55 protein-coding genes and 1 tRNA gene (2 of these 56 cut by a window edge) are annotated in these 56,616 nt (G+C 63.8%); 22 read left to right on the top strand and 34 right to left on the bottom strand.

The features are described 5' to 3' along the window. From QUH67_RS28900 to QUH67_RS28925, 6 genes are all read left to right on the top strand, one after another. Positions 1-86: the 3' portion of an ABC transporter permease gene (locus QUH67_RS28900; protein WP_300942899.1), read on the top strand. 670 nt of this gene lie to the left of the window's left edge; 86 of the gene's 756 nt are visible here — the last part of the coding sequence; the start codon falls outside the window, past its left edge; its stop codon occupies positions 84-86. After that, the gene (locus QUH67_RS28905) at positions 65-862 is read left to right on the top strand and encodes an ABC transporter ATP-binding protein (protein ID WP_300942900.1); all 798 of its coding nucleotides are present in this window, start codon (positions 65-67) and stop codon (positions 860-862) included. Before QUH67_RS28900 ends, QUH67_RS28905 begins: the two co-directional genes overlap by 22 nt. Before the next feature lie 7 nt (positions 863-869). Then, the gene (locus tag QUH67_RS28910; RefSeq protein ID WP_300942901.1) at positions 870-1,670 is read left to right on the top strand and encodes an ABC transporter permease; all 801 of its coding nucleotides are present in this window, start codon (positions 870-872) and stop codon (positions 1,668-1,670) included. A gap of 10 nt (positions 1,671-1,680) precedes the next feature. Continuing rightward, the gene (locus QUH67_RS28915) at positions 1,681-2,346 is read left to right on the top strand and encodes a polysaccharide deacetylase family protein (RefSeq protein WP_300942902.1); all 666 of its coding nucleotides are present in this window, start codon (positions 1,681-1,683) and stop codon (positions 2,344-2,346) included. After that, on the top strand, positions 2,343-3,212 hold the full coding sequence (locus QUH67_RS28920; protein ID WP_300942903.1) for a fumarylacetoacetate hydrolase family protein: 870 nt from the start codon (positions 2,343-2,345) through the stop codon (positions 3,210-3,212). The genes QUH67_RS28915 and QUH67_RS28920 overlap by 4 nt, the downstream gene beginning before the upstream one ends. Positions 3,213-3,309: 97 nt before the next feature. Then, positions 3,310-4,350, top strand: coding sequence for a 5-methyltetrahydropteroyltriglutamate--homocysteine methyltransferase (locus QUH67_RS28925; protein ID WP_300942904.1), 1,041 nt, complete (start codon positions 3,310-3,312; stop codon positions 4,348-4,350). Between the two features lie 297 nt (positions 4,351-4,647). Here QUH67_RS28925 and QUH67_RS28930 read toward each other — a convergent pair whose 3' ends face one another. From QUH67_RS28930 to QUH67_RS28960, 7 genes are all read right to left on the bottom strand, one after another. Continuing rightward, positions 4,648-5,256 carry a nuclear transport factor 2 family protein gene (locus tag QUH67_RS28930; RefSeq protein WP_300942905.1) on the bottom strand — a complete coding sequence of 203 codons (609 nt, stop codon included), beginning with the start codon at positions 5,254-5,256 and terminating at the stop codon, positions 4,648-4,650. A 6-nt stretch (positions 5,257-5,262) separates the two neighbouring features. Continuing rightward, positions 5,263-5,535, bottom strand: a complete 273-nt coding sequence (locus QUH67_RS28935; protein ID WP_300942906.1) for a hypothetical protein — start codon at positions 5,533-5,535, stop codon at positions 5,263-5,265. Further along, complete coding sequence (locus QUH67_RS28940) at positions 5,532-6,416, bottom strand: DUF2778 domain-containing protein (RefSeq protein WP_300942907.1); 885 nt, start codon at positions 6,414-6,416, stop codon at positions 5,532-5,534. The genes QUH67_RS28935 and QUH67_RS28940 overlap by 4 nt, the downstream gene beginning before the upstream one ends. 291 nt (positions 6,417-6,707) lie before the next feature. After that, complete coding sequence (locus tag QUH67_RS28945; RefSeq protein WP_300942908.1) at positions 6,708-7,133, bottom strand: DOPA 4,5-dioxygenase family protein; 426 nt, start codon at positions 7,131-7,133, stop codon at positions 6,708-6,710. Positions 7,134-7,221: 88 nt separating this feature from the next. Continuing rightward, entirely contained in the window at positions 7,222-7,782 is a 561-nt protein-coding gene (locus tag QUH67_RS28950) for a carboxymuconolactone decarboxylase family protein (protein WP_300942909.1), read from the bottom strand. An 81-nt stretch (positions 7,783-7,863) separates the two neighbouring features. Next, positions 7,864-8,394: a VOC family protein gene (locus QUH67_RS28955; RefSeq protein ID WP_300942910.1), complete on the bottom strand. Its 531-nt coding sequence runs from the start codon at positions 8,392-8,394 to the stop codon at positions 7,864-7,866. A 59-nt stretch (positions 8,395-8,453) separates the two neighbouring features. Continuing rightward, positions 8,454-9,251 carry an SDR family NAD(P)-dependent oxidoreductase gene (locus tag QUH67_RS28960; RefSeq protein ID WP_300942911.1) on the bottom strand — a complete coding sequence of 266 codons (798 nt, stop codon included), beginning with the start codon at positions 9,249-9,251 and terminating at the stop codon, positions 8,454-8,456. A 202-nt stretch (positions 9,252-9,453) separates the two neighbouring features. Between QUH67_RS28960 and QUH67_RS28965 the strand changes: the two genes are divergently transcribed. Together QUH67_RS28965 and QUH67_RS28970 are read left to right on the top strand one after the other, a co-directional pair. After that, positions 9,454-10,491, top strand: a complete 1,038-nt coding sequence (locus QUH67_RS28965) for a LacI family DNA-binding transcriptional regulator (RefSeq protein ID WP_300942912.1) — start codon at positions 9,454-9,456, stop codon at positions 10,489-10,491. Between the two features lie 100 nt (positions 10,492-10,591). Continuing rightward, positions 10,592-11,560, top strand: coding sequence for a Bug family tripartite tricarboxylate transporter substrate binding protein (locus QUH67_RS28970; RefSeq protein WP_300942913.1), 969 nt, complete (start codon positions 10,592-10,594; stop codon positions 11,558-11,560). 97 nt (positions 11,561-11,657) lie between these two features. Here the strand turns inward: QUH67_RS28970 and QUH67_RS28975 are convergent, their stop codons facing one another. Next, positions 11,658-12,878 carry a cytochrome P450 gene (locus QUH67_RS28975; protein ID WP_300942914.1) on the bottom strand — a complete coding sequence of 407 codons (1,221 nt, stop codon included), beginning with the start codon at positions 12,876-12,878 and terminating at the stop codon, positions 11,658-11,660. Positions 12,879-12,945: 67 nt separating this feature from the next. After that, positions 12,946-13,155, bottom strand: a complete 210-nt coding sequence (locus QUH67_RS28980; protein WP_300942915.1) for a ferredoxin — start codon at positions 13,153-13,155, stop codon at positions 12,946-12,948. Between the two features lie 149 nt (positions 13,156-13,304). Here QUH67_RS28980 and QUH67_RS28985 point away from each other — a divergent pair, with 149 nt between their 5' ends. Continuing rightward, complete coding sequence (locus QUH67_RS28985) at positions 13,305-13,940, top strand: TetR/AcrR family transcriptional regulator (protein ID WP_300942916.1); 636 nt, start codon at positions 13,305-13,307, stop codon at positions 13,938-13,940. A gap of 45 nt (positions 13,941-13,985) precedes the next feature. Here the strand turns inward: QUH67_RS28985 and QUH67_RS28990 are convergent, their stop codons facing one another. Continuing rightward, complete coding sequence (locus QUH67_RS28990; protein WP_300942918.1) at positions 13,986-14,405, bottom strand: hypothetical protein; 420 nt, start codon at positions 14,403-14,405, stop codon at positions 13,986-13,988. Between the two features lie 324 nt (positions 14,406-14,729). On the opposite strand from QUH67_RS28990, the gene QUH67_RS28995 reads away from it, so the two are divergent. Continuing rightward, positions 14,730-15,596, top strand: coding sequence for a hypothetical protein (locus QUH67_RS28995; RefSeq protein ID WP_300942920.1), 867 nt, complete (start codon positions 14,730-14,732; stop codon positions 15,594-15,596). A gap of 197 nt (positions 15,597-15,793) precedes the next feature. On the opposite strand, the gene QUH67_RS29000 is transcribed toward QUH67_RS28995, so the two are convergent. Then, positions 15,794-17,230, bottom strand: a complete 1,437-nt coding sequence (locus tag QUH67_RS29000) for an NAD-dependent succinate-semialdehyde dehydrogenase (RefSeq protein WP_300942922.1) — start codon at positions 17,228-17,230, stop codon at positions 15,794-15,796. Between the two features lie 114 nt (positions 17,231-17,344). Between QUH67_RS29000 and QUH67_RS29005 the strand changes: the two genes are divergently transcribed. Continuing rightward, positions 17,345-18,169, top strand: coding sequence for an SDR family NAD(P)-dependent oxidoreductase (locus QUH67_RS29005; RefSeq protein WP_300942924.1), 825 nt, complete (start codon positions 17,345-17,347; stop codon positions 18,167-18,169). A gap of 8 nt (positions 18,170-18,177) precedes the next feature. On the opposite strand, the gene QUH67_RS29010 is transcribed toward QUH67_RS29005, so the two are convergent. The 5 genes from QUH67_RS29010 to QUH67_RS29030 are packed head-to-tail and all read right to left on the bottom strand — an operon-like array spanning position 18,178 to position 24,934. Next, complete coding sequence (locus QUH67_RS29010; RefSeq protein WP_300942925.1) at positions 18,178-19,482, bottom strand: TRAP transporter large permease; 1,305 nt, start codon at positions 19,480-19,482, stop codon at positions 18,178-18,180. Positions 19,483-19,536: 54 nt separating this feature from the next. Beyond that, positions 19,537-20,130: a TRAP transporter small permease subunit gene (locus tag QUH67_RS29015; protein WP_300942926.1), complete on the bottom strand. Its 594-nt coding sequence runs from the start codon at positions 20,128-20,130 to the stop codon at positions 19,537-19,539. A 10-nt stretch (positions 20,131-20,140) separates the two neighbouring features. Beyond that, positions 20,141-21,139 carry a TRAP transporter substrate-binding protein gene (locus QUH67_RS29020; RefSeq protein ID WP_300942927.1) on the bottom strand — a complete coding sequence of 333 codons (999 nt, stop codon included), beginning with the start codon at positions 21,137-21,139 and terminating at the stop codon, positions 20,141-20,143. Positions 21,140-21,188: 49 nt separating this feature from the next. Further along, positions 21,189-22,847 carry a hydantoinase B/oxoprolinase family protein gene (locus tag QUH67_RS29025; RefSeq protein WP_300948208.1) on the bottom strand — a complete coding sequence of 553 codons (1,659 nt, stop codon included), beginning with the start codon at positions 22,845-22,847 and terminating at the stop codon, positions 21,189-21,191. 2 nt (positions 22,848-22,849) lie between these two features. Beyond that, entirely contained in the window at positions 22,850-24,934 is a 2,085-nt protein-coding gene (locus tag QUH67_RS29030; RefSeq protein ID WP_300942928.1) for a hydantoinase/oxoprolinase family protein, read from the bottom strand. Positions 24,935-25,157: 223 nt separating this feature from the next. On the opposite strand from QUH67_RS29030, the gene QUH67_RS29035 reads away from it, so the two are divergent. From QUH67_RS29035 to greA, 3 genes are all read left to right on the top strand, one after another. Further along, positions 25,158-26,621: an NAD(P)-binding domain-containing protein gene (locus tag QUH67_RS29035; protein WP_300942929.1), complete on the top strand. Its 1,464-nt coding sequence runs from the start codon at positions 25,158-25,160 to the stop codon at positions 26,619-26,621. 122 nt (positions 26,622-26,743) lie between these two features. After that, positions 26,744-28,252, top strand: a complete 1,509-nt coding sequence (locus QUH67_RS29040) for an ATP-binding protein (protein ID WP_300942930.1) — start codon at positions 26,744-26,746, stop codon at positions 28,250-28,252. A 63-nt stretch (positions 28,253-28,315) separates the two neighbouring features. Next, positions 28,316-28,798, top strand: coding sequence for a transcription elongation factor GreA (gene greA / locus QUH67_RS29045; protein WP_300942931.1), 483 nt, complete (start codon positions 28,316-28,318; stop codon positions 28,796-28,798). A gap of 120 nt (positions 28,799-28,918) precedes the next feature. On the opposite strand, the gene QUH67_RS29050 is transcribed toward greA, so the two are convergent. The 10 genes from QUH67_RS29050 to QUH67_RS29095 form a co-directional block, all read right to left on the bottom strand. Beyond that, positions 28,919-30,136: a M24 family metallopeptidase gene (locus tag QUH67_RS29050; protein WP_300942932.1), complete on the bottom strand. Its 1,218-nt coding sequence runs from the start codon at positions 30,134-30,136 to the stop codon at positions 28,919-28,921. A 19-nt stretch (positions 30,137-30,155) separates the two neighbouring features. Continuing rightward, complete coding sequence (locus tag QUH67_RS29055) at positions 30,156-31,040, bottom strand: ABC transporter permease (protein WP_300942933.1); 885 nt, start codon at positions 31,038-31,040, stop codon at positions 30,156-30,158. 22 nt (positions 31,041-31,062) lie between these two features. After that, complete coding sequence (locus QUH67_RS29060; RefSeq protein ID WP_300942934.1) at positions 31,063-32,106, bottom strand: ABC transporter substrate-binding protein; 1,044 nt, start codon at positions 32,104-32,106, stop codon at positions 31,063-31,065. A 32-nt stretch (positions 32,107-32,138) separates the two neighbouring features. Continuing rightward, a complete protein-coding gene (locus QUH67_RS29065; protein WP_300942935.1) occupies positions 32,139-33,191 on the bottom strand; it encodes an ABC transporter ATP-binding protein in 1,053 nt (350 codons plus the stop codon). Positions 33,192-33,193: 2 nt separating this feature from the next. Next, the gene (locus QUH67_RS29070) at positions 33,194-34,033 is read right to left on the bottom strand and encodes an ABC transporter permease (RefSeq protein ID WP_407080363.1); all 840 of its coding nucleotides are present in this window, start codon (positions 34,031-34,033) and stop codon (positions 33,194-33,196) included. 63 nt (positions 34,034-34,096) lie between these two features. Beyond that, positions 34,097-35,344 (bottom strand): metal-dependent hydrolase family protein, encoded by a 1,248-nt coding sequence (locus tag QUH67_RS29075; RefSeq protein WP_300942937.1) that lies wholly within the window; start codon positions 35,342-35,344, stop codon positions 34,097-34,099. A 6-nt stretch (positions 35,345-35,350) separates the two neighbouring features. Continuing rightward, complete coding sequence (locus QUH67_RS29080; protein ID WP_300942938.1) at positions 35,351-36,586, bottom strand: metal-dependent hydrolase family protein; 1,236 nt, start codon at positions 36,584-36,586, stop codon at positions 35,351-35,353. A gap of 373 nt (positions 36,587-36,959) precedes the next feature. Next, complete coding sequence (locus tag QUH67_RS29085) at positions 36,960-37,349, bottom strand: hypothetical protein (protein WP_300948209.1); 390 nt, start codon at positions 37,347-37,349, stop codon at positions 36,960-36,962. Between the two features lie 67 nt (positions 37,350-37,416). Continuing rightward, positions 37,417-37,638 carry a hypothetical protein gene (locus tag QUH67_RS29090; protein ID WP_300942939.1) on the bottom strand — a complete coding sequence of 74 codons (222 nt, stop codon included), beginning with the start codon at positions 37,636-37,638 and terminating at the stop codon, positions 37,417-37,419. Between the two features lie 244 nt (positions 37,639-37,882). Further along, positions 37,883-39,007: a metallophosphoesterase gene (locus QUH67_RS29095; RefSeq protein ID WP_300948210.1), complete on the bottom strand. Its 1,125-nt coding sequence runs from the start codon at positions 39,005-39,007 to the stop codon at positions 37,883-37,885. Between the two features lie 292 nt (positions 39,008-39,299). Between QUH67_RS29095 and QUH67_RS29100 the strand changes: the two genes are divergently transcribed. Continuing rightward, positions 39,300-41,237, top strand: a complete 1,938-nt coding sequence (locus QUH67_RS29100) for a primary-amine oxidase (protein ID WP_300942940.1) — start codon at positions 39,300-39,302, stop codon at positions 41,235-41,237. Positions 41,238-41,406: 169 nt separating this feature from the next. Here the strand turns inward: QUH67_RS29100 and QUH67_RS29105 are convergent, their stop codons facing one another. Then, entirely contained in the window at positions 41,407-41,799 is a 393-nt protein-coding gene (locus tag QUH67_RS29105) for a hypothetical protein (protein ID WP_300942941.1), read from the bottom strand. 369 nt (positions 41,800-42,168) lie between these two features. Here QUH67_RS29105 and QUH67_RS29110 point away from each other — a divergent pair, with 369 nt between their 5' ends. Further along, a complete protein-coding gene (locus QUH67_RS29110; RefSeq protein WP_300942942.1) occupies positions 42,169-42,702 on the top strand; it encodes a TIGR02281 family clan AA aspartic protease in 534 nt (177 codons plus the stop codon). 35 nt (positions 42,703-42,737) lie between these two features. On the opposite strand, the gene QUH67_RS29115 is transcribed toward QUH67_RS29110, so the two are convergent. The 3 genes from QUH67_RS29115 to glgA all read right to left on the bottom strand — a co-directional run bounded on the left by QUH67_RS29115 (position 42,738) and on the right by glgA (position 46,824). Further along, positions 42,738-43,679 (bottom strand): L,D-transpeptidase, encoded by a 942-nt coding sequence (locus QUH67_RS29115; RefSeq protein ID WP_300942943.1) that lies wholly within the window; start codon positions 43,677-43,679, stop codon positions 42,738-42,740. Positions 43,680-44,488: 809 nt separating this feature from the next. After that, a complete protein-coding gene (locus tag QUH67_RS29120) occupies positions 44,489-44,995 on the bottom strand; it encodes a hypothetical protein (protein WP_300942944.1) in 507 nt (168 codons plus the stop codon). 335 nt (positions 44,996-45,330) lie between these two features. After that, complete coding sequence (gene glgA / locus QUH67_RS29125; protein ID WP_300948211.1) at positions 45,331-46,824, bottom strand: glycogen synthase GlgA; 1,494 nt, start codon at positions 46,822-46,824, stop codon at positions 45,331-45,333. 386 nt (positions 46,825-47,210) lie between these two features. On the opposite strand from glgA, the gene QUH67_RS29130 reads away from it, so the two are divergent. After that, a complete protein-coding gene (locus QUH67_RS29130) occupies positions 47,211-48,167 on the top strand; it encodes a hypothetical protein (protein ID WP_300942945.1) in 957 nt (318 codons plus the stop codon). 116 nt (positions 48,168-48,283) lie between these two features. Here QUH67_RS29130 and QUH67_RS29135 read toward each other — a convergent pair. The 4 genes from QUH67_RS29135 to mnmA form a co-directional block, all read right to left on the bottom strand. After that, a tRNA-Met gene (locus QUH67_RS29135) sits at positions 48,284-48,360 on the bottom strand. A gap of 117 nt (positions 48,361-48,477) precedes the next feature. After that, on the bottom strand, positions 48,478-48,843 hold the full coding sequence (locus QUH67_RS29140) for a hypothetical protein (RefSeq protein WP_300942946.1): 366 nt from the start codon (positions 48,841-48,843) through the stop codon (positions 48,478-48,480). A 93-nt stretch (positions 48,844-48,936) separates the two neighbouring features. Next, positions 48,937-49,575, bottom strand: a complete 639-nt coding sequence (locus tag QUH67_RS29145; protein WP_300942947.1) for a class I SAM-dependent methyltransferase — start codon at positions 49,573-49,575, stop codon at positions 48,937-48,939. 19 nt (positions 49,576-49,594) lie between these two features. Next, positions 49,595-50,794, bottom strand: a complete 1,200-nt coding sequence (gene mnmA, locus QUH67_RS29150; RefSeq protein ID WP_300942948.1) for a tRNA 2-thiouridine(34) synthase MnmA — start codon at positions 50,792-50,794, stop codon at positions 49,595-49,597. 341 nt (positions 50,795-51,135) lie between these two features. On the opposite strand from mnmA, the gene QUH67_RS29155 reads away from it, so the two are divergent. From QUH67_RS29155 to fliG, 5 genes are all read left to right on the top strand, one after another. After that, the gene (locus QUH67_RS29155; RefSeq protein WP_300942949.1) at positions 51,136-52,866 is read left to right on the top strand and encodes a flagellar hook-length control protein FliK; all 1,731 of its coding nucleotides are present in this window, start codon (positions 51,136-51,138) and stop codon (positions 52,864-52,866) included. Between the two features lie 11 nt (positions 52,867-52,877). Further along, on the top strand, positions 52,878-53,564 hold the full coding sequence (locus tag QUH67_RS29160; protein ID WP_300942950.1) for a flagellar hook assembly protein FlgD: 687 nt from the start codon (positions 52,878-52,880) through the stop codon (positions 53,562-53,564). A 215-nt stretch (positions 53,565-53,779) separates the two neighbouring features. Continuing rightward, positions 53,780-54,055 (top strand): CtrA inhibitor SciP, encoded by a 276-nt coding sequence (gene sciP, locus QUH67_RS29165; RefSeq protein WP_002714638.1) that lies wholly within the window; start codon positions 53,780-53,782, stop codon positions 54,053-54,055. A gap of 182 nt (positions 54,056-54,237) precedes the next feature. Next, positions 54,238-55,854 (top strand): flagellar basal-body MS-ring/collar protein FliF, encoded by a 1,617-nt coding sequence (gene fliF / locus QUH67_RS29170; protein ID WP_300942951.1) that lies wholly within the window; start codon positions 54,238-54,240, stop codon positions 55,852-55,854. Position 55,855: 1 nt separating this feature from the next. Then, positions 55,856-56,616: the 5' portion of a flagellar motor switch protein FliG gene (gene fliG, locus QUH67_RS29175; RefSeq protein WP_300942952.1), read on the top strand. Its footprint extends 325 nt past the window's final position; only the first 761 of its 1,086 coding nucleotides appear in the window; its start codon is at positions 55,856-55,858; its stop codon lies beyond the right edge, outside the window.

Genomic DNA, 56,616 nt, shown 5'->3' on the forward strand with positions numbered 1-56,616 from the left:
GCGTGCTGATGATCGCCGCGATCGCAATCGCTTTCAACGAACTGGTCAGATGGGTGGAAACTCGATGCAGCCATTGGCGAACATAACCCCGCTGAAGCCGGCCGGCGCGATCGAGGTCCGCAATGTCGGCCAGATCTTCAGGACCACGACGCAGGAAGTCGTTGCCCTCCAGGACGTCTCGCTCGACATCAAGCCCGGCCGTTTCATCGTGCTGGTCGGCCCGAGCGGCTGCGGCAAGTCGACGCTTCTGATGATGATGGCGGGCCTGCGCGAGCAGACCTCGGGCACCATCACGATCAGTGGCGCGCCGATCCCAAAACCCGATCCGAACCGGGTCGGCGTGGTGTTTCAGGAGGCCAGCCTGTTTCCCTGGCTGACGGCGGAGGAGAACGTCGAATTTCCGCTGGCGCTGCGCCATGTCGGCAAGAACGAACGCCGCACCAAGGCGCAGGATGCGCTGAAACTCGTCGGCCTCGACGGTTTCGGCAAGCGACATCCGCATGAATTGTCCGGCGGCATGAAGCAGCGCGTCTCGATCGCGCGCGGCCTGGTGCAGGACCCGCCTGTGCTGCTGATGGACGAGCCGTTCGCCGCGCTCGACGAGCAGACCCGCATGACCATGGGCGACGAATTGCTGCGGATCTGGGCCGCCACCGGCAAGACGGTGGTGTTCGTCACCCACAGCCTGACGGAGGCCGTCTATCTCGCCGACGAGGTGATCGTGATGTCGCCGCGGCCCGGCCGCATCGTCGACCATCTGCAGGTCACGCTGCCCCGCCCGCGAACCTACGAAATGCTGAGCGGCGACGCGTTCGGTACCCTGCGCGAACGCATCTGGCGGCATATCCGCAAATCGGCATGAGGCCAACATGAGCGCGGCAACGCTTCGCAGATTGATCGTCATCGCCCTGATCGCGTTGTGGGAGATCCTGCCGCGCGCCGGCGTGATCCCGACGCTGTTCCTGCCCTCGCTGTCCTCGACGCTCATTGCCGGCTGGAACGAGGCCGGCGAATACGGCCATGCCCTGGCTGTGACGCTCTACGAGGTCGCGATTTCGATGATGTTCGCCTGCGGCGGCGGCATTTTGTTGGGCGCCATTGTCGGCAGCCTGCCGCGGCCACGCATCCTGATCATGCCGATGGTGTCGAGCCTCTATGCGGTGCCGCTCGTCATCCTCTACCCCGTCTTCACGGTGTGGCTCGGCATCGGCACGGAATCCAAGATTGCGTTCGCCTCGATCTACGGTTTCCTGCCGACGATGCTGGCGACCGCCGCCGGCATCCAGACCATCGATCCACAACTGCTGCTCGCCGCGCGCAGCATGGGAGCGACGCTGAGCCAGCGGATCGTCCGCGTCATCATCCCCGCGGCGATCCCGACCGTTCTATCAGGACTGCGCGTCGGCGGCGCGCTCGTGATCGTCGGCGTGGTGGTGTCGGAAATGCTGATCTCTTCCGCCGGAATCGGCTACCTGATCTCGCGCTACCGCACCATCCTCGACAGCCCGCATGTCTTCGCCGGCGTTCTGCTGGTGCTCGCGATGGCGATCGCCTTCAACGCCGCGATCAAATGGATCGAGCGCAAGGCCGCGATCTGGCAGACCGGTTCCCGCGCCGGCCAGCGCGCCGCCGACGAGATCACCGCCGGCGCCATCCAGCCTGCGACCTGACGGAGTACCCGTGTTCGACCTGACGCTGACATTCGACAACGGCCCCGAACCCGGGGTAACGCCGCACGTCCTCGACATCCTGCGCGAACGCGGCATCAAGTCGACGTTCTTCGTGATCGGCGAGAAGCTGGGCGATCCCGAACGCCGCCGGCTTGCGGCGCGCGCCCATGACGAAGGCCACTGGATCGGCAACCACACCTTTACGCACACGGTGCCGTTGGGGCAGCAGCGCGGCGCCGAGACGGCACAGAACGAAATCGGCCGGACGCAAGCCGCGATCGGTGAGCTCGCCCATCCCTACCGCTGGTTCCGGCCGTTCGGCGGCGGCGGCAATCTCGACGAGCGGCTGCTAAAACCTTCCGTGGTCGAATATCTAACGCGCCACAAGCACAGCTGCGTGCTCTGGAATGCGATCCCGCGCGACTGGGACGATGCCGACGGCTGGGTCGAGCGCGCGCTTTCGCAGTGCCTTTCGCAACCATGGAGCTTGATGGTGCTGCACGACCTGCCGAGCGGCGCGATGGCCCATCTCGAACGCTTTATCGACCGCGCCGAAAAGGCCGGCGCCCGTTTCCGCCAGGACTTTCCACCCGAATGCGTTCCGATCCGTTCGGGCAAAATCGTAAAGTCCATCGAACCCTACGTTTCCTCCATCGAAGAAAGTGCCAACCAATGAAGATCGCGAGTTTCAAGGCAGGCCAGACGGCGACATACGGACTGGTGACCAATGCCGGAATCATCGACGCAGGCAGGCGGCTGAAGGATTGGCCGACCCTGAAAGCGCTGCTCGCGAACGGCTCGCTCGACGCGCTGAAGGCGCTGCAGGGCGAACGCCCGGACTACGCGTTGGCCGAAATCGAACTGCTGCCGACCGTCCCCGATCCCGACAAGATCTTCTGCATCGGCGTCAACTACGCCACGCATCTGGCCGAGAGCGGCCACCCCACGCCGCCGCACCCGATGATCTTCACCCGCTTTGCCAACAGCCAGGTCGGCGGCGGCCAGCCGATGATCCGGCCGCTGGAGTCGGAGCGCTTCGACTATGAAGGCGAGATGGCCGTCATCATCGGCAAGGCCGGCCGCCGGATTTCGCGCGAGACGGCGCTGGCGCATGTCGCGGGCTACGCCTGCTACAATGACGGCAGCATCCGCGACTGGCAGCGCCACACCTCGCAGTTCGCACCGGGCAAGAATTTCGCGGGCACCGGCGCGTTCGGGCCGTGGATGGTCACGACGGACGAAATCCCTGATATCAGCAGGCAGACCATCGCGACCCGCCTCAACGGCGTCGAGGTACAGTCCGCACCGATCTCGGACCTCGTGTTCGACGTCCCTGCCCTGATCGCGTATTGCTCGACCTTCACCGAGCTTGTGCCCGGCGACGTCATCGTCACCGGCACCACCGGCGGCGTGGGCGCCTACCGCACACCGCCGCTCTGGATGAAAGAAGGCGACGTCGTCGAGGTCGAGGTGTCCGGCATCGGCGTACTGCGCAACCCGGTGAAGGATGAGGCCGCGGCCCAAGCGACGCGCGCCGCCTGAGAAGCCAAGAAGCTTACTTTTTGACGCGCTTTCTTCACGCGAACCGGAAGCCACTTCGCTTGAAAACGCGATGAACAACAAGAGCAAGGAGCTCCCCATGAACCTGCCAAAGCACCTGCTGCCGACCACCGTGGTCGGCAGCTACCCGCAGCCGGAATGGCTGGTCGACCGCGCGATGCTGTCAAAAGTGGTGCCGCGCACGCGCCTGCATGCGATGTGGCGGCTGCCGGCCGAACATCTGGAAGAAGCGCAGGACGACGCCACCATCGTCGCGATCCGGGACATGGAGCGCGCCGGGATCGACATCGTGACCGACGGCGAAATCCGCCGCGAGAGCTATTCCAACCGGTTTGCCACCGCGCTGGAAGGCATCGACGACGAGAATCCGGCGATGATCACCTCGCGCAGCGGCCATGCGACGCCGGTGCCACGCGTGGTCGGGGCGGTGAAGCGCAGCAAGCCGGTCGAGCTGCACGACATGGAATTCCTGCGCCGGAACACCGACCGCGCGGCCAAGATCACCCTGCCCGGCCCGTTCACGATGAGCCAGCAGGCCAAGAACGAATTCTACAGGGATGACGAGGAGCTGGCGATGGCGTTCGCCGCCGCCGTCAACGCCGAAGCGCTGGACCTGCAAAAGGCCGGCGCCAACGTGATCCAGCTCGACGAACCCTGGGTGCGCAATAATCCCGACGTCGCCCGCCGCTATGCGGTGAAGGCGATCAACCGCGCGCTGGAAGGCATCACCGTGCCGACGGTGGTGCATCTGTGCTTTGGCTATGCCGCGGTCGTGCCCGGCTCGACCAAACCGGCCGGCTATTCCTTCCTCGCCGAACTCGCCGACACCAGCGCCGAGCAGATATCGATCGAGGCGGCGCAGCCGAAACTCGATCTCGGCGTGCTCGGCGATCTGTCTTCGAAGAAGATCATGCTCGGCGTACTCGACCTCGGTAATCCCGAGATCGAATCAGCCGATGTGGTGGCGGACCGGATCCGCAACGGGCTGAAGCATGTCGCCGCGGATCGCCTCATCGTCGCCCCCGACTGCGGCATGAAATACATGCCGCGCCATATCGCCTTCGGAAAACTGAAGGCGATGTGCGACGCGGCGGCGACCGTGCGCAGGGAGATCGGCTAAATCCGTGGCTACCTGGCGATCAGCGCCAGAAATTGTTCGCACGGGTCATCCTGATGGCCCGTTCGTTCGAGAGGCATCGTTTCGCGAGAAGGACGAGACCAGCTTTCGGCCTCCGCCAGCCAATATACCCTGCTCTTGGTTCGTGCTGCGCGAGTTGCCTGCAAAGAGCCGCACGCGAACTCAATTCGAGCTGGCTTGCCATGCTGTTTCCCCTGCCTGGGTCATCTTTTATCTTCGACCCCCGGGCAGGTGGAATCCTTGATCCGATCAAATGGCGCAAGCGACAACCCGCATTCCCTAGATCGACTTGCCCTGCAGCCACGCCGCGCCGCGCGCATACAAGGCTTCGACTTCGGGCCCCTTGAGGCCGGGCATGTCGCGCTTCACGGTGTAGCCGATGCGGGTCTGCAGATAGGCGAGATGCCGGTAGCCCGGCGGAAACTGTTCGAGCAGCGCCTTGTCGAGGACGGGCGCCGCGCCGGGCGTGACCGGGTCCATGCGGTCCTTCTCGTAGATCGGCTGGCGCAGCACGATGCCCCAGCGTCCGTCGCGCTTTTCGAGGAAATCGTAGAATCGCCCGGTGCAGAGCACGTCGCACAACACGCCCTCGACCTCGGCGCGCTGCGAGATCGCCATCTTGGTCTGTGAAATCGCGCGTCGTCCTGCGAGGTCGACCGAGATGCCGCCGAGGAAATGCAGGATGCTGATACCCCTGGCCCAGGCCTGCTTGCTGATCTCGATGAACTCGTCGCCGGTGCCCTGCGTCCAGGTCGCCATCATGCGACCGTCGGGATGCCAGACCGTACGAAACCGCTCCCAGTCGCCGGCATCGCGCCAGATCGCCCAGTTCTGCAACAATTCCCGGATCAGGCGGTCGTCTTCAATCTCGCTGGCGCTTTTCGGCATGGGGCCTCACAACAGCTTGGCACGGGCCAACAGCGCCCGCAGTGCGTCGGTCGCCTGCACCGTCAGCATCGCATTGCGAGCGGCGCGTTGGAGGGCATTGACGGCATCGGCGTGCAGCGCACGAAACTCGATCCATTCTATCGAGCCGAGACTGGTGATGAAGCGATAGGCCTGGCCCACGGTGCCGATCGACACCGTCTGGCCGTTCAGGTTGATCTTGAACGTCGCGCGCAGCGGTGTGTCGGACGCAGCCGCGGCGTCGCCGGCAACGACGGTCATGACGGCGATGGAGAACGCCGCGACGCCGTGAGGCCTTCCTTGAGGCTTGGCACGACGACGAGACGCTTGACCTCGCCGTTGTTATACGCCGCGAGGAACCTGTCATATTCCTTGATCGAGACGCAGCCGTTGGAATCGCCGTTGGGACCGAGCAGATAGCTGTGCACCAGCAGGCCGTTACGGCCATGCATCTCGTTTTCGCCCACCGGGGTCATGCGCAGCGCGGCGACGCCGTGAAACAGCTTTTCACGCGGCCTGAGGTCGTAGACGTTCGGCGGCGTCGCGCCGACCATACGCTGGTCGACATGAGCCGGATTGTCCATCAGGCCGCCGAGACCGGAATGCGCCTCAAGCTTGGTGCCGTTCGGCAAGTAAACGACGCGGCCTGAAATATCGTAGACCGCGGTCTGGCCGTCATAGCCCAGTGCCCCCAGGTCCTTTCGCTCGCCCAACAGCCCATCCCCGGGCGTCAGCGATGCCAGCGAAAACTTCATTGGCACCAGATCGGCAAGCTTTTCGAACATGGTGCGATTGTCGGACGAGGTTGCCCCCGGATCGGTCCGCGGAGACTGGATATTGGCCAGGACCGGCCGCGCCCTCGGCAGCGGGATCGCCGCCTCGGCGGTCGGGGCGGTCGGCACGGGCTGGAGGTTCTGCTCCTCGGGCGAGGGTCCGCCCAGAGAGGCCCGGATGTGCCCGAACTCGGCATCGAAATTCGAGCGCTCCGGACCGGCGACCGGACGCCAAGGATAGCTGACGGCCAGCGATCGGCGCACTGAGCCCGGCCCGAATCGCTCCTCGAACGTGGGTCCGCTGCTGACATTTGCGGATGCGGGATTGCTCCAGCCGGCGAGATCGAAATCGGTTACCCAAACGGCCATTCCCAGCGCTATGGCGAGCGCTGCCGTGCCGAAAGCCGCTTCGCGGAGCCATCGGGTACCGCGGCTCGAAGCAAGCCCGGCTTTACTGGTCTTCCTCTTATCCATTCGTCCCCGGCTCGGCGCTTCGGAATCACGGCTGATTCCTAATGGATTCACCGAATAAGTCCCAGCATAATGAAATCCAAAGTAAGGCATAATCGAGACAAGCGCCCAATGTCATATTGACTGTCCCAATCGACGGTTTCAAGCCGGGCGATGGCCGTCAGGACCGATATTCCTTTTTGCAGCCGCTCAGGGCCGGAGGGTCGGACGGGTATTCGGCGCGGGCGCCTGTTCGATTTCGGCGTGCTCCGGCAGCTTTTCGGCATGCACGGCGAGCGCCGGCCCGATCCACATCGGGTCGGCTGCACGATCCCGACGCGGGTTGGTCGTGTTCGGATGGACCAAAATGCTCAATTGGCCGCGGTTGAGCATCAGCCAGGGCACCAGTTCGGGGAAAATTTCCCGGGCAAAGGCCACCTGGTACATGGCCTGGTCGTGCGGGCCGACCTTGACGTCGTGCCAGCGTCCGAGCGTGACCGAGAACCGCTCTCCGATCCAGGTACGCAGTCGCTCGGCCTCGGCCCGCGTCGCCGCCGGATCGTAGTAGATATGGGCGTGGTAGCTCGCAATCTCGCTCAGGGGCCGCGGACAGCCCGCCTCCGGCTCACCCGTCATTGCCCGCGCTCCCCGCCATCGTTGCCCTGAACCAGCCGATGATCGCTGCAATCGGCAACGTCGTCAATCAGCCGGGCCGGGTTCGACGTCAGCCCGGCCGCTTCTTGCCACCTTCGAAGACCGTCATGCCGGCGGCCGGGTCGAGATCGACATCGGTCGCCTCCGTCAGGCGCGCCATCGTCATGTAGAAGCCGATAGCCAGGATCGATTCCACGATCTCCTGCTCGCCGAAGTATTTTCGCATGGCAGAAAACACCGGCTCGGGAACGCGCACATTGTCGATCACCTCGCGACCGAACGCCAGCAGCGCCTGTTCGGCGGCGTTGAAGGCCGCGCCCTCGTAGTTGCCCTGCTCGACGCCGTCGATCTGCTGTTGCGTGACGCCGACGCCGAGCGCGATCGGCACATGCTGCCGCCACTCATAGACGCCGCGCTGCCGCTGCGCGACTTGCAGGATCAGCAATTCGCGATTGACGTGGCTGAGCTTCTGCTTGTGCAGGATCGAATTGGCGAACCGCATCGCCGGAATGAAATTGGCCTCGGCATGCGCCATCATTCGAAAAATGTTCAACACGACCGGCATCCTGTCAAAGGACGCGCGCACGTCGCCGCTGGTTGCCGCCGGATCGATCAGGGGAAGTCTCGCCATCCGCCTCTCCTTGTTCTGCTTCTCGTGATGCGGAGACTTCCGCGTTTTTCTGCAGGTTACGTTACAAAGGCCGCGCCCGCATCAGCGCTTGACATCCCGGATCGGATCGGAGCCGTCCCAGCCGGCAGCGACCTTGCGGATATGCTCGAAGAAACTCCCTTTGCTGCCGCTGATGTCGGATATTTCCACCACGGTGCCGGGATGCGCTTGCGTGTCGAAATAGGCGAAGCGACCCTTTTCGCCGCCGATCTGGCCCTCATGTCCAACCTTGTAGCCGAGGCCGAGCGCGCGGTCGTATAGGCCCTGATAATCCTTGGTCCAGTACGACATGTGCTGCAGGCCTTCGCGGCCGGAGTCCAGAAACTCCTTGTACATCGAGGGCGCGTCGTTGCGCTGCTGGATCAGTTCGATCTGGAGATCGCCGGAATTGGCGAGCGCAATGCTCATCTCCACGGCCGAGTCCTTGCCGCGGTGACGGAAGTAATCGGTCTTGACCCGGTCGATGTAGTACCAGGGTCCGACGCCCATCACGTTGACCCAATGGTCCATGGCGGCGCGAATATCCCGCACGACATATCCGTTCTGGCAGACTGCCCCGAAAACACGGCTCATGACGACCTCCCGTTCCGGGCGGGACGTCCGTCCCGCTCTCGTTCTTGCTGTTTTGGCGTTCAGCCGATCGAGCGGCCGCCGTCGATGACAAGTTCGGTGCCGGTGACGTAGCGGCTCTCGTCGCTTGCCAGCCACAGGATGCCGTTGGCGATATCTTCCGGTGCTGCCTTGTAGCCGAGTGGCACGGCGCGTTCGGTGAGCTTGTCCAACGTCGGCCCGCGCTCCCGTCCACCATTCGAGCCGTCCTCGACGGTGCCGATCAGCGTGTCCCAGATCGCGGTTTCAGTGATGCCGGGATGCAGCGAGTTGACGCGCACGCCGTCCTTGGCCGCCGCGCATTCCAGCGCGACCGACTTGGTGAACAGCCGCACGCCGCCCTTGGTCGCGCAATAGCCCGAGACGTTCGGCGACGCCTTGATGCCGGCAATCGAGGACACGTTGATGATGCTTCCGCCGCCCCCGGTACGCATCAAGGGCAGTGAATATTTTACACCGAGAAAGACACCGTCGAGATTGACCGCGACCTGCCGCTTCCAGTCGGCGAACGCCATGTCGACCACGGGGCCCGAGAGCCCAATCCCGGCATTGTTGACGAGGACATCGAGCCTGCCGAAGCGGCTGCGGGTCTGGGCCACGATCGACTGCCAGTCCTCTTCGCGCGTCACGTCGTGGTGATAGTATTCGCACTCGCATCCGATGGCGTGCAATTCGCGCAACAGGCCCGCGCCCTTCTCGTCCTGCAAGTCGGTCGCGACAATCTTCGCGCCTTCGCGCGCCAGCACCAGGGCCGCGCTTCGTCCGATGCCATTCGCGGCGCCGGTCACCAGGGCGACTTTTCCTTCGACACGCCGCATCATGCCACGGTCCCGTTTCCTGCCTGCGGCCATTCAGCCGGTTGTTGTGGCGGGAGCAAGGTGGTGGCATCCCGCGCTTTCTGGAAACGTTTCCATACTTTGTCCAATGCTATGGTTCAAGGCGGATATTTACAGGCCATCGCCTTGTATATCGTTTCCAGTTTGCGCTAGATTTCGCGCAAATTCGTCCCGAGGAAGCCCCGCAATGCCGCCGCGCCAGGCGCAGCCCCCACGTGCCACCATCCGCGACGTCGCGGCGCAGGCCGGCGTTTCGGTGAGCAGCGTCAGCCGCGTCATGAACGGCGAGCCGCATATCAGCCCGGAATTGCACGCCCGCATCATGCGGGCCGTGACCCGCCTGCGCTTCGAGCCGCATTCGGCGGCGCAGGCGTTGCGCTCGCGCGCGAGCAAGACGATCGGCTGCATGGTTTCCGACCTTTCCAACCCGCTCTACAGCGAGATGATCAATGGCGCCGAGGAGGAGTTTCAGCGCGCCGGCTACGTGCTGATGCTGGCGGCCACCCGGCATGAGCAGGATCGCGAAACGGCGTTCATATCGGCGGTGCGGCGGCGGCGGATGGACGGCCTGCTGCTGTTCGCCGGCGATAACGCCCATACCGATTTTACCAGCGCACTCGCGAACCTCGACATGCCCTGCGTGGCGATCGATCGCGAGGTGCCCGATGTCCCCTCGGTACGCGCCGACCATCGCGGCGGCGGCCTCGAGATCACCCGCTATTTGATCGGACTCGGCCATCGCCGCATCGCGCTGCTCACCGGGCGCGCCGCTTTGCTGCCGAGTTCGGAGCGCCTGGCCGGCTACCGGCAGGCCCATGTCGAGGCCAAACTAAAGGTCGATCCCGACCTGATCCGGCCGCAGACGCAAGGCTCCGACATCGCATTCAGCGAAGTCTGCCAGTTGCTGCAAGGCCCCGATCGCCCAACGGCCATCATCACGCTGGGCACGCATATGCTGGCCGGCGTGATGGACGCGTTGGCCAGCAACGGCCTGCGCTATCCCGACGACATGTCGCTGGTGTGCATCGGCGACACCGATCTTGCCCGGCACGCCACGCCCGGAATCTCGGCATTGACCTGGGATCTCGACCAGATGGGGCGGGTCGCCGCCAACATCCTGCTCGACCGCATCAGCGGTGGCGATCAGACGCGAAAAATACGGCCGGTGTATTTGCCGACGCGTTTCATCCTCCGACACTCCGGCGCCAGGCCTCGCGGACCCTGATCGCGCGACAGCGTCGCCAACCATCGTGACCGGCGAAACAACGCCAGCGGCGAACCATCAAGAACAAAAAAGCAAACGGGAAACCCAGGGAGTAGAGTAAATGAAGTTACGCGCGATCATGCTTTCGTTGCTGGCGCTGGCGTCTGTGACAGGTCCGGCCCGCGCCGAAGACGCATCGAGCTATCCCTCCAAGAAGATCAAGATGCTGCTGCCGTTCGCGGCCGGTGGCGGCGGCGACGTGCTTGGCCGGCTGCTGGCCGACAAGATGGGCAACCGCCTGGGGCAGACCATCTACGTCGAAAACCGCACCGGCGCTGCCGGCACCATCGGCGCGCAGCAGGCGGCGACTTCGCCTCCCGACGGCTACACCATCACGATCGGCGGCATGACCACCCATGTGCTCGCGCCGGCCGTCTATCCCAACCTGCCCTATGATCCGATCAAGGATTTCACCACCATCGGGCGGATCGGCACGTCGTCCATCCTCCTGATCGCGACAAAGGATTTTGCCGCCAACAATCTGCGGGAGCTGGCCGAACTTTCGAAGAAAGGCGAGCCGATCCAGTACGGCAGCTGGGGCGTCGGCTCCACCGGGCACTTCTGCGGCGAAATCCTCTCGCAAAAAGCCGGCGTCCGCCTGCAGCACGTGCCGTTCAGCGGCGCGGCCAAACTCGCCAACGATTTGATGGGCGGTCACATCGCGGTGGGGCTGGTCGACATGGCGACCGGAACGCCGCTGGTGAAGGACGGCAAGCTGAAGGCGCTTGCGGTCTGTGGCGGCCGTTCGCCGAGCCTGCCCCATGTCGCGAGCTACAAGGAGCAAGGCGTCGACTTCGAACGCAGCCTGTCCTGGGTGATGTACGCGCCATCAGGCGTTCCCGCTCCCATCGCGGAGAAGGTTTCCGCCGCGCTCAAGGCCGCGTTGGCCGAACCCGACATCATCGAGAAACTGCTGGCGCTCGGCATCTCGGCGGATTTCATCGCCGGAGATCAGCAGCGCGACATCAACGCGCGCGACATCGAAGCCTGGAAGAAGGTCGCCAGCGACGCGAAGATCGAGGTCAAGTAGGGAGAACGTGTCCCGGACGCGGTGCGGCGTTCTCGCGGCGATGCGAAGCATCGTCCAGTGCGCCGCTCCGCAGAACCGGGACGCGATAGCTTGGCTTTCAGCTCGCCTTGCCAAACAGCACGGGCAACTGGCGCGGGCCGCGCACGGTGCCTTCCGACCAGGTGACCTTGCCGGCCGGGTCGAGCCTGAAATCCGGAATCCGCTTCAGCCATTCCTCGATCGCAACCGTCATTTCCATGCGCGCCAGGTTGGAGCCGACGCAGCGGTGGATGCCGAGGCCGAACGCGGCGTGGCGATTCTCCTTGCGGTCGATTACCACCTTGTCGGCATCCGGGAACATCGCCGGATCGCGGTTGGCGGCCGGGAACGATAGCAGCACCATGTTGCCGGGCTTGACCGGGCAGCCGCTGATGGTGGTCTCCTTCATCACCTCGCGCGCCATTGTCACCGGCGAATAGGCACGCAGCAGCTCTTCCACGGCGAGCGGCATCAGTTCCGGCTCCTTGACCAGGCGCTCGCGGTCCGACGGTGTCTTCGCCAGATGCCAGAGCGAGGCGCCGATCGCGCTCCAGGTGGTGTCGATGCCGGCGATCAGCAGCAGCCGCAGCGAGCCCAGCACATGCTCGTCCGCCAGCGGATTGCCGTCCTTGTCCCGCGCGTTCATCAGCGTGGAGATGAGATCGTCTGTGGGATTGTTCCTGCGCTGCTCGATATGGCCGATGAAATAGCCGGTCATCTCGCGCACCGCGCCCATCAGCGCGTTGTCGTCCTTGATGCCGAGCTCGAGAATTCCGTGAATCCACTTGATGAAGAGATCGCCGTCTTTCTCGGGAATGCCCAGCATGTGCGCGATGGCGCGGACCGGGATATGCTTGGTGTAGCGCGCGGCGGCGTCGCATCCGCCGTCGGCGATGAACTCGTCGATCAGTTCGTTGCAGATCGCCCGCACCCGCGGCTCGAGCTTCTTCATCGCGTCCGGCGTGAACGGCGGCAACAGCAGTTGCTTGGCCGGCTTGTGCTCGGGCGGATCGGAGGTGATCGGCGGCGCCCGCGCCGTGATTTCCGGGCGAACGTCGCGCACGATGACCCGGCGGGACGAGAAGTGATCGGTATCGTAGGAAATTTCCTTCACCGCCTGGTAGGTGGTCGGCATGTAGCAGCCGAGAAACCGCTCGGTGTGGACCACCGGCGAGGCCGCCCGCAGTTTCTCCCAGATCGGAAACGGATTTTCCGTCCACGCCGGATCGGTGTGATCGAAATCGTTGACCCAGTCGGTGACCGGCGGATGTTCGGGCATGATGCTGGCGGAATCGGACATCGGAGCAAATCCTTTGCGTGGTTCGTTCAGATCCTGGTGAGGGCTCAAGTTGATCTCGGGGACCGGACTATTCCTCGGTCACGTCGATCGCGATCTCCGGACAGTTGCTCTGGGCAAGGTACGCCTTGTCTTCCAGGCCCGCCGGCACGGAACCGTCGCCGACTTCGTGCGCATTGCCGAACTCGTCGAGGTCGAACAGTTCTGGCGCCAGTGATTTGCAGCGCGCGTGGCCCTGACATTTGTCCTGGTCGACGCGGATTTTCAGCTTTCCAGCCATCGCAGCGTTTCCCTCTGTGTGGCGCTTGTCTCGCGCAGCTTTCTGCGGCGCGACGGCAACTGACCCGCCGGCGCACCGCGAAGTTATATCATATTACATTCGCGCGGCCGTTGTGCTGTCAAGTCAAAAGTTATAGAGCATGGAATTGAATGCCACCTCGACCCGCACGCAAAGCACTGAATGCCTATCACCACGGGGATCTCCGCGATGCCCTGGTTCAGGCCGCGTTGCACGAGGTCGAACTCGGCGGCCCCGAGGCGATCAGCATCAGCGCGCTGGCCAAGATACTCGGCGTCTCGCAGCCGGCCCCCTACAAGCATTTCGCCGATCGCGAAACGTTGTTGACGGCCGTCACGGCCGAAGCGTTCCGCCAGTTCAGCGCCATGATGCGCACGGCGATCGAAAAACCGTCGAAGCAATCAAAGCTTTCGCGTTTCGCGCAGCTCACGCTTGATTTCGGCCTGCGCCGCAACGGCATCTATCGCCTGATGTTCGCGTCGCGAACCATGGCCTGCGCGGCCAAGGGCAGCGAGTTGCACAGCGCCGCCATGGAAACCTTCGAACTGCTGCTGGAGGCGCTGGAGGCCCCGGCGGTCGGGCTGTTGCGCGAGCGGAGCGCCCTGAAGATCTGGGCCTCGCTGCACGGCGTGGTCATGCTCGCCGAACAGGGACTGCTCACCGGCCAGGTTGCCAATGTCAGCCGGGAAGAACTGGTCGAGGACATCGTGGCGGAAACCAAGCTCGCGCTGTCCGTCGCCATCGAGGCCGCCGACAAGGCCGGCTGAGCGACGCCATCGCGCTCGGCGTCGTGGTGATCAGCGATGGACCTCTCACCGGCGCGTGCCGTCCTGGTTCTGGCCCGACCTCGGCGCAAACGATTGATTGCCAAAAGGCGACGCTGTGGGAATCTTCATCACGATGAACCCGCGGCCGGTCGATTGGTGACAGGAGTTGCATCCGGTCGTGAGTTCCCCAAACGCCTTGCCGAATGCGGCACTGCTACGGGCAGCGATCGCGCTGTCGAGCGATTTGAGCGGACCGTCGATCATCGTGACGTTGCTGACGGGGATATCGTTATATAACCCAATCGCATCCGCGAGGCCCGCCTTCACCAGTTCCAGTTGGTAGGACGCCAACTCCCAGTTGCGCTGCTGGGCTGCCGTCCACAGCTTTGAATGCCGCGCCTGCAACGCGCCCATGACGTCGGCAAGCCGGGGCGCGCTTTTTTGCGTTGTCTGGGCGGCGGCCATCAACGGCGATGCCGGACCGATGGCGATTGCGACGACCGCCGCAAGATATCTGGTGCTTTTGCGCATGCTTCGTTCCTCGGCTGTTGACTGCATTCCTAAGCGGCCACCGGCGCAATCCTTTGACGTGGGTCAATTTGTTGCTCCGGGGCAAACGCGTCACACTCGCCGTGAAGAATGCGCTCGCGCCAAGGTCGCGCTTGTATTTGTCACACCCAAATGGTCATCTCCGCGGATCAAAGGCGGCGGCTTCGATTGAGCACGAACCTCACATCCCCTCTCCGTTCCTGTCATCGGAAGTCGGCGCCGGCGCGAGCCATCAGGCGCATGGCTCTCGGGGCGCTGCTGTCGCTCTGCCTTTCCGGCGCAGCCCTGAGCGAGGAGAATGACGACGACGAGGAAGATGCGGCCAAGGCAAAAACGGCGCTGCCGAACGTCTATCTCGACATGCGAACGACCTACGGGACGCTGCCCGCCGGCGCGCTCTCCATCGGCTTCAGCCCGCCGCCGCTGTTGTCGCGACTGGCAAATCTGTCCTCGCTGCGAACCGCGACCTCGCCGTCCAGCCAAAGCGTCTCGGTCGACCTGCCCGTCACCGTCGATGTCAACGACCGCCTCTCGGTCTATGGCGGCGTCAGCGGCGCGACTTCGCAATCGGGCAACGATCCCTGGGGGACGTTCTCGGTCTACGCCTTTACCGTCGGCTTCCAGGCCGACCTCTATCAGCAGAACGGCGGACTATTTCCGACCATGACGCTGCAGTCGAACGCGACGCGATCGATTTCGGACGCGCCGCTGGCCACTACGACCTACAACACGATTCTCGAAGCGGGCTACGCGCTGGACGCCGACGAAACGCGCGGTCTGCTCGCGGGCGTACAATATACGAGAGTCCTCGTCGACACGCCGCTCGCCCGCGTCAGCCCCGATGTCATGGGGTTTGTCGGCGGCTATTATCAATGGGACAACAACTGGAAGTTCACCGGCCGCTTCGGCGCGCAACACTTCGGCGGCGCACAGCTTCTGAACCTGACACCGTTTGCGGCCTTCACGCAGCCGATCCTCCGCCTCGACCTCGACCGCATGGACGACGACGACAACCGGCTGTTCGGCATCACCGCGCAGATCGCCTGGACGCCGAAACCGTCCTACCAGTTGACGCTGCGGACGCCGCTTTATGCGATCAGGAATTAGCCGCCGCTAACCCGTGATTGTCCCGGTATCTTCAGCCGATTCTGTGTATCAGCGCCCACATGGATGCCCAAAATCACCCCGCCCGGGCTATCCATTGCGCAGCAGGCGTGGCACGATCAAAATTGGCCCGACACGCCAGTGGCGTGTCGGGCCATGTCAGATCAGCAGCGCCAGCCGTATCGGCTTCGCCGTCTCGCTCACACCCCGGTCTGGGTGATGAACTTGGTGTTGAAATACGCCTCCATCGCCTCGATGCCGCCCTCCGAGCCGTAGCCGGAATCCTTGACGCCGCCGAACGGCACTTCGGGCAGCGCGAGGCCAAAGGCGTTGATCGACACCATGCCGGCTTCGATCGCGGCGCCGATCGCGGTCGCGGTCTTGGTCGAACTGGTGAAGGCGTAAGACGCCAGGCCGAACGGCAGGCGGTTGGCTTCTTCCGCCACCTCGTCGAAGGTCGAGAAGCGCGAGATCAGCGCCAGCGGGCCGAACGGCTCCTCGTTCATGGCGCGCGCATCCTTCGGCACGTCGCTGACCACGGTGGGCTCATAGAAGTAACCCTTGTTGCCGACGCGGTGGCCGCCGGTCTCGAGCTTGGCGCCCTTGCTCACCGCGTCCTGCACCATGCCTTCGATCGCGGTAACGCGGCGCGGGTTGGCGAGCGACCCCATCTTCGAATCCGGATCCATGCCGTTGCCGACCTTCATCGACTTCGCGCCCTCGACGAATTTTTCGACGAACTCCTTGAATACGTCGTCCTGTACCAGCATGCGGGTCGGCGAGATGCAGACCTGTCCGGCGTTGCGATATTTTGCTGCCGACAAAATTTTCGCCGCCGCCGACACGTCGGCATCCTTGAACACGATCGCCGGCGCGTGCCCGCCGAGCTCCATGGTGGCGCGCTTCATGTGCAGGCCGGCCAGCGCGGAGAGCTGCTTGCCCACAACGGTCGATCCGGTAAAGGAGATCTTCCGGATCACCGGATGCGGAATGAGGTATTCGGAAATCTCCGACGGCACGCCATAGACCAGGTTGATGACGCCGTCCGGCACGCCGGCATCGGCGAACGCCTTGATCAGTTGCGCTGGCGACGCCGGCGTTTCTTCGGGCGCCTTGACGATGATCGAACAGCCCGCCGCAAGCGCCGCGGAGAGCTTTCGCACCACCTGGTTGATCGGGAAATTCCACGGCGTGAAGGCCGCGACCGGGCCAACCGGCTCCTTGATCGCGATCTGGTAGATGCCCGGGCCGCGCGCCGGGATCACCCGGCCGTAGGCGCGCTTGGCTTCTTCGGCGAACCACTCGATGACGTCGGCGGCGGCCATGGCTTCGATCTTGGCTTCCCCCAGTGTCTTGCCCTGCTCCATGGTCATCAGCGGCGCGATCTCGTCATTGCGCTCGCGCATGATCTGGGCGGCCTTGCGCATGATCCTGCAACGTTCGAACGGCGCCACCGCGCGCCAGACCTTAAAACCCTTCGCGGCGGCTTCCAGCGCTTCGTCGAGATCGGCGCGGTCGGCATGCGCCACGGTGCCGATCTCCTCTTCGGTTGCCGGGTTGCGCACGGCGATGGTCCGGCCCGATTGGCTCGGCCGCCATTTGCCATTGATGAACAATTGCGTATTGGAATATGCCACGACACTCGCTCCCTGTTTTATTGTCGCCCGATGGCGAAATCGGCCGGCCTGTAGATCGGCGCCTTTATGATCGAAGCCCGGCCGGATTGCAAAGCCTGTTCAGGAGAACACCTCATGCCGAAAGATGACACCGCCCGCACGCTGCAGGGCAAGGTTGCGCTGGTCACCGGCGCGGGCCGCGGGCTCGGCCGGGCGTTCGCCGAGCGGCTGGCGAGCCTCGGCGCCGATGTCGCCATTCACGGCATGCGCGAAAACGGCCCGGCCGAGTATGGCGAGGGCTCGACGCTGACGGCGGTCGCCGCGGACGTGGCGACGGCGCATGGCGTGCGCACCATCCGGGTGCTCGGCGATCTCACCCAGGGCGCGGACATCGCGCGCGTGGTCGAGACCACGACGGGCGAATTAGGTCCGATCGACATTCTCGTCCACAACGCCGGCGGCGACATCGCTGCCAGGGGCGGCAAGCCCGATCCGAACGACGCCATCGGCATCAGCGAGGAAGACGTCCGCGCGGTGCTCGACCGCAACCTGCTCTCGACCATTCTGACCTGCCAGGCGGTGGCCAAGGAAATGATGCCGCGGCGCCAGGGCCGCATCGTCACCATCGGCTCGGTCGCGGCCTTCAAGGGCCGCACCAACGGCTCGATCTATGCCGTGGCGAAAGCCGGCATGACGCACTATACGCGCTGCCTCGCCGACCAGCTTCGCGCCCACGACATCACGGTCAACTGCATCGCACCCGGCGACACCCGCACCGGCCGCTTCATGGGCACGCGCGCAGTCGATCAAAACCACATGGTCGAAACCGGCACGCTGGACCGCATCGCCACCGTTGACGAGGTCGCGCGCGTCGTCGAAGTGTTCGCAGGACCGCTCGGCGCGTTCGTCTCCGGTCAGGTGCTGCGCGTCGACGGCGGCGGACAGTGCTGGGCGGCGTGACGAGCGCTCTATCCGTAGAGCAGCTTGGGCAGGATCGTGACGATGCCCGGAAACAACGTCAGCAGCAGCACGAAGCCGACCATGATGATCAAGTAGGGCATCGTCACCCGCGCGATATAGCCGAGGCCATCATCCGTCAGGCCCTGGATGACGAACAGGTTGAAGCCGACCGGTGGCGTGATCTGCGACATTTCGACGGCAATCACGAGGAAGATTCCGAACCAGATGTCGTCGAAGCCCGCCGCCTTCACGATCGGCAGCACGATCGGCAACGTCATCACGATCATCGAAAAGCCGTCGAGGAAACAACCGAGCACGAGATAGAACGCGATCAGCACCACGATCAGCGCGAAGGGCGACAGGCCGAGACCCTTAACAAACGCCGCCACTGCTTGCGGAATACCTAAAAAAGCGGCGGCATTCCCGAGGATCGACGCGCCGAGCACGATCAGCGCGATCATCGAGCAGGTGACTACCGACCCGATGATGACATCGCGCATCACCTGCTGCGACAGCGATCCCTGGCCCCACGCGACCAGCGCAGCGCCGAGCACACCGACCGCCGCCGCCTCCGATGGCGTCGCAAGCCCGCCATACATCGAGCCGAGCACGCATGCGATCAGGAACAAAGCCGGCGCAAGGTCCTTCAGCGCGGCGAAGCGCTCGCGCCAAGGGACCAAGGCAAGTTTAGCCTCGGTCTCCGGAACCAGTGTCCGGTTCAGCGTGGTATGGATCATCACCCAGGCCATGAACGTCCCCGCCAGCAGCAGACCCGGCAGGACTCCGGCAGTGAACAGCTTCAGGATCGAGACGTCGCCGAGCACGCCATAGATGATCATGATGTTCGATGGCGGGATCAGGAAGCCAAGCGTACCGGCGCCCGCGAGCGAACCGATCGCGATATCCTTCGAATAGCCGCGGCGCAGCAGCTCGTTGAGCGACATGCGGCCGATCACCTGCGTCGTCGCCGCCGACGAGCCGGAGATCGCCGCAAAGATCGTGCAGCCGATCACGTTGACATGCAGCAGACGTCCCGGCAGCAGCCCGGCCCACGGGGCCAGTCCCTGAAACAGCGATCGCGACAACTTGGTGCGAAACAACAGCTCACCCATCAGGATGAACAGCGGCAGCGCCAGCAATTCCTGCGTGGTCAGGATGTTCCAGACGTATTGCGGCAGCAGCTTGTCGAGCGGGACCGAGCGGAACGTCGCCAACAGCACGGTCGCGGTGAGCGCCAGCGTCAGGCCGATCCAGAGTCCCCCTGCCAGCAGCGCGAACAAAATGGCGAACAGGCTGACGACTTCAATGGTCATGAAATTGGCCTTCCGGCAGCGGGCGCGAGGGCGCGGCCCTCATTGCGCAGGTGGTCATTCGACGGGCGTCGCCTTCATGCGATGATCTTCCAGCGGCAGGCCGAGCGCAGCCTGGATGGCGCGCGCCAGGAACTGCAGCGTCAGCAACAGCATCCCGAAGGTGACGATGGCTTGCGGAAACCACAGCGGCGTGTCGCTCGATGTCGAAATCTGCCCGCGTATGAAGGATCCCCAGGCGAACTTGACCATCGCCTGGGTCAGGAACGCCATGAACAGGAAGCCGGCGAACGCCGAGAGAACCTCGAGCGCGCGCCGGACGGTCTCCGGCACGTTTTTCAGCAGCAGCACGACGCGGATATGGCCGCCGACACGCAGCGTCATGGCCGCGCCGAAGGTGAAAGATGCTGCCATCAGATAGGAGGAATACTCCCAGGCGATCGAGATAGTCGGTGGAAAGAACGGCAGGAAGTTCGACAGCAGGCGCGTCGCGACCTCGGCGAGCATCAGGAACGTCAGCGTCAGCAGACAGCCGCCGCCGATCCAGCCGTCGAGCCGGCCGAGGCGATCGATCGCATCGAGAACCATGCGCAGCGGCGCCGGCGCCGCTGCGTTGAGGCTTTCCGGTGGAGCAGGCAGGACGCTTGCCACGGGCCCGCTCCTAACGCTTGACTTCGGCGAGATAGGCCCGCACCGGCTTTTCCGCCGCCGGCACGCGCTTGAGGAAGGCCTCCAGCAGCGGCGCGGTCTTGGCGCGGATATCCGTCATCATCGCATCCGGCACCGGCACCACCTCCATGCCGCCCTGCTTGAGCCGGTTGAGGCTGTCGACGTCGGCCTTGAGGGAATTCGCCCAGAAATCCGGCTCCATCTTTGCGGCGATGGCGGCGACCATCTTCTGCTGATCCGCACCCAGCGCCTTCCAGGAGTCCAGATTGACGGTCAGCATCTGCGACGACCACACATGGTTGGTCGGGTAAATGTACTTCATGAACTCCCAGAACTTGCCGTCCACGCCGGATACCGCGGAGGTCGACACGCCGGAAACAGCGCCCGACGCCAGCGCCGGTATGGTCTCGCCCCAGGGAATCATCACCGGCGCCATGCCGACCGCGTTCAGCATATCGACGGCGTTCTTGTCCGGCACACGGATCTTGATGTTCTTCAGTCCGTCAACGCCCGCAACCTTCACCTTGAGGTGCAGATATTGGGTCGGCCAGGGCACGATGTAGAGGATCTTCTGATTGTTGCGCTCGGCGATCTTGTCGTATTCGGGCCGCACATATTTGTGCAGGATCTTGAGTTCGTCCATCGAGACGGCAAGAAAAGGAATGCTCTCGACGCCCATGAAGGGCTCGTCGCCGACCTGCTGGATGTTGAGCACGTCGGCGAGCGGCACCAGGCCGTCTCGCACCGCGCGCAGATGTTCCGGCCCCTTGAAGCCGAGCTGACCGCCGGCCTTCACCGTGATGTTGACGGCGCCATTGGTCTGCTTCTTGACCGCATCGGCAAAGGCCATGGCGTTGCTGGTGTGAAAATTGCCGTCAGGCCACACCGTCGACATGTCCCAGTTCGCCGTCGCCGCCATGCCTCGTGTCGAAAGGTGGCCGGCGGCGAGCATCGTCACCGCCCCCGTCGTAAAGGTCCGCCGCGTAATCATCGATACTCTCCGTCCTGTTGAAATTGACCTGCAACGCGCCCGGGACGCGTCAGCCCGTTAAGCCGTAAACCGCCATCGCATTCTCGCTCGACACCAGCCCGCTTTCGACGTCCTCCTGCACGCTGGCCGATGCGCGCTGCTTCGGGTCGCCGATCCCCGCGCCACCGGGCGTCAGCACCACCAGACGATCGTCCGGCGGCACGGTCTGAAAGCCCTTGCCGCGCAGCTTCTTTCCCGATTTCAGTCCGACATAGCCGGCTTCGCCGTCACGGCCACCGTCGCGGCCGCGGGGCGGATGATCGATGCGGTCGAAGGCGGCCAGAATGTCGAACGGTGCATCGACGCCGCTGGCGACTTCGATGATCTGGCCGAGCCCGCCGCGCGTGCGCCCGGCGCCGCCCGAATCCGGACGCAGCTCCTTGCGCCAGAAAATCAAGGGCGTCTGCGTCTCCGCGATCTCGACCGGCGTGCCGCGCACGCCGCTGGGATAGGCCGTGGCCGACAAGCCATCCTTGGCAAAGCGCGCGCCGGTGCCGCCATTGCTGGTCACCGCCATCGAGAACCCATAATTGCCGCCGGCGCCGCTGCGCGTCTGTCCGCGCACATTGAGATTCCACAGGCAGGAGGTGCCTTCCGCCGGCACCCGCTCCGGAATGATCTGGCGCAGACAGCCGAACACCACGTCGGGCAGCATCTGGCCGATGATATGGCGCGACGCCACCGGCGCCGGTTTCGGCGCATGAAGGATCGAGCCCTCGGTCGCCGCCACCGTCAGCGGCGAGAGCGAACCCGCATTGTTCGGGATCTGCGAGGCGACCACGCAGCCAAGGCCGAACACGGTATAGGCCGTGGTGTAGGAGTGCGGCACGTTGATGCCGAACTTCGAGGCGCCCGACGTGCCGTCAAAATCGACGTGAATGCCCTCCTCCGAGATCGTCAGCGTCGCCGCCAGCGTGACCGGCGCATCATAGCCGTCGACGACCATGCTGTTGCGCCATACGCCCTTCGGCAGTTTTGCGATCTCGGCCAGCACCGCTTCGCGCGAGCGATCACAGATGAAATCGCCAAGCGTATCGAGCGACTCGATTTCGAATTCGCGCATCATCTCGACAAGGCGCTGGCAGCCGACGTCGTTGCAGCCGGCCAGCGAATAGGTGTCGCCCTCGGTGTCGATCGGCAACCGCGTGTTGCTGCGGATCATCGCCATCAGCGTCTCGTTGACGACGCCCTGATCGATCAGCTTCAGCATCGGGATGTACAATCCCTCCATGAAGACGTCGGTGGCATCGGGCCCGAAGCCGATGCCGCCGATATCCATCAGATGGCTGGTGCAGGAAAACAGCGCGACCGCCTTGCCGTCCTTGAAACACGGCGTCGTGACGACGAAGTCGTTGAGATGGCCGGTGCCCATCCAGGGATCGTTGGTGATGTAGGCGTCGCCCGGCTTCATCGTCTCGATCGGGAAACGCGCGATGAAATGCTTGACCGATTCCGCCATCGAATTGACGTGGCCCGGCGTCCCCGTCACCGCCTGCGCCAGCATGCGCCCCTTGAGGTCGAACACGCCGGCCGAGAGGTCGCCGCATTCGCGCACGATCGGGCTGAACGCCGTGCGCAGCAGCACCTGCGCCTGCTCCTCGACGACGGCGATCAGCCGGTGCCACATGATCTGCAGATCGATCAGGCTCGCGCCATCGGGCTTGCTCATGGTCATGCCGCCTTCCGTTCCATGACGATGCTGCCGGCGCCGTCGATATGGGCGTCGAAGCTGGTCGAGACGAATGTCGAGGTCTCGTCTTCCGCGATCACCGCAGGCCCCGCGATGGTCGCGCCCGGCGCCATCTGGTTGCGGTGATACAGCGGAATCTCGACGACCTTCCCGGCGCGGCCATCGAAAAATTTGCGGCTGCCCGCGGCCTTTCCAGCCGGCATGCGCGCCACCTCGGCAACGCGAGATGGATTGCGCGGCTCCGTGGTCGCGAGCACCGACCAGCTCAGCACCTCGATCGCAGCCCCCGGGATCGATCGCTCGAACAGGGCCGCATAATCCTTCTCGAAGGTCTGACGCAAACCTGCAAGATCGGCGTCCGTCAGTGGCCGGTTCGGCAGCTCGATCGTGATCTCGTGTCCCTGTCCGACATAGCGCATGAAGGCGGCGCGCCGTTCGCGCACGGGCTCACCCGCGGCACCCGGCTCGACCAGCGCGCGCGCCTCGGTCGCCATTTCGTCCAGCAGGTCGGACACGGCGCTGACATCGAACGCGTCGAGCCTGGCATGACGGCTGCGCACCAGTTCATAGGCGATGGGTGCAGCGAGGAACCCGACCGCGGAGCCGACGCCGGCATTGGACGGCACGATCACGCGCGAAACGCCGATCTTCTCGGCGACCCGGGACGCATGCAGCGGCGCGGCCCCGCCGAAGGCGATCAGGGTATGCTGACCAACGACGGCGCCACGCTCGACCGCATGCACGCGGGCGGCGCTCGCCATGTTTTCGCACACCACTTCATGCACCGCATAAGCTGACGTTTCCGCCGACAGCCCCAGTGGCTCGCCGATATCGCGTAACAAGGCCTGCCTGGACAGTTCGAGGTCGAGCTTGATGGTGCCGCCGGCGAACGCATCGGGATCGATCTTGCCGAGCGCGACATCCGCGTCCGTCACGGCGGGCCGCAGGCCGCCGCGACCATAACAGGCAGGCCCCGGCTCTGAGGACGCGCTTTCCGGGCCGACCGTGACGCGCTTCAGCGCATCGACGCGCGCGATCGAGCCCCCGCCGGCGCCGATCTCGACCATCTCGATGACCGGAATACGCACCGGCAGGCCCGAACCTTTCAGGAAGCGCGCGGCGCGATCGACCTCGAACACCCGCGAGGTTTCGGGCTGGTACTTTTCGATCAGGCAGATTTTTGCGGTGGTGCCGCCCATATCGAACGAGAGTACCTTGCTCTCGCCGAGACGCGCCGCAATCTGCGCCGCAAAGATCGCGCCGCCTGCCGGCCCGGATTCGACGAGGCGTACCGGAAAGCGGCGCGCCGTCTCGATCGACGTGACGCCGCCGCCGGAGGTCACGAGATAGATGGCGCCGCGAAACTGCTCGGCCTGCAGCCCTTCGGCCATGCGCGCGAGATAGCCGTCGATCAACGGCTGCACATAGGCATTGGCCACCGCAGTCGAGGTCCGCTCATACTCACGGATTTCAGGACACACCGCCGACGACAGCGTGATCCAGACACCGGGCATTTCCTCTTTCAGGATCGCGGCGGCGCGCCGCTCATGCTCGGGATTGGCATAGGAGTGAAGGAAGGCGAAGGCGACGCTCTCCACATTCTGCGCGCGCAATTCAGGCGCGAGCGCCCGCACCGCGGCTTCGTCGAGCGGCAGTCGCACCGCGCCATGCGAATCGATGCGCTCGGGGACCGTGAAACGCAACGCACGCGGCGCCAGCGGCTTTGGCTTGTCGATCCCGAGGTCGTACTGATCGTAGCGGCTCTCGGTGCCGATATCGAGCACGTCGCGAAAACCTTCCGTTGCGACCAGCGCCGTCTTCGCGCCGCGCCTTTCGATGATGGCATTGGTCGCCAGCGTGGTGCCGTGAATGAAGACGTCGATGTCGGATATGTGGGCACGCGCATCGGCCAGAATAAGGCGCATACCGTCTAGCACCGCCTGCTCCGGACGCGCCGGCGTCGTCAGCACTTTGCGGGTTTTGCGATCCCGGCCCACATCCAGGACGATATCGGTGAACGTGCCTCCGATATCGACAGCCAGTCGCACCTCGGCTCCCTCAAGCATTCCAAATCTCCGCGGTTGAACGACGAACTGTAGCTGGATATTCAGCAATTTCCATGCCACCGAATATGCTAGCGCAAGCCTACCCGGCGATTTTGCCGACGGCCTATGCGACGCGACGCGGTGCTTGGTTCAGCACTTGCAACGTTCGCGAGCACATCGCGGCGCTTGACGACGCATTGCGGATAGAAGAACTCGTTCGGATCGTAGACGATGGGGCAGACAATTGGACAGGATTGACCGTGCCGATCTGGCGGGGCTCGCACGGCACGAACGTGCCGTGGCGCGCGACCTGGAGATGCTGGGCGTGCCGGCGGCGAACTGGCCGGCGACCATCGCGGACGCGAGCGGCCAACCGGTGCTCGACGTTCTGGTCGTCGGCGCCGGCATGAACGGCATCGCCGCCGCCGGCAGTTTGCTATTCAAGGGCGTGCGCAACATCGCCGTGATCGAGCGCGCCAAGCGCGGACAGGAAGGGCCCTGGCTGACCTACGCGCGCATGGACACGCTGCGCTCGCCCAAGACATTGCCCGGCCCGGCGCTCGGCGTACCCTCGCTCACCTTTCGTGCCTGGTATGAATCGAAATACGGCATTGCCGCGTGGGAAGCGCTTTACAAGATTCATAACGGGACCTGGGTGGACTATCTGTCCTGGTTGCAGAAGGTGCTGGCATTGCCCGTCCGCCACGGCGTTGCGCTGGAAGCGCTCGAACCCGCGGGCTCGTTCGTGCAAGCCGTGCTGAACGAAAATGGCGCGCGTCGAAAGATACTGGTGCGGCGCGTCGTTCTCGCGACCGGCCGCGCCGGCGCCGGCGGTGACCTCTGGCCGGACTTCGTCGATCGCGCATTGGCGCCGGGCCTTGCGGCCCACACCAATGACGATATCGATTTCGAAGCGCTGCGCGGCAAATCCATCGCCGTGCTCGGCGGCGGAGCTTCCGCGTGGGACAATGCGGCCACCGCGCTCGAACGCGGCGCTGCGCGGGTCGACATGTATGTGCGGCGGCCTTATCTGCCGCAGGTCAACAAGGGACGCGGCTCGGCATTTCCCGGCTTCCTTTACGGCTGGTCTTCGCTGCCCGATGCCGAGCGCTGGGCCGTGACGGTGTATCTGAACGACATCCAGTCCCCGGTGCCGCATGAAACCGTCAATCGCACCATGCGGCTCGCCGGCTTCCACATCCATTTTCGCGCGGGTGTCGAAACAGCGTCGCGCGCGGGCGAAAAAGTCGCGGTGAAGATCGCAGGTGAGGATGAACCGAAACTGCATGACTTCCTGATCGTCGGCACCGGCTTCAACGTCGACCCGGCGCGGATTCCGGAACTCGCGCACTATGCCCCCCACATCGCCACCTGGGGCGATCGCTATCAGCCCGCGCCCGATCTGCGCCGCCGCGATCTGGAGCGTTTTCCCTATCTCGGTCCCGGTTTCGAACTGACCGAGAAGATTCCGGGCAGCGAACCGACGCTCGGGCAGATCCATCTGGTCAATTTCGGCGCCCATGCCAGCCATACCGCGGTCGCCAGCGATATCCCGGGCGTCAATATCGCCGCCGAACGGGTGGCCGGAGCGATCGTGGCTTCGCTGTTCTGCGAGGATATCGATCACATGCGCCGCAGGGTGGAAGCGTTCAACGAGCCGGAACTTGAAAGCACGCCGTTTTTCGTTCCGGAATCCGAGCGAAGCTGAAGCGAACTTGTCCACCGCGCGCGACCAGCCGTGGAGAACGCGTGGTGGTCGTCCATCTGTTCTCGACGGGCGGCGGCCGGGTTGTTAAGCCCGCCTCCGCTGAGGGAAGTTTGAGTCGGGTTATGACCGTTGCAATCGAGATGGGGCACACGACGGCAGGCGCGCCGGCCACGCTGGACCTCGAGGAACTGCTGGCGACCCGGCTGCTGGTGCAGGGTAATTCAGGCTCCGGCAAATCCCATCTGCTGCGGCGGCTGCTGGAACAGAGTGCCCCTTGGGTGCAGCAGACCATCATCGACCCCGAGGGCGACTTCGTGGCGCTGTCCGAGCGTTTCGGCCATCTGCTGATCAATGCCGAGGACCACACTGAGCGCGGCCTGCAGGTCGCCGGCGAACGCGCACGCATCCATCGCGTCTCCACCGTGCTCAATCTCGAAGGGCTGGATGCCGAAAACCAGATGCGGCGCGCGGCGGCGTTCCTCAACGGACTGTTCGAGATCGCGCGCGACCACTGGTACCCGATGCTGGTCGTGGTGGACGAAGCGCAGCTGTTCGCGCCGGCCGTCGCCGGCGAGGTGTCGGACGAAGCGCGAAAACTTTCGCTCGGCGCGATGACGAACCTGATGTGCCGCGGCCGCAAGCGCGGGCTCGCCGGGATCATCGCGACACAGCGGCTGGCAAAGCTCGCCAAGAACGTCGCGGCGGAAGCGTCGAATTTTTTGATGGGGCGAACGTTTCTCGACATCGACATGGCGCGCGCCGCCGACCTGCTCGGCATGGAGCGGCGGCAGGCGGAGGCGTTTCGCGATCTGGAGCGCGGGCAGTTCATGGCGCTGGGGCCGGCGCTGTCCCGCCGACCGCTGGGCTTGCGCATCGGTCCGACCGACACCACGCCGCGCAACGCAACCCCGCGCCTGATGCCGATGCCGGAAGCGACGTCGGACGCCCACGCCATCATCCTGGCCGCGCCGCCGCCCGAGGCCAACCGGCCGCAGCGCCGCACACCGCCGCCTGACCTCCTCGATCAGCTGATGGCGGCAAAATCGGCGGCGCTGGAGATCCGTCCCGAAGCGGCGGAGCCAACGCTGAGCGCCGAAGAACTGGCGGAGCGGCGCGAGCGCGTCGACCGTATCCTGCGCGCCGTCATGGCCGAACCTGACGCGGGCTTCCGCGCGCATGGCGTGCTGTATCAGGAGTTCGTGGTGCGCTGCCGGATCGAGGGGCTGGGATCGGCCGTGCCTGATCTTGCGGACTTCCGCCGCATGCTGACGCGCGCCCGCGCCGGCCTCGGCTCCGATATCGCTGACGATGACGGCTGGCAGGATGTCTCGGTCCGCGCCTCACTGCTGCCGGAGGACATGCAGGGCGTGTTCATGATGATCGCCCGCGCCGCCAAGGAAGGCTGGCCCTGTCCGGGCGATGCCGCGATCGCCCGCGCCTATGGCTCGCATTCGCTGCGCCGCGCGCGGCGGCTGCTGAGCTACATCGAGGAACAGGGCCTCATTGTCTGCCAGCTCGATGGCGCCGGCCGGCGCATTGTAACGCTGGTCGAACTGGCCTGGGCGACGGCGCCGGGCGACCCCAATGCCGAGGAACTGCCGGCGGAACAAGGCTGCGGCAGCCCGGCTTAAAACGACCGTACAGCCCGCGCGCGTTGCGCTATGATGCGTCCCGCGTGATCTGGAGGATCGGGCTTGAGCGTTGCCTTTACCAAGGAAGACAGTGCGGAAACGGCGTCGGAGACGTTGCTCCCCGACCGCCCGGTTTCGCCGCATCCGAACCTCGTGACCGAAGCCGGATTGAAGGCGCTGGAGCAGCAGCTGCAGCAGGCGCGCGAGGCCTATGAGGCCGCGCAGAAGATCGAAGACGTCAATGAACGACGGCGGCAGGCCGCGATCCCGTTGCGCGACGCGCGCTACCTTGCTGAGCGGGTCCGGACGGCTCAGGTCATGCCCGATCCGGCGTCCACCGACACCGTCGCCTTCGGCAGCACGGTGACGTTCCGACGCGACGACGGACGCGTCCAGACATATCGGATCGTCGGCGAGGACGAGGCGGACCCGAAGGCCGGCTCGATTTCCTTCGTATCCCCGGTGGCGAGGTCGCTGATGAGCAAGGCCGTCGGGGATGTCGTCGGTATATCCGGTCAAGAGCTTGAGATCATTACGATCTCTTGAGCCCGGACGGGGAGCCGACAGACCCGGTTCGCACGCCCAACAAAAACTCGCAAAACAACCCCATGCAAAGTAGCACGATGAAGGCGCCGGCGATGGTCCGGAACTGGGCTTGTTGTCAGTTTATCCCTCCAGACCGAAGGGATCGTCGACCGAATGCGCCGGCTGGGTAAACCAGCGGGCGCCGGTTTCGGTGATGACCATGTGGTCCTCGAGGCGGACACCGAATTCGCCGTAGATGCAGATGGTCGGTTCGTTCGAGAAGGTCATGCCGGGCCTCAGCACGGTCTTGTCGCCCTTCACCAAATAGGGCCATTCGTGCACGTCGAGGCCGATGCCGTGGCCGGTGCGGTGCGGCAGGCCGGGCGTGGCATAGCCGGGGCCGAAGCCGGCTCCGTTGATGACCCCGCGCGCCGCGATGTCGATATCCTCGCAGCGGTTGCCCGGCTTGGCGGCGGCAAAACCAGCCGCCTGCGCTTCCTTCTCCAGATTCCAGACGTCGCGCTGGCGCTTGGTCGGCTCACCGAAGACGTAAGAGCGCGTGATGTCGGAGAGATAGCCGTCGACCGGCGCGCCGGTGTCGATCAGGATCATGTCACCCTGCTTCAGCGTCTGCGGATACGGCACGCCGTGCGGATACGCGGTCGCCTCGCCGAACAGCACCGCGTTGAATGGCGGATCGCCTTCCGAGCCGAGCTTGCGGTGCGCGGCGGTGATGAAGGCCTGCACTTCGGTCGTGGTGATGCCTTCACGCATGATGCGGGCGGCGGCCTTGTGGGCTTCGAGCGTGATGTTCTTGGCGGTCTGCATCAGCGCCAGTTCCTGCTCGGACTTGATCATGCGGCAGCCGGCGGTGACGTCGATCGAGTTGATGAAGGTGTAGGCGTTGCCGGCACGGCGTAGCCCATCGAAGGTGAAGAACGGCGTCGCCTCATCGACGGCGATCGTGCCGGAGGGGTAGCCGAGCGAACGCACGGTCTCGGTGACGGTGGCGGTCGGGTCCTCGTCTTCCTCCCAGACCGCGATCCTTTCGCCGAACGAAGTCATGGTCTTGAGTTTCTCGACCTCGAAGGCCGGCGAGATGTAGACGATCTCGCCCTTGGCCGGCAGCACCGCGCTGTGCATGCGCTCGGTGCGGCGGAACTTCAACCCGGTGAAATAGGTCATGCTCGAGGAGACATCGAGATAGAGCGCGTCGATGCCCTTCTCGCGCATGATCGCCTGCGCCCGCGCGATGCGCTGCAGACGCTCTTCGACGCCGATCGGCGGCACGTCGCCGCGCATGTTCTTCAGGGCGGCGAGTTCCGCCTCCGCCGTCGAACCACCAACACCAACCGTCATCACAAGTCCCTTTCAATTGTCATCGCCGGAACCGGCGCTGTATCAGAATGTTTGCCGTCGCCGTCAACGTCAGGGTTGCCGTCATCAGGACGAACGCGACGGAGGCGCCGAACGGCCAGTTGTTGAGCTGAAACTGTCCGTACACCAGCGGCCCCATCATCTTGAACTTGGGGCCGCCGAGCAGCACCGGCGTCGCGTAGGCGTTCATGCCGAGGATGAAGGTCAGAATGGTGCCGGCAAGGATGCCCGGCAGCGACAGCGGCAGCAGCACGCGGCGAAACATCGTCGCCGGCCCGGCGCCAAGGCTGAAGGCGGCTTCCTCGACATTGCGGTTGATGCCCTCGATCACACTCTGCAACGTCAGCACCATGTAGGGCAGATTGACGGCAATGATGCCGGCAATGACCGCGCCCTCGGTAAACATGATCTGCAGCGGCTGGGTGATGATTCCGAGCTGCATGAGGGTGACGTTGAGAAAGCCCTTGGAGCCGAACAGCGTCATCCATCCGGCCGCGCGCACCGCATTGCCGACGAACAGCGGCAGCACCACCAGCATGATCAGCACGTTCTTGTACCGCGACTGGGTGCGCGCCAGCACATAGGCGAGCGGCAAACCCATGGCGAGACAGACGACGGTGCAAAGCGCGGCCACCCGCAATGTCGTTGCCAGCACGCCGGTGTAATAGGGATCGGAGAAAAACTTGACGTAATTGTCGAACGAGAATGTCTCGATCATGATACGCCGCGCGTCGACCTTGTCGAAACTGTAGCGGAACAGGATCGCCAACGGCGCCAAAAGCCCGGCGGCGACGAATACCGTCGCCGGCCCGACCAGCGTCGTTGCGGAAAGCAACGACGCTGGTCTCTCGTCGGACTGGAAGTGCGTTTGAGCGGCGGCGGCCATCGGCTGCTTCGCTAGTGCCCGCTCAACCCTTCAATTCCTTGTCCCACCATTCCTTGAGCGCGACGTCGTTCTTGTTGAGATAGTTGTAGTCGAGATCGACCAGCTTCTTGATCTCGTCGGGGGTGAACCCGATGCGCTTGTTGAGATCAGGCGCGACCACGGCGTTGCTGACCGTGGGATTGTAACCCATGTCGACGGCGAAGGCTTCCTGCGCGCTCTTGTCCAGCATGGCGTCGAGGTAGGCGTAGGCACCTTCCTTGTTGGGCGAATTTTTCGGGATGACGAAGCCCGAGACATAGGCCAGTGCACCTTCGGTCGGAGTCATCGCCATCACCGAAATACCCGCGTTCTGCCATTGTACGACGCGGGCTTTCCACATCACCCCGAGGCCGAATTCCTCCGACTTCAGACCCTGGGCAAACGCCTCGTTGGTCGGATAAATCCGCATGCCGGCCTTCTTGCATTCCAGCAGCAGTTTCTTGCCGGGCTCGAGATCATCGACCTTGCCGCCAGCGGCGAGCGCCGCGCACACCATCGTGTACTGATACTGGATGTCGATGATGCCAACCTTGTTGCCGTGCCTGGGATCGAACACGTCCTTGTAACTGACCGGCGCGGTTGTGATGAGCTTCGGATTGTAGACGCCGACCTTGCCCGAGTAGATATGACCGACGCCGTAGGGATATTTCATCGCCGGCAGCAGATTGCCGGCATTCTTGAGCTTGCCGTAGTCGATCGGCAGCACGCTGCCGGCGTCGTGCATCTGGAACATGTTGATGGCCGAAAGACCCTGCACATCGGTCGTGCCGCGCGGCAGCCGCATCTCGGCGAGAATCTTCGAGCGGCGCTCGGGGTCGCCAGCCTGGTCCTGCACCACCTCCCAGCCGTCCTTGATCAACAGCGGCGCTTCGACGTTCTTGTTGAGCAGCCGGGCATAATCGCCGCCCCAGGTGCCGACGACGATGCGGCCTTTGGCCTGCGCCGACGCAACGCGTGGCAGGCTGGCGGCGCCGGCCAGGGCTGCGGCACCGAGCAGGACTTCGCGGCGGGATTTCGATCGGGTCATGGTGGATGCCTCCGGGTGACGGTTGGGAGATGTTATGATTGAAATACGCGGCCTGTCGATTTGCTCCAGTCGACACGGACCAGTTCGCCGATCACCGGCAGCGGCTGTTCAGGCCGGTTCTGGATCTGCACGATGACGCGTTCCTTTGGCGACAGGCGGACGTGCAGATCCACCTGGGATCCGAGATAGGAGATGAACTCCACGGTGCCTGGAAAGCTGTTGTCCATGGCAGGGGCGGCAGTCGACATCAGCGCCAGACGTTCCGGGCGCAGCGCGAGCGAGGCTTCGCCGGTGCCGCTTCCCTCGCAGGCGACGACGAGGCCGCCGGACGAGACGAAGCGCCCGGGGCCATCCATGCGGCCATCGATGAAGCTGGAGCGGCCGACGAAATCGGCGACGAATTTTTCCGCGGGGCGTTCGTAGAGATCCTGCTGCGACCCGATCTGGCGAATCCGGCCCTCGCTCATGACGACGAGGCGGTCTGCCATGGTCAATGCCTCCTCCTGGTCGTGGGTCACCATCACGGTGGTCAGGCCGAGCTTGCGCTGCAATTCGCGGATTTCAACGCGAACGTCCTGGCGCAGCTTGGCGTCGAGATTGGACAAGGGCTCATCGAGCAGCAGCACATCGGGCCGGAACACCAGCGCACGGGCCAGCGCCACCCGTTGCTGCTGGCCACCGGACAATTGTCGCGGCAGCCGGTCGCTGAGATGATCCAGCCGTACCAGGCGCAAGGCCTCCGTGATCTTCGGCGCCATCTCCGCCTTCGGCACCTTGCGCATCTCGAGGCCGAACGCGACGTTCTCGGCCACGGTCATGTGTGGAAACAGTGCATAGCTCTGGAACACGACACCGGTGTTGCGCTTCCATGGCGGAAGCCCCGTGATATCGCGGTCGCCCAGGCGGACGCTGCCGGAGGTCGGCTCGATGAAGCCGGCCACGATGCGCAAGGTCGTGGTCTTGCCGCAGCCGGAGGGGCCTAGCAGGACAAGGAATTCGCCATCGGCAATGTCGAGCGAAACGTCATCGGCGGCCTTGAACTCACCATAGCGCTTGGTGACGCCGGTTAATTGCAAATGCGCCATGATTAGACCACGCGGCCGATCTTGACGAAGCGATCGGTCAGCAGCATCGCCCCGCCGATAAACAGGATCTGTAGAACCGAAACCGCCGCGATGGTCGGGTCGATCTTCCATTCGAGATATTGCAGGATTGCGATCGGCAGCGTTGTCCGACCGGGACCGACCAGGAACAGGCTCATTTCCAGATTACCGAACGAGGCGATGAAGCCGAACAGCGCGGCCGCGACGATGCCCGGCAAAATGGCGGGCAGCGTGACGCGCCGGAACGTGGTCAGGCGATCGGCGCCCAGGCTTTGCGCGGCCTCCTCGACGGTACGGTCCATCCCGACGAGGCTCGCGGTGATCAGACGAACCGTCCAGGGGATCGCGATCAGGACGTGGCCGGCAACGAGACCGCCAAGTGAGCCGAGGATCGGCCATCCGGTCGCGATCTCGGTTTCGACATGAAAGACATAGAGCGCGATGCCGAGCACGATGCCCGGCACGATCAGCGGCAGCAGCAGCAAATTATTCACCGCCTCGCGCCCGGCAAAACGCCCGCGCACCAGGCAAACCGCGGCTGGAACGCCGATGACAAGCCCGATCGACGTCGCGATCAATGCAACCTGTAGGCTGAGGAGAAATCCCTTGACGAACCTGTCGTTGCCGGGAACGGCGCGAAACCATTTCAGCGAGTAACCTTCCGGAGGGAATGACGGGATCTCCTGGGCGAAGAACGCCAGCCAGACCACGAAGAACATCGGCAACAGAATATATGCAAGTGACACGCCAGCCGCCGTGCCGAGCGCCAGCCGCCCGACCGCGCGTGACGCGGTCCATCGGGGTACGACGGTCAAGATCCCCACTCCAAGATCGCCCTTCCAAAATTGCCTCTCGATGAGTGGCTGCGATGAATGCAACCGGGTCTTTCAGTTCAACCGGTTTTTATGCAAGATTCCTGCCTTCATGATCAGGGAGAGATGCTTGCCCTGATCGCCAAGCAGCGCAAGGTCTTTCAGCGGATTGCCGTCGACCAGGATGGCGTCGGAAAAGGCGCCTGCCTGCAATGTACCCACCTTGCCCGGCATGCGCAGCACATCGGCGCCGATCGTGGTCGCCGAGCGGATGATCTCGATCGGCGAGACCACCTCCTGGCGGATGGTGAACTCCTTGGACTGGTCCCAATGCAGCTCGCCCAGCAGGTCGCTGCCATAGGCGACCGGGATGTTGTGGCGCTTGCAGATCTCCAGCGATTTCAGCCCGCCCTGCAGCACGACCTCGTTCTTGGCGAGGCTTTCGCCGATCATGCCGAACTGCTTGGCCCGATCCTTCATGGCGTAATAGGTGACGAGGTTGGCCACCAGGAACATGCCCTTTTCGGCCATCAGTTGGGCGGAGGCATCATCGATCAGGTTGCCGTGCTCGATGGTGCGGACGCCAAGGCGCGCGGCGCGGCTGATGGAGTCGGCGGAATAGGCGTGGGCGCAGACGTAGCGGCCGAAGGCGGTCGCCTCCTCCACCGCCGCACTGACTTCGCCATCCGAGAATTGCTGGCTATCAAGCGGATCGTAAGGTGAAGCGACGCCGCCGGACATCATGATCTTCACATGGTCGGCACCCTGGCGCATCTGCTCACGGGCGGATTTGCGGACTTCGTCAACGCCATCGGCGACCGCGGACTTGAATTGCAGCCCGTTGCAGCAGGCGCATTCATTGTTGCTGCCGAAGCGATTGGTGCGCCGGCGTGAATCCGAATGCCCACCGGTGGGGCCGATCGACTGGCCGGCGATATAAAGCCGCGGACCCGTGATATGGCCGGTTTCGATCGCGGTCTTGATGCCCCAATCGGCGCCGCCGGTGTCCCGCACGGTGGTGAAGCCGCGGTCGAGCATGGCGCGCAATCGCGTCGCCGCGCGCGCGGTGACCAGCGTCAGCGGCAACGCCTCCATGAAGCGGACATTGACCTCGCTGTGGATGGCATGGACGTGGCAGTCGATCAACCCCGGCATCAATGTGCGCTTGCCGCAGTCGATGGCATCGGCCTCGGTCGCCTTGATCGGTCTATCGCTGAGTTCCTTGATGGTGTCGCCCTCGACCAGCAACTGGTAGCCGCCACGGAGCTCGCCAAACGCAGGTTCGAGCAATTCGAAATTCTTGAACAGGATTTGTTGGGACATCTGAGCTCACTGCAGCCGGTTCTTGTGAAAGCGCCCGCCCTTCATGATGATCGAAAGGTGCTGGCCCTGGTCTGCCAACAGCTTCAGGTTCTTCAGCGGGTCGCCGTCGACCACGAGCAGATCGGCGAAGGCACCCGGTTTCAGGCAACCGATCTTGCCCTCCATGCGTGTGACCTGGGCCCCGATCGTGGTGGCAGAACGGATAATCTCGGCCGGCGACAGCACCTGCGCGCGCAGCGAAAACTCCTCCGATTGGGCCACCTGCAACTCGCCGAGCAGATCGGTGCCGTAGGCGACCGGGACGCCGTGGCGCTTGCAGATTTCGAGCGACTTCAGGGCACCATCGATCACGAGGTCGTTTTTGGCCAGCATGTCCGAATTCATGCCGTACTCTGCGGCGTGCTTTTTCATCTCGAAATAGGTCACGAGGTTGGCGACCAGGAACATGCCTTTCTCGGCCATCAGCCTGGCCGAGGCATCGTCGATCAGATTGCCGTGCTCGATGGTGCGAACGCCGGCATTGGCCGCGCGCGTGATCGCCTCCGGCGTGTAGGCGTGTGCACAGACATAGCGGCCAAAGGCGTGCGCTTCCTGCACCGCGGCCTCCACTTCGCCGACCGAGAATTGCAGGCTGTCGAGCGGATCGTAGGGCGAGGCGACGCCGCCGGACATCATGATCTTGACCTGGTCGCAACCCTGGCGCATTTCCTCGCGTACCGCGCGACGGACCTGGGTGATGCCATCCGCGACGCCCATGGAGAACGTCAGAGCGTTGCAGCATTGACAGCGTGAACCAAAATCGGTGCGGCGGCGGCCGTCGCTGTGGCCGCCCGTGGGGCCGATGGCGCGGCCGGCGATGAACAGCCGCGGCCCCGGCAACAGCCCCTTCTCGGTCGCCTCCTTCAAGCCCCAATCCGCGCCCCCGGTGTCCCGCACGCTGGTGAAGCCGCGGTCGAGCATCTTGTGCATCAGATGGGCGGCGCGCGCCGTCATCAGCGTCAATGGTACGTTTTCCATATTGCGGATCACGACCTCGGACAGCACGACATGGACATGGCTGTCGATCAGGCCGGGCATCAGCGTGCGTCCGCCGCAGTCGATCACGCTGGCGGTTGCAAGCTTGATCGGTTTCGCCGAGATTTCCCGGATCGTGTCGCCTTCGACCACCAGTTCATGGCCGCCGCGCAATTCCCCGGCCTCGGGATCAAGCATTTCGAAATTCTTGAAATGGTAGACATCCATGGCCTGGTTTCCAGTCGCTCGAGCCTTGATCAAAATCTCTTGGGCATCCTATGTCTTATGCCAATTTGCCGGCGTCAATGGGTAAGCCGCGCGCCGACCTAGACCAGCCAGGTGATGCTTGCGCTTCTGCCGAATGTTCTGGCGCAGGCGAATTTCCTTGACCAGATCTGCTTCGCTGCTATCGGGAGGTTTCGAGCGCGTCAGGTATTTGCTTTGTTTGGGGTGGCGTATCGCGCTTCATTGATTTTGACCGCCGCCCAAACGCCAGACTTGCAGCCCCCGGCAATGCGGCGAATATCGAGGCCCGAAGGACGCCGACAGCGTATCCGCACGCGACAAGCGCGGCGATCTCGTGATCGAATTCGGCCGCCAATCAATGCAACGCACCGCCGGCGCAATGCGGAAAGTCGGGTCGGCGCGGGGGCACCACAAACTGCTTGGCGATCGCCAGGGCATCGCGCTCGTTGGTTTCCAGGGCAATCTTCTGCGCGAGCATGACGTCCCCTGCGACGAGATTGCCCTCAGGTATGAAACACCAGCCCAGACGCGGCCGGCCATCCGCATCCAGCTCGACGACATTCGTGCTGACGCCGTACTGGATGCGATACCGGGACCCGCTGTTGCATCCGGTGACCTCAAAATGGTTGTGGGCCTCGAGCTGCCACCGCTGCTGCGGTGACAGCCATTCGCGCAACAGCGTCATGCCGCGGGCTTCGCGGTCCTCAAACCGCGCACGCCGGCGGGCTCGTGCGGCCCGCACCATGTTGGCAATGTGCCGCACGGCAGCTGCATTCAAGCCCGCCGCAGTCCGCCAAAAGGCCATGACGACATCAGCCGCCAACGAGACGCGGATAGAAAACCGTCTCTTCCGCGGCCGGATCGAAGGATCGCACCAGGGAAATACCGCCGTTGGCCTGCCGCGTCGCGGCCGTGAATCCGGCTCCCGTCAACGCCTTGAAGCGGCGTTCGGCGTCAGCCAGCGCTTTCTGGTCCCGGACATCGAAATGATGACGGGTGTCGCCTGAATGATCCATGATGATGTGCGTAGCCATAGAAGAACCTCCGCTGCTCACGCGTTTCTTCCAGCCCGCCGCAATTGTATCTGAAATACGTTTGTGCGCACGTTCAAAAAAGCGGCAAGAGCAATTTATTGCGGTGGCAGTCCAGGGCTGCACTGCCCCCTTCAACGAGACAAGAAGATTGCGGTGACGGGGCTCTCCTTTCCTTTCGGCGCTCGCACAGCAGCTTGAGCACCGCTGCAACGCGCAAGCGAAGACCGAGCGCGCGATTTCGAACTCACCCGCCATCGGCCCGGCGCAGCGTGATGCGCGTCAATTCGGAGGGGCGGCCGAGCCGCAGCGCGAAACCGGGCCACAGCGCGGTGCCGTTGTTGACATACAGCGTCATCCCGCCCACGTCGTAACGGCCGGAAACGTAGCCCGCATTGGCGCGCGCGGCCAGGCGGTCAATCCCCCGGATCAATCCGCCGTGCGTATGTCCGGACAGTTGCAGCGCCACGCCGAGTTTTGCGGCGTGCCGCGCGTCGCTCGGCTGGTGATCGAGCAGGATGACGGGGGCGCCATTGGGCGCAGCTTCGAGAATCGCCGCGAGGTCCCGGACGGGATGTCCGTTGTGGCGCGACGCGCGGTCGGTGATCCCGGCGATGACGAGCTTTGCGCCGTCGCGATCGAGCACGATATGCGTGTTCTCAAGCGACCGCAGGCCCAACGCAGCATAGCGCGCCATCCATATGCCGTAGCCGAAAATATACTCGTGATTGCCGGATATCACGTGGACGCCGTCGGTCGCCTGCAGGTCTTGCAGCGGCTCGACGTCGGCCCGCCGCGCTTCAGGCGTGCCGTCGATCAGATCGCCCGTAATCGCGATCAGGTCTACGGCGAGCCTGTTGGATCGCTCGACGACGGCGCGCGCCCATGATTGGGGAAACAGCCGGCTGATGTGGAGATCGGTGAGTTGCAAGATGGTGTAACCATCGAATTGTCGCGGCAGCCCGCTGATGCCGACCTCGATCTCCCTGAGCGGGGGCACGCGGATGGCCTGTTGGACGCCAATGGCGGCGGCCAGCATGGCAAACGCGGCCAATCCATAGCGAACGCCGTCGGGAGCGCCCACGATGCCGCCATGAATCAGCGCTGCGAACAGCAGTCCGACGTCGAGCGCCAGTTGCAGCAACGCCAGCAGGACGACCGTGCCGAACGCCCAGTTGAAGAGGATGACCACCGGACGCGGAAACTCCGGCGAGAAGATCGAGCCTGACGAAAGCTTGTTCCAGCGATGAAACTGCAGTGCGACCAGCACGAGCGCCGCCACCGCAACCTTGATCGAAAGCGGCAGCTCCAGCGGCCAGATGAAGCGGGTCAGGACCAGGAGAAAGACCAGGCCGAAAATGAGTTGGGGAATCGGTTCGCTCCGGATTTGGATCGGTGCAGCTGTCTACACGAACTGTGGCGCTATCTCGACTTGAATTCGCTGCGGCCGAGACAACGCGCAGGCGGTTTCGTCACGCCGTCCGCGGTGTCGCATGGCTACGCTTATGCTGAGACATAAATAGGCATTCTCCCGTGCAAGGCCGCTCGCGGGGAGCGCAGAAATTTACCTTGCCGATCCATCGGATTACCTCGAATATCCGCCTGCATCGGCACCGGAAGGCGCTTGATCGGTATATTTCAAAGCGGACGTTGAGAGGACCATCATGCAGGATTCCGTTGCAAAGGCCGGCGCCGTTGCTTTGCCGACGCATCCGCTGGACCCGTTGACGCCGGACGAGATCCGTCGCGCGGCGGCCATCGTGCGCATGACCCACGATCTCGGGGCGGGCATGATGTTCGAAACCATCAGCCTGCACGAACCGGACAAGCGCGTCGTGCACGGCGCAAAGCCTGGAGAGGCGTTTGCGCGCGAGGCTTTCGTGTGCGCCTTCGACCGGACCAATGGCAAGGTCTTTGAAGCCCGGGTCGACCTCGTCGCGGACCGGGTGGTCGACTGGCGGCATGTGCCGAGCGTGCGGCCGCGCATCCTGATCGACGACATCATGCTGGTGGGAGAAGTGGCCCGCGCCGATCCGCGGTTTCAGGCGGCGCTGGCCAAACGCGGCATCACCGATATTGACAAGGTTCAGGTCGATCCGTGGTCGGCGGGAAATTACGGGCTGCCGGACGAGGAAGGCCGCCGGCTATCGCATACGTTCTGCTGGTACCGCAGCGAGACAAACGACAACGGCTACGCCCATCCGATCGAGGGGCTGTGCGCCGTGATCGATCTCGACCGGGCGGAAGTTCTGCGCGTCGACGATTATGGCGCGGCCGAGGTGCCGATGCAGAACCGCAACTACGCGGCGCGCTATCGCAGCACGTTTCGCGATGACGTCAAGCCGCTGGAGATCGTGCAGCCGGCCGGCCCGAGTTTCGTCGTCGAAGGCAACGAGGTTCGCTGGCAGAAATGGCGGTTTCGCGTCGGCTTCAACGCGCGCGAGGGGCTGGTGCTGCACACCGTCGGCTACGAGGATGACGGCCGGCTGCGGCCGGTGATGCACCGCGCGGCGCTGTCGGAAATGGTCGTGCCTTACGGGCATCCCGGCGGCGGGCACTTTCGCAAGAACGCCTTCGATGTCGGCGAATACGGCATCGGCGTGCTGGCGAACTCGCTGACGCTGGGCTGCGACTGCCTCGGCGCCATCAAATATTTCGACGCGTGGCTGGCCGACAGCAAGGGCGATCCCTATTGCATCGAGAGCGCGGTGTGCCTGCACGAGGAGGATTTTGGGATCCTCTGGAAGCATACCGATCTGTTCACGGGTGAAGTCGACGTGCGGCGCGCCCGACGCCTGGTGGTGTCGTCGATCTCGACCGTCGGCAATTACGAATATGGCGCGTTCTGGTATTTCCATCAGGACGGTTCGATTCATTTTGAGATGAAGGCGACGGGCATCCTGAATACGGCCGGCTTGCGGCCGGGCGAGCAGCCGCATTACGGCACCGTGGTGTCGCCCGGCGTCTACGCGCATTATCACCAGCATATCTTCAACATGCGGCTCGACATGGCGGTCGACGGCGAACGCAACCGCGTCGTCGAGGTCGATACCGTGGCGCTGCCGGTCGGACCGGAGAATCCGCACGGCAATGCCTTCACCATTCGCGAGACCGTTCTCGAAACCGAGCAGAACGCGCAGCGCAACGTCGATTTCAACGCGGCTAGGTACTGGAAAATCGAAAGCGCCGAAGCCCGCAACGGGCTCGGCCGTCCGACCGCCTACAAGCTGCTGCCGCTCAGTCCGGTGCCGACCTTCTCCGACCCGCAATCGATGGTGGCGCGGCGCGCGACCTTCATGATGCGGCAGCTATGGGTAACCGCCTATCATCCGGACGAGATCTTTGCCGCCGGCCGCTATCCCAACCAGAGCAGCGGCGGCGACGGCTTGCCGGCCTGGACCGCCGCGGATCGCCCGCTGGTCGATACCGATCTCGTGGTCTGGCACAGCTTTGGGCTGCACCATATTCCCCGGCCTGAGGATTTCCCAGTACAGCCTGTGATCACCGCAGGGTTCGCGCTGCACCCGACCGGATTCTTCGGCGAGAACCCGGCGCTCGACGTTCCGCCAGCCGCGAGCAGCATGAGCTGCTGCGTCGGCTGACGAGGTGGGCGCGGTCGCGTACCCCCTTCGACAGCGAAAGCTGAGAGCTCCATGAAGACGCTCAAGAAGGCAGATGACGTCGACGCCAAGGTCGCGGCCCGTTTGCGCTACCGACCACCTCCGGCTTGATAAAACACCCAATCTTGGTGTCCATAAAACCGGCAGCAGATCACCTCTCAGTTACAGTGCGATCACCATATATGATCAAGCCGGGTCTGCCCGAACCATCTTCAAATACAACATAAACTCCCCAATCCTTAAATGAACTGGCAAGAACTGCGCGAACCTGTTGTTCGACTTCATTCGACCAAAACCGTGGATGCGCAACACAAACCTTGTGATAATGGCCACCCCAATCATCATCAACCAGCCAATAGTCGCCCTGCGGATCTGATGGACTGTTTTCTCCAAAGCGGGACAAAGCATTCAGCAACTCGTTGTGAAGCACTAACCATTGCTCTTCTCTAGTTGTCATAGGCAACTTTCTCGGCAAGCTGGTCGCTGCGTCCGGTTGGAAACCTTTGGTATACCCCTCTAAAACTTCTCTCGTATGGATCCTCATGTTAAATGTCCGCAACGTTGGCTCCTGCTTTTGCGCGGGCAATCTACGTGGTCCTGCCGCTGCCCGCTCTACCTGAGCGGCTACGCCGCGCTATTCCTTTCGAACTACATGCTATGCTCCGTAACTCTCCGACAGCTTGCGCTTGATCGAGCTGCGCGATCCGGAAATCCGCCGCTGTGACTAAATCTATCGGCGACGCGCTCTCGCCGCCCGCGGATGCGTTCGTCAAGCTGCTGCGCCAACGCGCCGCACGCGGCGGCGGCTGAATTTTCTTCACGCGAATTCCACTTTTTTTGCGACCGCCGCCGCGCGTTGATCAAATGTTGATCCCCTCATGGCAGCCTTGGAAAGTCGAGGAGACGTCGAACCATGAAACGCTTGCTGATTCTGCTGTCCCTGCTCGCCATCGTCGCCGTTGTTGCACCCAAGAGTCCGAAGCGGCTTACGTATACCAACGGCACGGCTTCGGATGTTTCGCGCCACCCCGAGCCGGTCCACACCGTGCAGATCCGGCGCGGCTCGAACGGGGACTTCGCCGTGCAGGCCAAGATCAACGGGATTGCCGCACCGATGGTGGTCGATACCGGGGCGACCTCCGTCGTCCTGACGTACGAAACCGCAAAGGCGCTTGGCCTGCCGCTGGAACTGCTCGAATACAACGTGGATGTCCAAACCGCGAGTGGCCAGACCAAGGCGGCGCGGCTATGGCTCGACCGGATGGCGATCGGAAAACTGGTCGAACGCTCCGTGCAGGCGCTGGTGGTGCCGCGCGGCCAGATGAAGACCAATCTGCTCGGCATGAGCTTTCTCGATCGGCTCGACGGTTTTGAAGTGCGCGCCGACCACCTTGTGATGCGCGGCTTCCAGGAGCCGGTCGACTTACGCAGCGACCGCCGCAGCTGATCTCACAGACGTCAGACTCTGTGACCTCCGGCAAATTATCTGCATGGATTGCCCGACGCCCACCACTTCCATCGGGAAGCCCCACCCGTCCAGCAGGATGCAGGCAGAACCTTGATGCCGGAATTCGCCGCCGCTGGTTCTGGATTCGATCGTTCCGCGATCTTCGGTCCTTCGGCGGGCCTCGTTCTGGGACGAGGCTCGTACGATTCGTTCGACCGCGCGGCACCGATCGTCATTTCGGCATCGCTTGGCGCTCTGGGCGCGCGCGGCGGATTGGCGGGCGGCCTGGCATCCGCGATTAATCGACGATCCGCCTGCGGCGGCGCCGGAGGCCTGGCCGGCAACGCATTGTTCGCAGCGCTCAGCCGCGTGCGCTGTACAGGAGGCTGTGCAGGCGCCAGATTTGGCATCTCGTCAGCGGTGAGCGGATAACGCACTCTCCTCTGCGGCGGCGGGCTCAGAAGCGGGGGCGGATTCATGGGCGGCGGCGGGTTCATGCCCGGTCCCGCAGCGACCTCTCGCCGCGGCAATGGCGGCTCCATGGGGCGGCCCTGGTCGGTGACTTCGATGGTCGTCCGGTTCGGACCTTCGAGTTGCACGAGGTCGAACAGGATGGCGGCGTGATGGGGGTGCAAGCGCACGCATCCGTGCGATGCAGGCCCTCCCAGCCGATCGATCGCGTAGCTGCCATGGATCGCGTAGCCCTTGTGGAAGAAGATCGAGAACGGCATCGGCGAATCGTAATACGCGGTGGAGGACCAGTTGCGCTCAAGCCGCTGCGGCGCGAAGATTCCGTTCGGGGTTTGCGTGGCTTCGCGGCCGGTGGATACGGGCCACATGAAGCGAATGTATCCGTCCTGAATGACGAACATCCGCTGCGTCGCCTTGTCGACGAGGATGTCGAGCTTTGCGTCGGCGCGTTCGATGCTGATGAACCATGCCAGCGTCGCTGCTATGATAACCGCATGGCTACGCATGACGAACTCCACCGAATCGTGCCCTGTGGATAGAGCCGCTGAATCGGGGTGTTTTCTTGGCTAAAGTGCGTGTGAAATCTGCGCGCGCGATGGCGACTCACTGCGAGATCGCAAACTACCTGCACGGCCAATAGTTTGCGACAGGTGCGAATCGTTTACCTTGTTTCGAATCGCCCATCGCAGCGAACTCATCCAATCGCCGCCCGCCACAACAATGCCGGATATGCGACGAACCAGCGGCGGAATCACATCATTGCTCGGTCAAGCGGAGCGCGGCGCGTCTGCCGAGGTCGCGGCAGACGCGGGAAAAAGCTCCGCACCGCGCGTTGTGGCATCGTCACGCCCGGCCGAACGCGCAAAAACGCAGTCCGGCCTTGAAACGCTCCAACTAATGCCCTGAAAAATTCGCGAAGCGGGCTTACGCGAACGCAGCGGGCGTCCGGTCTGATGGCAGTGATTCCAATTCACTCCATCGCCACGATGAAAGACATCCGCGTTGCGCGTGTCGGGCGGAGCCGTGGCCTTGAGCGTGCGACAGGATCTTGCACCCTTGCCGCGTGATCATTTGGCAAGATCTCGAGCATTTGTCGTAGTCCGGGGAGATATCCGCAGTGAACTTTGGCTTTGTTGCTTCGCTCATTGTGATCATCTTCGCGGTTATCAGCGTTTTCATCGAGATACCGGTCGTGAGCAACTATGCCTTCTGGTTCGCCGTCGGCGCTTACATCATGCTAGCGGGCACGCGGTAACAGCAAAAGCCCGGTCTCTCGACCGGGCTTCCTCTTTCAATCTCCGGGAATGCTTGCGACCTAGTAGTAGTCGCTCTCGTTCGAGATCGGCACCGGCGGTCGCGGCCGATCATCATATCCATATCCCGACCTGTCGTATCCGTCGGCATACGGCAATGACCAGCGACGCCCGACACCGCCGTAACCGTACGGCCTCGAATAGTTTCGATAAGCTCCATAGCGCGGATAGCCGTAATGGCGGCGATAGCCGTACGGAGAATAACCGTAGTGGCGGCGATAGCCGCCATACCCATAGCGCCGCTCGACATATTGGCGTTCGATGTAACGGCGCTCGTAAACCAGGCGCGGCCCGCACGAATGACATCGGTGGCGGTAGACCGGGCGATACGGCGGGTAATAGCGGTAGGCCGGATAGCCGCAACGATAGGAACACGGATAGGAAGAGTCGTAGTAGCCGGCTTGCGCAGGTGCTGCGACTGAAAACAAACCGAACAATGCGAAGACACCCGCAACGATCAGCGCCAATCGGCTACGGACAGGCGGGCCGGCGGTAACTGTATTGTTCATCACAAACTCCAACATGCGCGCTGATCGAGCCATCGTTGTGACGAAAAAATTCCGACCAAAGTGCGACGGGTCGCACGCGCAACGCGGCAGGCAAGCAGGCCTTCCCTTGCCATCGCTGATGAATGCGACTTGTGATCTTGCGACGCGCGCACCGCGACGATTGATCTAAGTGAAAGCAACCACGAAGATTTCCGCAAGATAGCCGGCACCCGGCGTTGTCAAAACGGACTGCCGCAATCGACGTTAACCATCATTCGTATTTTGCGGAATTTTCCCGACCGGCATGGCATGCGATGCCCTGGCTCGAAGTTCCATTCGAAGTGCCCGCGCGAACGCTAGGCGACCTTCTCCTGCGGCACTTCGATCAATTCGCCGTAAAGATCGGCATAGCGCCTCGCCGGATTGCGCCATGAAACGTCGGTCGACATGCCGTTGCGCTGAATCCGTCGCCATGCGGCGACGTCGTGAAATGTCGTGCATGCCCGCTGGATGGTATCACCGAGATTTTCTGCGTTGACGGGTGCGAACTTGAATCCGGTCTGTCCGCCGCCGGTGGTAGCCAGATCGTCGACGTCAACCACCGTGTCTTCCAGACCACCGACACGCGAGACGATGGGAACCGTGCCGTATCTCAGCGCACAAAGCTGCGTCAGGCCGCAGGGCTCGAAGCGCGACGGCACGACCAGTGCATCCGCGCCGGCCTGAATCAGGTGGGCCAATCCCTCGTCATGCCCGATCATGACGCTCACCTGCCCCGGATTGGACTGTGCGGCCGTACGATAGCGATATTGCAGGCTGCGGCTTCCACCGTTCCCCAGCACGACCAGTTGCATTCCCTCGCGCATGATCGTCGGGAGATTTTCGAGCAGTAGATCGACGCCCTTCTTGCTGGACAGATGACCGATGATTCCGAGCATGAATGCATCGGGCGCCACCTGCAGGCCGAGCCGCCGCTGCAAGGCCGCCTTGTTGATCGCGCGATTGTGCAGCACCTCGGTCTCGAAACCGCTCGACACATCCGGATAGAAACAGCCGGGGATGTGAGGGTCCGTCGACGGATCCCACACCGAAATATCGATGCCGTTGAGGATTCCGCTGAGGTCGCATGATCGCTCGCGCAGCAGGCCAGCGAGTCCCATGCCGCCCTCATCGCTCAGGATTTCCCTGGCGTAGGTCGGGGAAACCGTCGTGATGCGATCGGCGAAATAAAGACCGGCCTTCAAGAATCCGATCCGTCCATAATATTCGACGCCGTGCATGGCGAACGACTCGGGCGGCAGATCGATCGCGGCCAGCATCTCCTGCGGAAAAACCCCCTGGTAGGAAAGGTTGTGAACCGTCATCACCGTCGCCGGCCGCTGCCGATCGCTATAGTGCATGTACGCCAGGGCCAGCGCGCCGTGCCAGTCGTGGGCATGGACGACGTCAGGGACAAAGGACGGGACGAAGCCAAGGCCGATATCGGCGGCGATGCGCGCCAGCGCGGCAAAGCGCAACGCGTTATCAGGCCAATCCATTCCGTCGGCCCGGACATAAGGGTTGCCGGGACGCGCGAACAAATGCGGCGCGTCGAGAACGAAAAGGCTGAGTTCAAACGATGTCGCCCGGAGCAGGCGCGCCTCTGCGCCGAAAAAATTCGGCAGATGAATCACACCATCGACCTGCCCGAGCGAATTTATCACGCCGGGGTATCCCGGGATGATGGTGCGGACCTCGACGCCCTCCGCTTTCAGGCTGATCGGAAGGGCGCCGGTAACGTCGGCGAGTTCGCCGACCTTGATCAAGGGAAATATCTCCGAAGCGATCGAAAGTACGCGAAGAGACTTCATCATCTAGCCCGACGATCAACGACCGCGCGATTACGCAGACTCACTATGCAGATTCATCAATGCAAGAATCATAGCTTTCGAAGTTGTCGACATTGAGTCCGGGAACCTGTTGACGCTGGAGCAGACTGCCGACGCTGCATGACGCAAACCGCATCGCAGCTGCGATGTCGCGCCGTAGTCTCGACGACAGTCGCGAAAGACAGCTTCGCGCCATTGCTTGCTTTTCCCGATTAGGCGAGCGCCGGCGGTCATTCGCTGCGGCCGGCGCATCAACGGCCACATGGCCGGCCGCGTGGTCGGCCACTCAGCTGGCCATCTTCATGGATTCATCCTATCATCTCTGCTCACCAAGAGAGCAGCTTGCCGAAACTGTGGTGCAACCAGTCGTGTCGCAAGAGAGAGGGCTGACGGCCGACGCGGCTGCCGCCGGAAGAGGTTTTGCGATGATCACCGACATGGCTTCCCTGAAAAAGGCCATGGAGCAGATGGACGCGGACGATGTCGTGGCTGCCGAGGCCGCCAAGGACCGCGCCGCAAAAATCCTTGCCGACGCCAGGCTGAACTTCTCGAAATTGGCCGAGTTGATCGAGCAGCGCCGGTTGCTGCTGCGGCCCAGTATCGTGGCCAACATCAAGAAAATGGATCAACCCGAGATGCTCAGCGACCCGGCCTTCCGCGCCGCCGCTGCTTCACTGCGCAGAGAAGGCCAGAGCTTTCGCCAGATCGCCGAAGCGCTCGAACTGAACGGCGCAACCGGCCCGCGACACGAGGCCACGGCGCTGCGGAACGAGGTGCCGTATCGGTTGGAGCCGATTGGGCTTTGGCCGCGGACCCAGACGATTGCCATGCGCATCATCTCCTATCCCCTCCGACATCCAATCCGCTTCCTCACCATCGCCCTGCTCGCGGTTCTGCTGTTCAACGGCTTGCGCGATCTCACCGGGCTCGGCCGCCGGGTTTCGGGATATGCCGGCGGCGTCAGCGCCGCCCGCGAGCGCTGGGATGCGCTGACGTCGTCGGTGAGTTCGTTCTTCGAGAAGCGACTCACGCCAGCATCCAAGGAAGCTGCGGCGCCGCCGACGCCTGCCACCCCCACCCCGTCGCCCTCGCCTGCCAACCCGCCGCCATCAGCCGCGCCGTCGACCGGTCCCGCCGTCACGCCGGCACCTGGCCCAACGACAACTGTTCCGCCTTCAAAGCCGGCAGCGAAAGATCGCCGGCAAGCGGCGCAACGGCGCACGCTCGAGGAATGGGTGCCACCGGAGATTCGCCGCAGATCCCGGGTGGCCGGGCCGTGCATTGGCGGCATCGGCGGCTGCTACTGGGGCGGTGGTCATTATTGACCGTCCGGCACGGACGTTCAGAAGATGATGGATTGAAAGCCGCTTCGTGGGGCGGATCAGCACGCGCCGAGCAGTAATATACGTTGCCTGTGTATGCGGGCTGGACAATGGAAAGATGGTAGCGAGAGAGGGACTCGAACCCCCGACCCCAGGATTATGATTCCCGTGCTCTAACCAGCTGAGCTACCTCGCCACGGTCCAACGGCGCGGCGCAATGTGCCGCTATCCCTCGAACGCGCGGCATATAAGGAGTGGGTCGCGGGCCTGTCAAGCAAAGCCGGAGGGTTGGCCGGGCATCCGCAGAATGACGCTATTTCGGCCGGATTGTGGGATCGCCGCCGGGGCTGCCGGGCGGCGGAATCACGGGTGTCTTGCCGGTGTCGGGTGCCGGCGCGTGCATTTCGGGATCGACGCCTGCCGGCGGGCACAGCACACCGTCCGCGCGGGCGAGTTTGTCGCCGAGCGGCTCGGCGCGCTGGCCGGTGGTGGTACCGTCCGGAACCGCGGCGCCAGGATTCGGCTTCGGCTGCATCGGGGCGCAATTCACCGCGCGGTCGGGCGAAGGGGGCGCGGTCTTGGCGGGCGGTGTGGCCGGGCTCGGCGGGGCTTGCGCTATCGCGGCATTCGCGGTCGCCAGCAGCACACATGAAACAAGAAGGGCGGATTTTGTTGCCATAAACAGAAAACGGCCTGAGCGCGCAGATGTTCCGCAGTCAAACTGCGCCCCTTGCCTCACACGCGCTTTTGACGGCGAAAAACGCGACGCTTCTTACGACTTACGATAACGGATCAGCGAAAAATGTCCCATCGGCGGCATCGGCCGCCGCTCCGTCAAGGTGACGCCGCCATGCTTGGCGGCCCAATTGGTCAGCCGTTCCCAGGGGAATTCCGGCCGCCAGCCGAGCCGGCGCGCCAGCGGCGCGAACGCCAGTTCGAAGACGCGGCGCGGCCCGCTTTCGGCGCCGATGTGATTGACCAGAATCAGTTCGCCGCCGGGCTTCAGCACGCGGATGAAATCATCCAGCGTGCGTTCCGGGTCCGGCACCGCCGTGATGACATATTGCGCCACCACCGCATCGAAATACGAGTCCTTGAACGCGAGGTTCTTGGCGTCCATCACCGCCAACGTTTCGACATTGCTGAGGCCGAACTCGCGCACGCGCTTGAGCGCGCGGCGCAGCATCGGCTCGGAAATATCGACGCCGCATAGTTTCGTGTTGCGCGAGTATTCCGACAGCGACAGCCCGGTGCCGACCCCGACGTCGAGCACGCGTCCGCCGATCTTGTCGGCCTCCGCGATCGTCGAGCGGCGGCCTTCGTCGAATACTTTTCCGAAAACCAGATCGTAGACAGGCGCCCAGCGCCCATACGCCTTTTCGACCCCCTCGCGGTCGATGTCCGCAGCCATTTCCCCCGCCCCGATCCTTTTAATAAGTACGCATCACCTCGGCGAGCGAGGCAGTCTTTTCCTGCGTCCCTGCCCTCGCCGCAACCCTCGCCGTCGCGCTCTTGATGAATCCGCCGCCGAGCACGCGGGCCTGTCCCTTCGGGGCGTCGTAAAACACGCAGGCTTGACCGGGCGAAACGCCCTCCTCGCCGGCAACGAGTTCGACCTCATACTCCCCATCGACCGCGCGCAGCCAGGCCGGCTGCGGCGGGCGCGTCGAACGCACGCGCACGAACATCTCGATGCCGTCGCCGATCACGCGCTCCAGCGCGCCGTCGCCGATCCAGTTGACGTCGCGCAGGCGGATCCGATCCATCCGCAACGCCTCGCGCGGCCCGACCACGACGCGGCGGCTGGCCGCATCGAGCCTGACGACGTAGAGCGGCGAACCGGCGGCGATGCCTAATCCCTTGCGCTGGCCGACGGTAAAATGAACGATGCCCTGATGACGGCCGATGACGCGGCCATCGAGATCGACGATATCGCCGGGCTCGATCGCACCGGGCTTGAGGCGGCCGATGATATCGGTGTAGCGCCCGGTCGGCACGAAGCAGATGTCCTGGCTGTCCTGCTTGTCGGCGACTTCAAGGCCGAAGCGCCGCGCCAGTTCGCGCGCCTGCGGCTTGGTCATGTCGCCGAGCGGAAAGCGCAGATAGTCGAGCTGCTCGCGCGTGGTCGCGAACAGGAAATAGCTCTGGTCGCGATCGGAATCCGCGGCGCACACCAGCGCGCGCGATCCGTCGGCGAGACGGCGCGAGGCGACATAATGACCGGTCGCGAGCGCATGCGCACCGAGTTCGCGCGCGGTCGCGAGCAGGTCGCGAAACTTGACGGAGCGGTTGCACTCGATGCACGGCACCGGGGTTTCGCCGAGCGCGTAGCTTTCGGCAAAATTGTCGATCACGGATTCGCGGAAGCGGCTCTCATAGTCGAGCACGTAATGCGGGATGCCGATCCGCTCGGCAACGTTGCGCGCGTCGTGGATGTCGCGGCCGGCGCAGCAGGCGCCCTTGCGGTGGGTCGCCGCGCCATGGTCGTAAAGCTGCAGCGTGATCCCGACCACATCGTAACCTTCGGACTTCAGCAGGGCCGCCGTCACGGAGGAATCGACACCGCCGGACATGGCGACCACGACCCGCGTATCCTGCGGGCGGCCTTCGAGATCCAGATTGTTTCGCATGCCAGGGGTCATCGATTTCAATTGCTAGCGCCTGTGGCCCGCGGCCGGGTTAAAATGCCTTTTATTATAAGGCTTTACAGCTTCACGCGGCCCTCCCGGACCGGATCGGACGCCGTTCTTTAATATAGTCCGCTTTCCCGCGAGGCAATCAGCCGATCCCCAATTTGGAGCCTATCCAGAGCGGCAAATCTTGCCGCCGGGCAGAAAAGGGGGTCGCCATCAGCCCCCGCAATTTTACTGCCCACTCCAACAAACCATTGAAAATATTATGTATTTTTCGTCGCGGCGGCTGGCCCGCTCCTTGCTGATTGATAGCCGAGAGCTCAGCGCGAGGATCGCCCGTGGTCAGTGTCACGTCAGAAGTATCGGCAAACACATCTTTTCAGAACGCGGCGGCACGCTCCGCCCGGCCGGATAGCGAGCCGTCCGCCGGAAACGACAGCTTTGCGGCGCTGGTCGACAGCAATACGTCCGCCAGCACCAATGATCGCCGCGCCCAGGACAACACGCCGTCGATGCGCCGCGCGGACGACACCCAGGCCGCGTCCGGTAACCGCGCGCGCGATAATGCGGCCGCATCCGATCGGGCAGACAAAGCCGCGCGCAACGATTCAAACGATCGCAACGCCGCCGCCGACGCCCGCGGCGACAAGGCACGCAATGACAAGGCGCGCGACGACAACAACAACGTCGAAGCCAAGGCCGATGCCGACCGCAAGACGGACGCCGACGCCAAAGCCGAGGCCACCCGCCGCGGCAAATCGAAGACCGACGCGGCGAAATCCGACGGCACGAAATCCGAAGAGACGCAAGCCGCATCGACCGACGCTTCCGCGGCCGCCGATCCGGCCGAAGCCGCGCAGGCCGCAACGGCCGTGGTGACGGCCGACGCCATCGCCGTCGTCATCCCTGCCGCCAACGCGCCGGCTGCGACGCCCGCCGTGGCGCAAGCAACGGAAACGGCCGCCGCTCCGCTGGCGATCGCTGCCGCTGCGATCGCAGCCTCGGCTTCGCTCGCCGCCGAGACGGCGCCGGCCACGCCCGCCGCGGCGACGCCCGGCACTGCCACAGCCGAGCCCGAAACCGCGACGACCGCGCAAGGCGACGCTGCCGCCAAGACCGCCGCACAGGGCAGCGCTGCACAGGTCATTAGTGTTGCGGTCACATCCAGCGAACCGTCCATCGCGAGCGGCGCCGTCCAGGCCGCTTCCATGGCCGCGACGACGCCCGCCGCAACCAAAGCCGCCGCGCCGCTCAAGAACCCGGATCTCGCCAGGAAGAGCGCCACGACGGCCGTCGAGCTGGCCGCCTCCACCGACGCGACCGATACAACTGCGCCCGCTGCAACGCCCGCCGCGGATACGGTTGTGCCCGACGTCACCGCGCCGACCGAAACCAGCGGCCAGCCGAAATCCGGGCATGGCGTCGCCGATGGCGCCAAGGTCGATGCGTCGGGCAATTCCGTCACCTCGCCGACCGCCAATCCTCAGACCAATTCGCACCTTGTCGCGCCTGATGCGGGCCAGACGCCGGTCAACTCCGCCGTTAACGGCGTACATGCCGCCGGCGCGATCCAGGCTCAACACATCACCCCCGCCACGACGCTGGTTGCCGCAAGCCAGCTCACCGCGACCGCCGCGAGCGGCGCGCCGGTGCCGGTGAGCGGGCTTGCGATGGAAATCGCCGCTTCCGTCCAGAGCGGCAAGACCCGCTTCGAAATCCGGCTCGATCCCGCCGAACTCGGCCGCATCGACGTCCGCATCGATGTCGACCGCCACGGACAGGTGACGTCGCATCTGACGGTCGAGCGGCCGGAAACGCTGTCGATGCTGCGCCAGGACGCCAACCAGTTGCAGCGTGCGCTGGATAATGCCGGGCTTTCGACGGGCAATGGCGGTCTTCAATTCAGCCTGCGCGACCAGTCCTCGCAGGGCCAGAACGACGGCAACCAGTCCAACCCGAATGCCCATCGCCTCGTCGTCAGCGAGGAAGACAATGTTCCGCCCCACGTGGCCGGCCGCGGCTACGGCCGCATGCTCGGTTCGAGCGGCGGCATCGACATCAGAATTTAACGGAGAGTGTCATGGCAGTTGATGCAACCATGCCGACGACGGTCGTCTCGGCACCCGGCACAGGCAGCGCGACGAGCAACAACACCGCGTCGGAGAAGACGACGGGGATCGCGGATAATTTCCAGACCTTCCTGACGCTCCTCACCACGCAGCTTCAAAACCAGAATCCGCTGGATCCGCTCGACACCAACCAGTTCACCCAGCAGCTCGTACAGTTCGCCGGCATCGAGCAGCAGCTCAAGCAGAACGAGCAGTTGAAGTCGCTGGTAGAGATCGAAAAGAGCGCGCAGGCGACCCAGGCACTGGTCTATGTCGGCAGCAAAGTCGCGGTCGACGGCAGCAAGGCGCAGTTTGACAAATCGGCGACCTGGAATTTCCAGTCGGACAAGGACACCAGCGCGACGATCACGATCACGAACGCGGCGGGACAGACCTGCTACAGCGGCAACTTCGCGCTGAAGCAGGGCAGTTCCAGTTTCGTCTGGGACGGCAAGGGTAATGACGGCGTGCAGTATCCGGCCGGGACCTACACCCTGACTGCCACGGGCAAGGACAGTTCAGGCAATAGCGTGGCGATTTCAACCGAAGTCCAGGGCATCGTCGATTCCGTCGACCTGACCGCCTCCCCGCCGCTGCTTTCGATCGGCGGCCAGACCTACACCACCGACAAGATCAAGCGGGTGGTGCGCCAGACCTGAGGCCCAAGCCGGCGCGCCATCGGCTCGCTCTGTTAGAGCAAAGTCAGATCAGCAATCATTGATTGTGTCCACGGGCGTCGCGGGGCGCCCGGCGCGGCATATTTTTTGTTCATTTCAGGGAGAATCGCATTGGAGTCGTAGGCTTAGGCAATTTTTAAGCCGACGGGCGTAAGTTGCTACCGTGAGTTCAGTGGTTGAGAGTTTGTGAGTACGCCATGACAGAACCCCATCGCCCGAGGGTAAAATACGTCATCGGGCCTGACGGTAGTCCGTTAACAATTGCCGACCTGCCCGCGCCCGGCACCAAACGGTGGGTTATCCGCCGCAAGGCCGAAGTCGTCGCAGCGGTCCGCGGTGGCCTGCTCTCCCTCGAGGAAGCCTGCAGCCGTTACACGCTGACGGTCGACGAGTTCCTCTCCTGGCAGTTTTCGATTGATCAGCATGGCCTGGCCGGCCTGCGGACCACCCGGATCCAGCAATATCGCCAGTAAGCTCTCCCGACCCGAAAGATTTGATGAAAACCGGCTTCGTTTTGCGAAGCTGGTTTTTTTCATGCTTGAACAATTCGCGCCGGCCTTAACGGTTGTTAACCATATCGAAACCATCCCCTAGGCAATAATTGCCCAGTCGGTCCCCGATACGAATCTTGGGACCGAATCCCTGGGGGCGGTTGGTGCAAGGTCTCGTTGGTTTTCTGCAGAGCCTCGGTGCGGCACGGCTGATGGCGATGGTCGCGGTCACGACCGCGCTGATCGGATTCTTCGGCTTTGTCATCATGCGCGTCACCACCCCGCAGATGACCACGCTGTTCACCGACCTCGCACCCGAAGATTCCTCCTTGATCATCAAGGACCTGGAGCGCCAGGCGATTCCCTTCGATATCCGCAACGAAGGCGCGGTCATCATGGTCCCGAAGGACAAGGTGACGCGGCTGCGGATGAAGCTGGCCGAAAGCAACCTGCCCAAGGGCGGCAGCGTCGGCTACGAGATATTCGACAAGTCCGATGCGCTCGGCACCACCAGTTTCGTTCAGAACATCAACCACCTGCGCGCGCTGGAGGGCGAACTCGCCCGCACCATCCGCGCCATCGACCGCATCCAGGCCGCCCGCGTCCATCTGGTGCTGCCGGAACGGCCGCTGTTCGCCCGCGAAGCGCCAGAGCCGTCGGCCTCGATCGTGGTGCGGGTGCGCGGCAGCCTCGAACCGCAGCAGATCCGCGCCATCCGCCACGTCGTTGCCTCCGCCGTCAACGGATTGAAGCCGCAGCGGGTCTCGATCGTCGACGAAGCCGGCCGGCTGCTGGCCGACGGCGCCGGCAAGGAAGGCGATAACGCGGCCGGCGACGAGCGCCGCACCGCCTTCGAGAAGCAGATGCGCAACGAGGTCGAGGCGATCGTCTCCTCGGTGGTCGGCCAGGGCCGCGCCCGCGTCCAGCTCACCGCCGACTTCGACTACAACAAGGTGACCCAGACCTCGGACAAATTCGATCCCGAGGGCCGCGTGCTGCGCTCCAGCCAGACCCGCGAGGAATCCTCCGCCAGCGCCGGCGACGGCGGCCAGGTGACGGTCAACAACGAGCTTCCCGGCAACCAGGCCAACGCCACCGCCGCCGCCCGCGACCAGAGCAAGAAGAGCGAAGAGACCAACAATTACGAGATTTCGCGCACCACCAAGACCGAAGTGACCGAGGCCGGCCGCGTCAACCGCATCTCGGTCGCGGTGCTGGTCGACGGTGCCTACACCAAGAACGACAAAGGCGAGATGGTCTATCAGGACCGCAGCAAGGAGCAGCTCGATCGCATCGCCACCCTGGTCCGCTCCGCGATCGGTTTCGACCAGAAGCGCGGCGACCAGGTCGAGGTCGTCAACCTTCGCTTTGCCGAAGCGCCATCGGTGCCGCCGGTGATGGAGCCGACCGGCCTGCTCGGCATGCTGCAGTTCACCAAGGATGACGTCATGTATGTCATCGAACTCGGCGTCATGATGCTGCTCGGCCTCGTGGTGCTGTTCCTGGTGATCCGCCCGCTGGTCAAGCGCATCCTGGCCGCCGAAGTCGTCCCCGGACAGGCCGATTCGCTGCCCGCTTTGACCGACGGCACGCAGGAAGACGGGTCAGGCCAGGCCCTGCTTCCGGGCACCAGCGGCGCCGCCCAATTGATCGACGTCGCCCAGGTTCAGGGCCAGGTCCACGCCCAGGCCGTGCACCGGGTCGGCGAACTGGCCGAACGCAATCCGAACGAGACCGCCTCCATTGTTCGTCAATGGCTGAGCGAACCCGCCGAGAGCTGACATGGCCGCCGCACCGAACGCCTCAAACGCCAACGATATCACCACCGTCATCTCGGCGCTGGCAAGCCGTCAGGCCGGCCGCGCCAAGGGCAAGCCGCTGAGCGGCCCGAAGCGCGCCGCCATCCTGATGCTGGCGCTCGGCGAGCAGTATGGCGGCAAGGTGTGGGCGCAGCTCGACGACGACGAGGTGCGCGAATTGTCGATCCACATGTCGACACTCGGCACCGTCGAGGCCGACGTGGTGGAAGACCTGATGCTGGAATTCGTCTCGCGCATGTCGGCCTCCGGCGCGCTGATGGGCACCTTCGACGCCACCGAGCGGCTGTTGCAGCAATACCTGCCGACCGACCGTGTTTCCGGCATCATGGACGAAATCCGCGGCCCCGCCGGCCGCAACATGTGGGAAAAATTATCCAACGTGCAGGAAGAGGTGCTCGCCAACTACCTCAAGAACGAATACCCACAGACCATCGCAGTGGTGCTGTCGAAGCTGAAGCCGGAACATGCCGCGCGCGTGCTGGCGATTCTCCCCGAGGATCTGGCGCTCGACGTGGTCGGCCGCATGCTGAAGATGGAAGCGGTGCAGAAGGAAGTCATCGAGCGCGTCGAACAGACGCTGCGCACCGAATTCATGTCCAACCTGTCGCAGACCCGCCGCCGCGACGCCCACGAGGTGATGGCTGAAATCTTCAACAATTTCGACCGCCAGACCGAAACCCGCTTCATCACCTCGCTGGAAGAAGAGAACCGCGAATCCGCCGA

The organism is Bradyrhizobium roseum, assembly GCF_030413175.1.
Classification (GTDB): domain Bacteria; phylum Pseudomonadota; class Alphaproteobacteria; order Rhizobiales; family Xanthobacteraceae; genus Bradyrhizobium; species Bradyrhizobium roseum.

Excerpts from the sequence above, each read along its gene's own strand:
- QUH67_RS28905 (WP_300942900.1), top strand. The coding sequence starts at position 65 with ATGCAGCCATTGGCGAACATAACCCCGCTGAAGCCGGCCGGCGCGATC.
- QUH67_RS28910 (WP_300942901.1), top strand. The coding sequence starts at position 870 with ATGAGCGCGGCAACGCTTCGCAGATTGATCGTCATCGCCCTGATCGCG.
- QUH67_RS28920 (WP_300942903.1), top strand. The coding sequence starts at position 2,343 with ATGAAGATCGCGAGTTTCAAGGCAGGCCAGACGGCGACATACGGACTG.
- QUH67_RS28925 (WP_300942904.1), top strand. The coding sequence starts at position 3,310 with ATGAACCTGCCAAAGCACCTGCTGCCGACCACCGTGGTCGGCAGCTAC.
- QUH67_RS28930 (WP_300942905.1), bottom strand. The coding sequence starts at position 5,256 with ATGCCGAAAAGCGCCAGCGAGATTGAAGACGACCGCCTGATCCGGGAA.
- QUH67_RS28935 (WP_300942906.1), bottom strand. The coding sequence starts at position 5,535 with ATGACCGTCGTTGCCGGCGACGCCGCGGCTGCGTCCGACACACCGCTG.
- QUH67_RS28940 (WP_300942907.1), bottom strand. The coding sequence starts at position 6,416 with ATGGCCGTTTGGGTAACCGATTTCGATCTCGCCGGCTGGAGCAATCCC.
- QUH67_RS28945 (WP_300942908.1), bottom strand. The coding sequence starts at position 7,133 with ATGACGGGTGAGCCGGAGGCGGGCTGTCCGCGGCCCCTGAGCGAGATT.
- QUH67_RS28950 (WP_300942909.1), bottom strand. The coding sequence starts at position 7,782 with ATGGCGAGACTTCCCCTGATCGATCCGGCGGCAACCAGCGGCGACGTG.
- QUH67_RS28955 (WP_300942910.1), bottom strand. The coding sequence starts at position 8,394 with ATGAGCCGTGTTTTCGGGGCAGTCTGCCAGAACGGATATGTCGTGCGG.
- QUH67_RS28960 (WP_300942911.1), bottom strand. The coding sequence starts at position 9,251 with ATGATGCGGCGTGTCGAAGGAAAAGTCGCCCTGGTGACCGGCGCCGCG.
- QUH67_RS28965 (WP_300942912.1), top strand. The coding sequence starts at position 9,454 with ATGCCGCCGCGCCAGGCGCAGCCCCCACGTGCCACCATCCGCGACGTC.
- QUH67_RS28970 (WP_300942913.1), top strand. The coding sequence starts at position 10,592 with ATGAAGTTACGCGCGATCATGCTTTCGTTGCTGGCGCTGGCGTCTGTG.
- QUH67_RS28975 (WP_300942914.1), bottom strand. The coding sequence starts at position 12,878 with ATGTCCGATTCCGCCAGCATCATGCCCGAACATCCGCCGGTCACCGAC.
- QUH67_RS28980 (WP_300942915.1), bottom strand. The coding sequence starts at position 13,155 with ATGGCTGGAAAGCTGAAAATCCGCGTCGACCAGGACAAATGTCAGGGC.
- QUH67_RS28985 (WP_300942916.1), top strand. The coding sequence starts at position 13,305 with ATGCCACCTCGACCCGCACGCAAAGCACTGAATGCCTATCACCACGGG.
- QUH67_RS28990 (WP_300942918.1), bottom strand. The coding sequence starts at position 14,405 with ATGGCCGCCGCCCAGACAACGCAAAAAAGCGCGCCCCGGCTTGCCGAC.
- QUH67_RS28995 (WP_300942920.1), top strand. The coding sequence starts at position 14,730 with ATGGCTCTCGGGGCGCTGCTGTCGCTCTGCCTTTCCGGCGCAGCCCTG.
- QUH67_RS29005 (WP_300942924.1), top strand. The coding sequence starts at position 17,345 with ATGCCGAAAGATGACACCGCCCGCACGCTGCAGGGCAAGGTTGCGCTG.
- QUH67_RS29010 (WP_300942925.1), bottom strand. The coding sequence starts at position 19,482 with ATGACCATTGAAGTCGTCAGCCTGTTCGCCATTTTGTTCGCGCTGCTG.
- QUH67_RS29020 (WP_300942927.1), bottom strand. The coding sequence starts at position 21,139 with ATGATTACGCGGCGGACCTTTACGACGGGGGCGGTGACGATGCTCGCC.
- QUH67_RS29025 (WP_300948208.1), bottom strand. The coding sequence starts at position 22,847 with ATGAGCAAGCCCGATGGCGCGAGCCTGATCGATCTGCAGATCATGTGG.
- QUH67_RS29030 (WP_300942928.1), bottom strand. The coding sequence starts at position 24,934 with ATGCTTGAGGGAGCCGAGGTGCGACTGGCTGTCGATATCGGAGGCACG.
- QUH67_RS29040 (WP_300942930.1), top strand. The coding sequence starts at position 26,744 with ATGACCGTTGCAATCGAGATGGGGCACACGACGGCAGGCGCGCCGGCC.
- QUH67_RS29050 (WP_300942932.1), bottom strand. The coding sequence starts at position 30,136 with ATGACGGTTGGTGTTGGTGGTTCGACGGCGGAGGCGGAACTCGCCGCC.
- QUH67_RS29055 (WP_300942933.1), bottom strand. The coding sequence starts at position 31,040 with ATGGCCGCCGCCGCTCAAACGCACTTCCAGTCCGACGAGAGACCAGCG.
- QUH67_RS29060 (WP_300942934.1), bottom strand. The coding sequence starts at position 32,106 with ATGACCCGATCGAAATCCCGCCGCGAAGTCCTGCTCGGTGCCGCAGCC.
- QUH67_RS29065 (WP_300942935.1), bottom strand. The coding sequence starts at position 33,191 with ATGGCGCATTTGCAATTAACCGGCGTCACCAAGCGCTATGGTGAGTTC.
- QUH67_RS29075 (WP_300942937.1), bottom strand. The coding sequence starts at position 35,344 with ATGTCCCAACAAATCCTGTTCAAGAATTTCGAATTGCTCGAACCTGCG.
- QUH67_RS29080 (WP_300942938.1), bottom strand. The coding sequence starts at position 36,586 with ATGGATGTCTACCATTTCAAGAATTTCGAAATGCTTGATCCCGAGGCC.
- QUH67_RS29085 (WP_300948209.1), bottom strand. The coding sequence starts at position 37,349 with ATGGTGCGGGCCGCACGAGCCCGCCGGCGTGCGCGGTTTGAGGACCGC.
- QUH67_RS29090 (WP_300942939.1), bottom strand. The coding sequence starts at position 37,638 with ATGGCTACGCACATCATCATGGATCATTCAGGCGACACCCGTCATCAT.
- QUH67_RS29100 (WP_300942940.1), top strand. The coding sequence starts at position 39,300 with ATGCAGGATTCCGTTGCAAAGGCCGGCGCCGTTGCTTTGCCGACGCAT.
- QUH67_RS29105 (WP_300942941.1), bottom strand. The coding sequence starts at position 41,799 with ATGAGGATCCATACGAGAGAAGTTTTAGAGGGGTATACCAAAGGTTTC.
- QUH67_RS29110 (WP_300942942.1), top strand. The coding sequence starts at position 42,169 with ATGAAACGCTTGCTGATTCTGCTGTCCCTGCTCGCCATCGTCGCCGTT.
- QUH67_RS29115 (WP_300942943.1), bottom strand. The coding sequence starts at position 43,679 with ATGCGTAGCCATGCGGTTATCATAGCAGCGACGCTGGCATGGTTCATC.
- QUH67_RS29120 (WP_300942944.1), bottom strand. The coding sequence starts at position 44,995 with ATGAACAATACAGTTACCGCCGGCCCGCCTGTCCGTAGCCGATTGGCG.
- glgA (WP_300948211.1), bottom strand. The coding sequence starts at position 46,824 with ATGAAGTCTCTTCGCGTACTTTCGATCGCTTCGGAGATATTTCCCTTG.
- QUH67_RS29140 (WP_300942946.1), bottom strand. The coding sequence starts at position 48,843 with ATGGCAACAAAATCCGCCCTTCTTGTTTCATGTGTGCTGCTGGCGACC.
- QUH67_RS29145 (WP_300942947.1), bottom strand. The coding sequence starts at position 49,575 with ATGGCTGCGGACATCGACCGCGAGGGGGTCGAAAAGGCGTATGGGCGC.
- mnmA (WP_300942948.1), bottom strand. The coding sequence starts at position 50,794 with ATGCGAAACAATCTGGATCTCGAAGGCCGCCCGCAGGATACGCGGGTC.
- QUH67_RS29160 (WP_300942950.1), top strand. The coding sequence starts at position 52,878 with ATGGCAGTTGATGCAACCATGCCGACGACGGTCGTCTCGGCACCCGGC.
- sciP (WP_002714638.1), top strand. The coding sequence starts at position 53,780 with ATGACAGAACCCCATCGCCCGAGGGTAAAATACGTCATCGGGCCTGAC.